This is a genomic window from Mesorhizobium amorphae (assembly GCF_014843845.1).
Taxonomy (GTDB): Bacteria; Pseudomonadota; Alphaproteobacteria; order Rhizobiales; family Rhizobiaceae; genus Mesorhizobium; species Mesorhizobium amorphae_A.
Window position 1 is genome coordinate 113881 of record NZ_JHQS01000016.1, and the last position, 57671, is coordinate 171551.

At 63.7% G+C, this 57671-nt stretch carries 50 protein-coding genes and 1 pseudogene (2 of these 51 only partly in view); 28 read left to right on the plus strand and 23 right to left on the minus strand.

Annotation, left to right across the window (positions count from 1 at the left end):
- From DH08_RS10060 to DH08_RS10105, 10 genes are all read right to left on the minus strand, one after another.
- Positions 1-485, minus strand: partial view of an aconitase X gene (locus tag DH08_RS10060; RefSeq protein ID WP_192179157.1) — the 5' end (the start) only. Its footprint begins 769 nt before the window's first position; only the first 485 of its 1254 coding nucleotides appear in the window; its start codon is at positions 483-485; its stop codon lies beyond the left edge, outside the window.
- Positions 482-970, minus strand: coding sequence for a GNAT family N-acetyltransferase (locus tag DH08_RS10065; RefSeq protein WP_192179215.1), 489 nt, complete (start codon positions 968-970; stop codon positions 482-484). Before DH08_RS10065 ends, DH08_RS10060 begins: the two co-directional genes overlap by 4 nt.
- Before the next feature lie 13 nt (positions 971-983).
- Positions 984-1739: a molybdopterin-synthase adenylyltransferase MoeB gene (locus DH08_RS10070; protein WP_192179158.1), complete on the minus strand. Its 756-nt coding sequence runs from the start codon at positions 1737-1739 to the stop codon at positions 984-986.
- A 31-nt stretch (positions 1740-1770) separates the two neighbouring features.
- Positions 1771-2931 (minus strand): DNA replication/repair protein RecF, encoded by a 1161-nt coding sequence (gene recF / locus DH08_RS10075; protein WP_192179159.1) that lies wholly within the window; start codon positions 2929-2931, stop codon positions 1771-1773.
- 98 nt (positions 2932-3029) lie between these two features.
- Complete coding sequence (gene dnaN / locus DH08_RS10080; RefSeq protein ID WP_192179160.1) at positions 3030-4148, minus strand: DNA polymerase III subunit beta; 1119 nt, start codon at positions 4146-4148, stop codon at positions 3030-3032.
- Positions 4149-4347: 199 nt separating this feature from the next.
- Positions 4348-5820 (minus strand): chromosomal replication initiator protein DnaA, encoded by a 1473-nt coding sequence (gene dnaA, locus DH08_RS10085; protein WP_246800760.1) that lies wholly within the window; start codon positions 5818-5820, stop codon positions 4348-4350.
- A 916-nt stretch (positions 5821-6736) separates the two neighbouring features.
- Positions 6737-7003, minus strand: a complete 267-nt coding sequence (rpsT, locus tag DH08_RS10090; RefSeq protein ID WP_006202948.1) for a 30S ribosomal protein S20 — start codon at positions 7001-7003, stop codon at positions 6737-6739.
- 147 nt (positions 7004-7150) lie between these two features.
- On the minus strand, positions 7151-7924 hold the full coding sequence (locus tag DH08_RS10095; RefSeq protein WP_192179162.1) for an enoyl-CoA hydratase: 774 nt from the start codon (positions 7922-7924) through the stop codon (positions 7151-7153).
- Positions 7925-7970: 46 nt separating this feature from the next.
- Entirely contained in the window at positions 7971-8861 is an 891-nt protein-coding gene (mutM, locus tag DH08_RS10100; protein ID WP_192179163.1) for a bifunctional DNA-formamidopyrimidine glycosylase/DNA-(apurinic or apyrimidinic site) lyase, read from the minus strand.
- Positions 8845-10092: a phosphopentomutase gene (locus tag DH08_RS10105; protein WP_192179164.1), complete on the minus strand. Its 1248-nt coding sequence runs from the start codon at positions 10090-10092 to the stop codon at positions 8845-8847. The genes mutM and DH08_RS10105 overlap by 17 nt, the downstream gene beginning before the upstream one ends.
- A gap of 134 nt (positions 10093-10226) precedes the next feature.
- Here DH08_RS10105 and DH08_RS10110 point away from each other — a divergent pair, with 134 nt between their 5' ends.
- Positions 10227-11216 (plus strand): phosphate/phosphite/phosphonate ABC transporter substrate-binding protein, encoded by a 990-nt coding sequence (locus DH08_RS10110; RefSeq protein WP_192179165.1) that lies wholly within the window; start codon positions 10227-10229, stop codon positions 11214-11216.
- Positions 11217-11240: 24 nt separating this feature from the next.
- Here the strand turns inward: DH08_RS10110 and DH08_RS10115 are convergent, their stop codons facing one another.
- The 3 genes from DH08_RS10115 to DH08_RS10125 form a co-directional block, all read right to left on the minus strand.
- Entirely contained in the window at positions 11241-11861 is a 621-nt protein-coding gene (locus DH08_RS10115; RefSeq protein ID WP_192179216.1) for a TadE/TadG family type IV pilus assembly protein, read from the minus strand.
- A gap of 38 nt (positions 11862-11899) precedes the next feature.
- A complete protein-coding gene (locus DH08_RS10120) occupies positions 11900-12490 on the minus strand; it encodes a TadE/TadG family type IV pilus assembly protein (RefSeq protein WP_192179166.1) in 591 nt (196 codons plus the stop codon).
- Between the two features lie 153 nt (positions 12491-12643).
- Positions 12644-13066: a pilus assembly protein N-terminal domain-containing protein gene (locus DH08_RS10125; protein WP_192179167.1), complete on the minus strand. Its 423-nt coding sequence runs from the start codon at positions 13064-13066 to the stop codon at positions 12644-12646.
- A gap of 336 nt (positions 13067-13402) precedes the next feature.
- Here DH08_RS10125 and DH08_RS10130 point away from each other — a divergent pair, with 336 nt between their 5' ends.
- The 9 genes from DH08_RS10130 to DH08_RS10170 all read left to right on the plus strand — a co-directional run bounded on the left by DH08_RS10130 (position 13403) and on the right by DH08_RS10170 (position 22511).
- Positions 13403-13573, plus strand: coding sequence for a Flp family type IVb pilin (locus DH08_RS10130; protein WP_006202957.1), 171 nt, complete (start codon positions 13403-13405; stop codon positions 13571-13573).
- A 172-nt stretch (positions 13574-13745) separates the two neighbouring features.
- Positions 13746-14264: an A24 family peptidase gene (locus DH08_RS10135; protein WP_192179168.1), complete on the plus strand. Its 519-nt coding sequence runs from the start codon at positions 13746-13748 to the stop codon at positions 14262-14264.
- Positions 14265-14456: 192 nt separating this feature from the next.
- On the plus strand, positions 14457-15269 hold the full coding sequence (gene cpaB, locus DH08_RS10140; RefSeq protein WP_192179169.1) for a Flp pilus assembly protein CpaB: 813 nt from the start codon (positions 14457-14459) through the stop codon (positions 15267-15269).
- Positions 15266-16783, plus strand: coding sequence for a type II and III secretion system protein family protein (locus DH08_RS10145; RefSeq protein WP_192179170.1), 1518 nt, complete (start codon positions 15266-15268; stop codon positions 16781-16783). Before cpaB ends, DH08_RS10145 begins: the two co-directional genes overlap by 4 nt.
- Positions 16784-16797: 14 nt before the next feature.
- Positions 16798-17538, plus strand: a complete 741-nt coding sequence (locus tag DH08_RS10150) for a CpaD family pilus assembly protein (protein ID WP_192179171.1) — start codon at positions 16798-16800, stop codon at positions 17536-17538.
- Positions 17539-17567: 29 nt separating this feature from the next.
- Positions 17568-18851: a CpaE/TadZ family protein gene (locus tag DH08_RS10155; protein WP_192179217.1), complete on the plus strand. Its 1284-nt coding sequence runs from the start codon at positions 17568-17570 to the stop codon at positions 18849-18851.
- 29 nt (positions 18852-18880) lie between these two features.
- A complete protein-coding gene (locus DH08_RS10160; protein WP_192179172.1) occupies positions 18881-20383 on the plus strand; it encodes a TadA family conjugal transfer-associated ATPase in 1503 nt (500 codons plus the stop codon).
- A gap of 29 nt (positions 20384-20412) precedes the next feature.
- On the plus strand, positions 20413-21426 hold the full coding sequence (locus tag DH08_RS10165; protein ID WP_192179173.1) for a type II secretion system F family protein: 1014 nt from the start codon (positions 20413-20415) through the stop codon (positions 21424-21426).
- A 68-nt stretch (positions 21427-21494) separates the two neighbouring features.
- On the plus strand, positions 21495-22511 hold the full coding sequence (locus DH08_RS10170; protein ID WP_006202969.1) for a type II secretion system F family protein: 1017 nt from the start codon (positions 21495-21497) through the stop codon (positions 22509-22511).
- Between the two features lie 168 nt (positions 22512-22679).
- On the opposite strand, the gene DH08_RS10175 is transcribed toward DH08_RS10170, so the two are convergent.
- Positions 22680-23501 (minus strand): tetratricopeptide repeat protein, encoded by an 822-nt coding sequence (locus tag DH08_RS10175; protein WP_192179174.1) that lies wholly within the window; start codon positions 23499-23501, stop codon positions 22680-22682.
- 125 nt (positions 23502-23626) lie between these two features.
- Between DH08_RS10175 and DH08_RS10180 the strand changes: the two genes are divergently transcribed.
- From DH08_RS10180 to pdeM, 5 genes are all read left to right on the plus strand, one after another.
- Positions 23627-24991 carry a leucyl aminopeptidase family protein gene (locus DH08_RS10180; protein WP_192179175.1) on the plus strand — a complete coding sequence of 455 codons (1365 nt, stop codon included), beginning with the start codon at positions 23627-23629 and terminating at the stop codon, positions 24989-24991.
- Positions 24992-25061: 70 nt separating this feature from the next.
- Positions 25062-25412 carry a MarR family winged helix-turn-helix transcriptional regulator gene (locus tag DH08_RS10185; protein ID WP_006202972.1) on the plus strand — a complete coding sequence of 117 codons (351 nt, stop codon included), beginning with the start codon at positions 25062-25064 and terminating at the stop codon, positions 25410-25412.
- Positions 25413-25458: 46 nt separating this feature from the next.
- Positions 25459-26319, plus strand: a complete 861-nt coding sequence (locus DH08_RS10190) for a C40 family peptidase (RefSeq protein ID WP_192179176.1) — start codon at positions 25459-25461, stop codon at positions 26317-26319.
- Positions 26320-26388: 69 nt separating this feature from the next.
- Positions 26389-28908, plus strand: a complete 2520-nt coding sequence (locus DH08_RS10195) for a ligase-associated DNA damage response DEXH box helicase (RefSeq protein ID WP_192179177.1) — start codon at positions 26389-26391, stop codon at positions 28906-28908.
- Positions 28909-28929: 21 nt separating this feature from the next.
- Positions 28930-29646: a ligase-associated DNA damage response endonuclease PdeM gene (gene pdeM, locus DH08_RS10200; RefSeq protein ID WP_192179178.1), complete on the plus strand. Its 717-nt coding sequence runs from the start codon at positions 28930-28932 to the stop codon at positions 29644-29646.
- A gap of 3 nt (positions 29647-29649) precedes the next feature.
- On the opposite strand, the gene DH08_RS10205 is transcribed toward pdeM, so the two are convergent.
- Genes DH08_RS10205 through DH08_RS10215 form a run of 3 tightly spaced genes read right to left on the minus strand, consistent with a single transcriptional unit; the run spans position 29650 to position 34251 of the window.
- The gene (locus DH08_RS10205) at positions 29650-30585 is read right to left on the minus strand and encodes a dimethyl sulfoxide reductase anchor subunit family protein (RefSeq protein ID WP_192179179.1); all 936 of its coding nucleotides are present in this window, start codon (positions 30583-30585) and stop codon (positions 29650-29652) included.
- 4 nt (positions 30586-30589) lie between these two features.
- Positions 30590-31324, minus strand: a complete 735-nt coding sequence (locus tag DH08_RS10210) for a 4Fe-4S dicluster domain-containing protein (RefSeq protein WP_192179180.1) — start codon at positions 31322-31324, stop codon at positions 30590-30592.
- Positions 31321-34251 carry a molybdopterin oxidoreductase family protein gene (locus tag DH08_RS10215; RefSeq protein WP_192179181.1) on the minus strand — a complete coding sequence of 977 codons (2931 nt, stop codon included), beginning with the start codon at positions 34249-34251 and terminating at the stop codon, positions 31321-31323. Before DH08_RS10215 ends, DH08_RS10210 begins: the two co-directional genes overlap by 4 nt.
- A gap of 280 nt (positions 34252-34531) precedes the next feature.
- Here DH08_RS10215 and DH08_RS10220 point away from each other — a divergent pair, with 280 nt between their 5' ends.
- Positions 34532-35428 (plus strand): LysR family transcriptional regulator, encoded by an 897-nt coding sequence (locus DH08_RS10220; RefSeq protein WP_192179218.1) that lies wholly within the window; start codon positions 34532-34534, stop codon positions 35426-35428.
- Between the two features lie 5 nt (positions 35429-35433).
- On the opposite strand, the gene DH08_RS10225 is transcribed toward DH08_RS10220, so the two are convergent.
- From DH08_RS10225 to DH08_RS10240, 4 genes are all read right to left on the minus strand, one after another.
- On the minus strand, positions 35434-36690 hold the full coding sequence (locus DH08_RS10225; protein WP_192179182.1) for an Hsp70 family protein: 1257 nt from the start codon (positions 36688-36690) through the stop codon (positions 35434-35436).
- A 173-nt stretch (positions 36691-36863) separates the two neighbouring features.
- Positions 36864-37655 carry a TIGR02186 family protein gene (locus DH08_RS10230; protein ID WP_192179183.1) on the minus strand — a complete coding sequence of 264 codons (792 nt, stop codon included), beginning with the start codon at positions 37653-37655 and terminating at the stop codon, positions 36864-36866.
- The gene (locus tag DH08_RS10235) at positions 37655-38578 is read right to left on the minus strand and encodes a TSUP family transporter (RefSeq protein ID WP_192179184.1); all 924 of its coding nucleotides are present in this window, start codon (positions 38576-38578) and stop codon (positions 37655-37657) included. The genes DH08_RS10230 and DH08_RS10235 overlap by 1 nt, the downstream gene beginning before the upstream one ends.
- A 194-nt stretch (positions 38579-38772) precedes the next feature.
- On the minus strand, positions 38773-42738 hold the full coding sequence (locus tag DH08_RS10240; RefSeq protein ID WP_192179185.1) for a peptidoglycan-binding protein: 3966 nt from the start codon (positions 42736-42738) through the stop codon (positions 38773-38775).
- Positions 42739-43197: 459 nt separating this feature from the next.
- On the opposite strand from DH08_RS10240, the gene DH08_RS10245 reads away from it, so the two are divergent.
- The 8 genes and pseudogenes from DH08_RS10245 to DH08_RS10280 all read left to right on the plus strand — a co-directional run bounded on the left by DH08_RS10245 (position 43198) and on the right by DH08_RS10280 (position 52606).
- Positions 43198-43659: a MerR family transcriptional regulator gene (locus DH08_RS10245; RefSeq protein WP_192179186.1), complete on the plus strand. Its 462-nt coding sequence runs from the start codon at positions 43198-43200 to the stop codon at positions 43657-43659.
- Between the two features lie 278 nt (positions 43660-43937).
- Positions 43938-45734, plus strand: a complete 1797-nt coding sequence (locus DH08_RS10250) for an acyl-CoA dehydrogenase (protein ID WP_192179187.1) — start codon at positions 43938-43940, stop codon at positions 45732-45734.
- A 51-nt stretch (positions 45735-45785) separates the two neighbouring features.
- Positions 45786-46958: an acyl-CoA dehydrogenase family protein gene (locus tag DH08_RS10255; protein ID WP_192179188.1), complete on the plus strand. Its 1173-nt coding sequence runs from the start codon at positions 45786-45788 to the stop codon at positions 46956-46958.
- 31 nt (positions 46959-46989) lie between these two features.
- On the plus strand, positions 46990-48198 hold the full coding sequence (locus DH08_RS10260) for an acetyl-CoA C-acetyltransferase (protein ID WP_192179189.1): 1209 nt from the start codon (positions 46990-46992) through the stop codon (positions 48196-48198).
- A 23-nt stretch (positions 48199-48221) separates the two neighbouring features.
- The gene (locus DH08_RS10265; RefSeq protein ID WP_192179190.1) at positions 48222-50441 is read left to right on the plus strand and encodes a 3-hydroxyacyl-CoA dehydrogenase NAD-binding domain-containing protein; all 2220 of its coding nucleotides are present in this window, start codon (positions 48222-48224) and stop codon (positions 50439-50441) included.
- Positions 50442-50450: 9 nt separating this feature from the next.
- Positions 50451-50985, plus strand: a pseudogene (locus DH08_RS10270) (thioesterase family protein).
- Positions 50986-51121: 136 nt separating this feature from the next.
- The gene (locus DH08_RS10275; RefSeq protein WP_192179191.1) at positions 51122-51766 is read left to right on the plus strand and encodes a S24 family peptidase; all 645 of its coding nucleotides are present in this window, start codon (positions 51122-51124) and stop codon (positions 51764-51766) included.
- A complete protein-coding gene (locus tag DH08_RS10280) occupies positions 51767-52606 on the plus strand; it encodes a thermonuclease family protein (RefSeq protein ID WP_345892372.1) in 840 nt (279 codons plus the stop codon).
- On the opposite strand, the gene DH08_RS10285 is transcribed toward DH08_RS10280, so the two are convergent.
- Positions 52569-54218 carry a lysine--tRNA ligase gene (locus tag DH08_RS10285; RefSeq protein WP_192179192.1) on the minus strand — a complete coding sequence of 550 codons (1650 nt, stop codon included), beginning with the start codon at positions 54216-54218 and terminating at the stop codon, positions 52569-52571. The two genes, DH08_RS10280 and DH08_RS10285, sit on opposite strands and share 38 nt — an antisense overlap.
- A 156-nt stretch (positions 54219-54374) precedes the next feature.
- Here DH08_RS10285 and DH08_RS10290 point away from each other — a divergent pair, with 156 nt between their 5' ends.
- Positions 54375-54788, plus strand: a complete 414-nt coding sequence (locus DH08_RS10290; RefSeq protein WP_192179193.1) for a tellurite resistance TerB family protein — start codon at positions 54375-54377, stop codon at positions 54786-54788.
- Between the two features lie 16 nt (positions 54789-54804).
- On the opposite strand, the gene DH08_RS10295 is transcribed toward DH08_RS10290, so the two are convergent.
- The gene (locus tag DH08_RS10295) at positions 54805-55644 is read right to left on the minus strand and encodes an ABC transporter substrate-binding protein (protein ID WP_246800767.1); all 840 of its coding nucleotides are present in this window, start codon (positions 55642-55644) and stop codon (positions 54805-54807) included.
- A gap of 263 nt (positions 55645-55907) precedes the next feature.
- Between DH08_RS10295 and DH08_RS10300 the strand changes: the two genes are divergently transcribed.
- The 3 genes from DH08_RS10300 to DH08_RS10310 form a co-directional block, all read left to right on the plus strand.
- Positions 55908-56639, plus strand: a complete 732-nt coding sequence (locus DH08_RS10300) for a helix-turn-helix transcriptional regulator (RefSeq protein WP_006199958.1) — start codon at positions 55908-55910, stop codon at positions 56637-56639.
- Between the two features lie 97 nt (positions 56640-56736).
- A complete protein-coding gene (locus DH08_RS10305) occupies positions 56737-57375 on the plus strand; it encodes an acyl-homoserine-lactone synthase (RefSeq protein WP_192179194.1) in 639 nt (212 codons plus the stop codon).
- A gap of 16 nt (positions 57376-57391) precedes the next feature.
- Positions 57392-57671, plus strand: partial view of an enoyl-CoA hydratase-related protein gene (locus DH08_RS10310; RefSeq protein ID WP_192179195.1) — the start only. It continues 470 nt past the right edge of the window; 280 of the gene's 750 nt are visible here — the first part of the coding sequence; it begins with the start codon at positions 57392-57394; the stop codon falls past the right edge of the window.

Consider the following 57671-nt stretch of genomic DNA (forward strand, 5'->3'; position numbering starts at 1 on the left):
CAAGCGATGTCGAGGAAATCGCCATAGCGGTTGGTGCGCGCGCCAAGCACCGAATTGCAGAACACCACGGCGTTGGATTCGCCCCAGGCGACATCGCTGCCAAGCGCCGGCCGGTGCCCCGCCTGGTAGGGCGCGCAGGTCCAGCTCTGCTCGCAGCCGAGCTTGCGGTAGGCCTCCATCATCCGCCGCGCCATGCCGCGCGCCGGCTCCTCGAGGCGGATGCGCGAGCAGCCCATCAGGTCAAGCGCCCCGACATTGAGTGTCGAGCGCACCGAAACCCGAGCGCCGCCCTCGACCAGCCTCTCGGCGAACAACGTGCCGGAATCGCCGTGATAGAGCGCCCCGTCAATATGCGCCGAGGCGATCGGGATCAGCCGCGGCGCGCCGAGCAAGCGGGCGCTGTCGGCAACGATGCGCATCGCCGTCGCTGCGCCGTCCTGGCCGGAGGCGATCGCCTGTTCTTCCTGACTGAGGATAAGGCTCACGAAAGTACCTTGCGCATGGTGATCGAAGTCGGCCGGTCATAGCCCGTATGCGCCGTGCGTCCGGTCTCGCGAAAGCCGAGCCGGGAGAAGGCGGCGTGATTTCCGCTGAGTTCGACGCGTGTCTGCAACTCGATGGCGTTCTTGCCACGGCTCAGCGCAAGATCCTCGGCAGCCTGCATCAGCCGCCTGCCGATGCCTCGTCCGTGAAGACCCGGCTCGACGGCGAGCTTGCCGACATAGAAATAATCCGCCCGCTCCAGGACGAAGATGCAGCCGACGATCCGGCCGGCCTCCAGCGCCAAAAAAACCGTCTCGTGCCGGGCCTTGTCCTTCAGCCTTTCGGCGGTCAGCAGATGCGCCGACGACGGCGGATCGATGATGCCGTCCATGTAGGCGAAGGCGCGCAGGATCAGCTTGAGCACATCGTCCCAGCAGTCGAAATCGGGAGCAACCTGCGTGATGAGAGCACCTGTCGACTGATCCATCTGATCCATGCAGTCAGTTTCTCTTGTAGCGGATGCTGTCGAAGCGCGCCGACAGCGCATCGTAAAGCAGCAGCCGGCCGACCAGCGGTTCGCCTATGCCGGTGATCAGCTTGATAGCCTCCATCGCCTGCAGCGTGCCGATGACGCCGGTCAGCGCGCCGACCACGCCGGCCACCGCACAGGACGGCACCAGTCCCGGCGGCGGCGCCTCTGGGAAGAGATCGCGATAGCTCGGGTTCGGCCTGCCGTCCGCACCGGTCTCGAACGGCTTCAGCACCGTCAGCGAACCGTCGAAGCGGCCGACGGCGGCGTGAACCAGCGGCCGTTTTTCTGCGGCGCAGGCGTCGGCAACCGCGTAGCGCGTTTCGAAGTTGTCGGAGCCATCGACGACCATGTCGTAGCGGGCGACAAGGGCAGGGGCGTTGTCAGTCGTCAGCCTGAGCCTGTGCAGTTCCACCGCGACATTGGGGTTGATGCGCGCGATGGCCGCCTTGGCGCTGTCGGTTTTCGCCATGCCGATCGTCTCTGTGCCATGGATCACCTGCCTTTGCAGGTTGGACAGCGACACGTTGTCGTCGTCGACGATGCCGAGCGTGCCGACGCCGGCGGCGGCGAGATATTCCAGCACCGGCGCTCCCAGCCCACCGGCGCCAATGACCAGCACCCGCGCGCGCTTCAGCTTCTGCTGGCCGGCGCCGCCAATCTCGGGCAGCACGATGTGGCGCGCATAGCGTTCGAGCTCTTCGTCGGAAAGGGCGGTAGCGGTCATTGCCGGACCATATAACGGCGCAAAAACCTTGTCAGGAGGCTTCGGTTGGCCCAACCGTGCCGTGATCGACCGTCAGGAACTGCGCCCGTCCAGCGAGACTGGAAAACAGCGCCGCATCGGTTCCGGTCATGAAGGCCTGACAGTTGAGTTCTTCCAGGATCGAGAACAGCGCCGAGCGCCGGCCGGCGTCGAGATGCGCCGCGATCTCGTCGAGCAGCAGGATCGGCGTCATGCCCGACATCTCGCCGGTCAGCCTTGCATGCGAAAGCACGATGCCGACCAGCAGTGCCTTCTGCTCGCCGGTCGAACAAAGTTCGGCCGGCATCGCCTTGGGCCGGTGCCCCACGATGAGGTCGGAACGGTGCGGGCCTTCCAGCGTGCGCCCGGCGGCGCGGTCGCGGTCGCGGCCGCCGGCAAGCGCTGCGCGGAACCGCTCCTCGACATCGACGGCAGGCGTGGTGGCCACCTGCTCTTCCAGTTCGCCGGAGAGGCCAATGTCTGCCTGCGGGAATGGGCCGCTATCGGGCAGCCTGTCGATCATGGCGGCGAGCAGGCGCACCAGTTCAGCCCTGGCGGCGGCGATCGCCACGCCGGTCTCGGCCATCTGCGTCTCGATCGCATCGAACCAGGCGCTATCGCGCGATCCTTCCGTAAGCAAACGATTACGGCCGCGCATGGCCTTTTCGTAGTCGAGCGCGCGCTGGCCATGCCCGGGGTCGATCGCCAGCACCAGCCGGTCGAGAAAGCGCCGGCGGTCGGCGGCCGGCCCCGGGAACAGGCCATCCATAGCCGGCGTCAGCCAGACGACCCGCAGCCATTCCAGCATATCCTCGGCCGATCGCGTCGCAGCACCATTGATCCGCACCCGTCTGCCGCCTTCGCCGGCATTGTCGCCGCCGACGATGCCGGTACCGATTTCAACCTCGCCTTCCGCCCCTTCGATCCGGGCGTGCAGGGCAAAGCCGCCATCGCCACCCTCGCGCGCCACGTCGGCATAGGGCGCGCGGCGCAGGCCGCGGCCCGGCGTCAGCAGCGAGACCGCTTCCAGGAGATTGGTCTTGCCGGCGCCATTGTCGCCGGAAAGCACCACGGCGCCTGGCGCGAGGTCGATCGACAGCGCCGCATAATTGCGGAAATTGGTAAGCGTTAGCTTACTTACATAGGTTTGCTTTTGAGACTGTTTTGCGGTCACGGCAGCAAAATGGCGTGCCGATCTCCACCTCCCTGTATGAAGAGGAGATGTCCGGCAGGACGAAGAAGGGTGATTTCTCGCATAGGCCTCGTTCGGGCCTACACCCGCATCGGCATCAGCACGTAAAGAGCGCTTTCGTCGGCCATGTCGTGGATCAGCGTCGGCGAGCCGGCATCCGCCAGCATGAACTTCGCTTCCGTACCGGTCAATTGCGCGGCAACGTCGAGCAGATATTTGGCGTTGAAGCCGATCTCGATCGGATCGGACGAATAATCGGCCGCCAGTTCCTCGGTGGCGCTGCCCGAATCCGGATTGTTGACGGCAAGCGTGACCTGGCCTTCGGCGATCGAAAGCTTCACCGCCCGGCCGCGCTCGGACGAAATGGTCGAGACGCGATCGACGGCGGCGGCAAAGGACTGGCGGTCGATGATCAGCTTCTTGTCATTGCCGGTCGGAATGACACGCTGGTAGTCGGGGAAGGTGCCGTCGATCAGCTTCGAGGTCAGAACGACGCTGCCGATGGTGAAGCGGATCTTGGTGTCGGACAGTTCGGTGGTCACGGCCACGTCCGGGTCGTCGACCAGCTTCTGCAGCTCGCTGACCGTTTTGCGCGGGATGATGATGCCGGGCATGCCTTCCGACCCAGCAGGCGCGTCGATCTCGGCGCGCGCCAGGCGATGGCCGTCGGTGGCAACCGAGCGCAGCTTCAGCTTGCCTCCGGCCTCATGCGTGTGCAGGTAGATGCCGTTCAAATAGTAGCGCGTCTCTTCGGTCGAGATGGCGAACTGGGTCTTCTCGATCAAGCCCTTCAAACCGACCGAATCGAGCCGGAAGATATGCGAGAAGGAGCCGGCCGAGAGTTCCGGGAAATCGGACTGCGGCAGGCATTGCAGGCGGAAGCTCGAACGGCCCGACGTCACCGTCATGGCGTTGCCGTCCTCGTCGGTTTTCAGCATCACCTCCGCCCCATCGGCGAGCTTGCGCACGATGTCATAGAGCAGATGCGCCGGAACCGTGGTCGCCCCGCCGCGCTCGACCTTGGCGGGCGTGGCTTCGGTCACCTCGAGGTCGAGGTCGGTCGCCTTCATTTCAAGGCTGGCGCCTTCGGCGCTGAGCAGCACGTTGGACAGGATCGGTATGGTGTTGCGTCGTTCGACCACGCGGTGAACGTGGTTGAGCGACTTCAGGAGATTTGACCGTTCCAGGATAACACGCATGACGAAACAGGCTCGCTTGAATGGATGAGCGGGTCTCCGGCTGGCGGCGCCCCGCGAAAGGTCTGAACAGGCTCAGAATCTGCGTAAGCTGACAGGAAAAAGCCTGCAAACGCAAGCCCGCGCCACCGGTTCAGGCCGGTTACGCGGGCTTTCTGGGGATAAAGCCGGCACGGCGCGCCAGCCGGCCTTTCCCACCCGATCAGGCCTGGTCGTTGATCAGCCTTCTCAGCAGTTCCAGTTCCTGCGCCAGCGTGTTGTCGTTGCCGGAAAGATCCTCGATCTTGCGCACGGCATGCAGCACTGTCGTATGGTCGCGTCCCCCGAAACGCCGCCCGATCTCCGGCAGCGAACGCGGCGTCATCACCTTGGACAGGTACATGGCGACCTGCCGCGGCTTGACGATGGTGCGCGTGCGCCGGTTGGACAGAAGCTCGGTCTTCGACACGTTGTAGTGGCGCGCCACGATGCGCTGGATGTCCTCGATGCGCACTCGCTTCGGCTCGCCCGAGCGATAGATATGGCCGAGGATCTCGTCGATGCGGTCGATGCTGATCTGCGGCTCGAAGGATTGGCGGAACAACAGCTGGTTGAATGCGCCTTCAAGTTCGCGCCCGCTGCCGGTCACCGTACGGGCGACGTGGTTGAGGATCTCCTCCGAAATATCGAGCGAGGCATCATCGACCTTGGCGGTGGCAAGACGCAGCTTGAGCATGCCGATCCGCATGGCGAAGTCGGGCGCCGACATTTCGAGCGCAACGCCGCCATTGAGGCGAGAGCGCACACGGGGCTCCAGCGATTCCAGCTCCGATGGCGGCCGGTCGGCGGCAACCACCACCTGCTTGGCGCTGTCGAGCAGCATGTTGATCAGATGGCAGAATTCATGCTGGATCGACTTGCCCTGCAGGAACTGCATGTCATCGATGATCAGGAGGTCTATGTCGCGCAGCTGTTCCTTCAGCGTCAACGCGTTGTTGTCGCGGATGGCGGTGGCGAAGCGCCACATGAAATATTCGGCCGTCAAATAGACGACGCGCGACTTCGGATTGTGCCGCAGGGATTCGGCCGCGATCGCTTGCAAAAGGTGCGTCTTGCCGAGCCCGACCGTTGCATGAAGGAAGAGCGGATTGAAACGCACCGCGCTCGACTGCGATTCCGCAACAGCCTTGGCGGCGGCAAAAGCCACCCTGTTCGACGGACCTTCGATGAAGGAGCCGAAAGTGTAGCGTGGGTCGAGCGGGGAACCCAGCACATTGTGCCGGTATTCGGCTTCGATGGGCGTGCCCTGGCGCGGCGCCGGCGCCCGTTCCACCCTGCCGGGTCCCACAGTGCCGGCAGCCAGCGTCGTCTGCGTCTGCCTGGTCATCTTGCGCGCCGGAACAGCCTCCGCCTCGACGCCGTTGCGTCCCTGGCGCGTGGCGGTGCGCACCACGATCTCGATCTTGAGGATTTCCGGATCTTCGTGCTTCCACAGCTCCGCGATGAGGTCGAGGTAGTGGCCGTTGATCCAGGACCGCAGGAAGGCCGTCGGCACGGAAATGCGCACAATGCCACGCGATGCTTCGGCAACCTTCATGCGGCCGAACCAGCTTGAATAGACCTCGACTCCGAGACGTGCCTTCAGCTGGGTCTTGACGCGTTCGAACTTCTGTTCCGCGTCGCTGGAAGCCGCCATGCTGTCCCCTCCGACAAAGGTTGATGGGAATGGGATTTCGCCCGCTAGCTCCCTTTCGATGCCACTCTGCATGATCGAGTTCCTTGTCCTTTTGTACCCTTTTTCCGCCGGGGATGCGCCTCCTGCATCCATGTTTCCGGCGACCGTATCTTCGCTGCGACACCACCGCCGCCGCCGGCAGGTGAATGTCGCCTCGTCACAAAGGGACCGGTGCCGGCTCTCGCAAGCCGGGCCGTCTCGACACCAGGGCAATACAATGCCATCCGGCGAAAACGCCGGCGCCATCGACCTGCCATGTACAGTTACGCCAGTCCCCTACCGCCTCGAAAAGACAAATCGAACCCGTTCGCGGAATTGATCCACGTCATGAATTCTGCCATTTTGTGCTGGCCAATTCAGGCTGGGTTGAGAGCCAAAAGCCCGTCCCTTCGATGGATGGACATTAGCGAAATCGCTGTGGATAGGGCAAGGCCACGACTAACCAATTTTTAACGAATCTGGTTAGCGGAGACGGGTTCGGAGCAGATGCCGCAACGGCACATTTTGATAAAGCCATTGTGATTCAAACCCTTTTCCGGCGAATATGAAAATGGCCACCCGACGCGAAATTTTCTGAAATAATTCTCTTGACAGCAACTTGTCCCCCATCGCTCGGACGCGATGTGAACAAGCTGTGGATCACCATCTGTAAGTATTTGAAAATTATATGGAATTTGTGTCAGCCCAAATTATCGACCCTGCCACTTTCGGCATAACCGGGTATCAGCGCGCATGTATATGCCGGCAAAGCTTTCCGGACTTTGAAATCCAAGCCAGACGCGCTTTGCGGGCGTTCTTTTTAAGTACTTGCCGGCAAACGAAAAAACCCGGCGCGATGCGCCGGGTTTGAACAAGCCAAGTTTAGTTAAATGTAATATTAGGCCGACAGCACCTTGAGGCGGTGGGCCAGGCGCGACACCTTGCGGGATGCCGTATTCTTGTGCAGCACGCCCTTCGTCGCGGCGCGCATCAATTCCGGCTCGGCAGCCTTGAACGCGGCAAGTGCTGCGGTCTTGTCGCCGGCGGCCAGCGCCTCTTCGACCTGGCGGACATAGGTGCGCACACGCGAGCGGCGGTTCTTGTTGATCGCTGCGCGGCGGGCGATCTTGCGCGTTGCCTTTTTGGCCGAGGAGGTATTGGCCATGATGCCTCTCTTCTGATCTGGTGGGCGCATGCGGGATGCCGCAGGGCGCAAAAAACAAACGGGCAGCCAAAGGCCGCCTCGGTTGGAGCGGCTTATAGTTCAGCTTTTCCGGCGCGTCAACGCCGCTTGGCCTTCTTTTTGACCCGCCTAGCGGTTGGTGAAATTTGGCTTCCGCTTCTCGGCAAAGGCGGCCATGCCTTCCTTCTGGTCGTCCAGCGCAAACAGCGAGTGAAACAGGCGCCGTTCGAAGCGAAGTCCTTCGGCAAGCGTCGTCTCATAGGCGCGGTTGACCGCCTCCTTGGTCATCATCACCGACGGCAGCGAAAACTCGGCGATCTTGCCCGCTGCCTTCAGCGCTTCCTCGACAAGGTTGCCGGCGGGCACGACGCGCGATACCAGGCCGCAGCGTTCGGCCTCCGCCGCATCCATCATTCGCCCGGTCAGGCACATGTCCATGGCCTTCGACTTGCCGACGAAGCGGGTCAGCCGCTGCGATCCGCCCATGCCGGGCATGACGCCGAGCGTGATTTCGGGTTGGCCGAACCTGGCATTGTCGGCCGCGATGATGAAATCGCACATCATTGCCAGTTCGCAACCGCCGCCAAGCGCATAGCCTGCGACCGCGGCGATGACAGGCTTTCGCGTGCGCGTAAGCTCCTCCCAGCCGACGAAGAAGTCCTGCACATAGGCGTCGACAAAGGCGATCGCCTGCATTTCCTTGATGTCGGCGCCGGCCGCGAAGGCCTTCTCGGAACCGGTGATGACCACCGCGCCGATCGCGGCATCGGCGCCAAACCCGTTCACCGCCGCCACCACCTCCGCCATGACCTGGGAGTTCAGCGCGTTGAGCGCCTTGGGTCGGTTCAGCGTGATCAGCCCGACCTTGCCGCGCGTTTCCACGATGATGGTTTCATAGGCCATGGCTTCGCCTCCTCGTTCCGGCCGATCGATGTCGATTGGTCCTAGCTTACCGCTGACAGGTCCGGCAATAGAAGGTCGAGCGCCCGCTTTGCACGATGCGCTCGATTTGGCCGCCGCAGCCGGGCGTTGAGCATGGTTCGCCCTCCCGGTCGTAGACCGCGAAGGAGTGCTGGAAATAGCCCAGCGAGCCGTCCGTCTGCACATAGTCGCGCAGCGACGATCCGCCGGCGGCGATTGCATCGGCGATGACTGAACGGATCGCCCCGGCCAGGCGTTCGCTCTGCCCCGCCGCCTTCTTTCCAGCCTTGGCGATCGTGCCAGATTCACGCAGCGGCGACAGGCCGGCGCGCCACAGCGCCTCCGACACATAGATATTGCCAAGTCCTGCGATCAGCCGCTGGTCGAGAAGCGCGGCCTTCAACGGCGATCGGCGGCCTTCGAGCAGCGAGGCGAGCAGAACGCCGTCCAGCGTATTGCCGGTCGGCTCGACGCCCAGCCCGGCCAGCATCGGATGCGTGTCGGGCGTCCCTTCGGCAAACAGCATGAAGCCGAAGCGGCGCGGGTCGTTGAAGATCACGCGCGAGCGGGCGCCTTCGGCGGAGACCACATCGAACACGACATGATCGTGCGCAGCGCTTTTCGAACGCTCGTGATGGAATACACCCGGGGTATCGCTGCCATCTGATGTCTCGATGCGGAACGAACCCGACATGCCGAGATGGCAGATCAGCACCGGCCCACCATCGATATGCATGGTGAGATATTTGGCCCGCCGGCCGAGGGCAGTGATGGTCTTGCCGGTCAGCCGCGCGGAGAAATCCTTGGGAAACGGGAACCTGAGATCGGGCCGGCGCGCCTCGACGCGGACGAGGCGGGCGCCTTCCAGAACCGGTTGCAGGCCGCGCCGGACCGTTTCGACCTCAGGCAATTCGGGCATGGCCGCCTATCGTCGCATAGAAAGAAGTGCCGTGACGGCCACGCGCCAGCCCGAGATGTTCGGCGACGGTTTCGCCAATGTCGGCGAAGGTCGTTCTGAGCCCGATATTGCCCCCTGTGAGCCCCTGTCCGACGCCGATCACCGGAATGCGTTCGCGCGTGTGGTCGGTGCCGCGCCATGTCGGGTCGTTGCCGTGGTCGGCGGTGAGGATGAGCAGGTCACCCTGCTTCAGTTTGGCAAGCGCCTCGGGCAGGCGAAGGTCGAAGGCTTCGAGTGCGGCCGCATAGCCGGCGACGTCGCGGCGATGACCGAACTCGGTGTCGAAATCGACGAAATTGGCAAACACCAGATCACCGTCGCCAGCGTCGTCCATCGCACCCAGCGCCTTGTCGAACATCGCCATGTTGCCGGCGGCCTTGCGTACTTCGGAGATGCCGCGATGCGCGAAGATGTCGCCGATCTTGCCGACTGCGATGACCTTGCTTCCGCGTTGCGTCAGCCGGTCGAGCAACGTTGGTTCCGGCGGCGGCACCGCATAGTCGCGGCGGTTGTAGGTGCGCTCGAAGGTAGCGACGGTTTCCCCGACAAAAGGCCGTGCGATCACCCGGCCGATGTTCAGCGGATCGACCAGCCCGCGCACGGTCTTGCAGAACTCGTAGAGCCGCTCCAGTCCGAAATGCGTTTCGTGCGCGGCGATCTGCAGGACGGAGTCGACCGAAGTGTAGCAGATCGGCTTGCCGGAGCGGATATGCTCCTCGCCGGACCGCTCGATGATTTCGATTCCCGCCGCATGGCAATCGCCCAAAATGCCGGGCACCTTTCCTTCCCGGATCATCGCCTCGGTCAGGGCAGCCGGAAAAGCCGGCACCGTCTGAGGAAAATAGCCCCAGTCGAAGCGCACCGGAAGGCCGGCGATTTCCCAATGACCCGAGGGCGTGTCCTTGCCGCTCGAGACCTCCTGCGCCGCGCCATGAATGGCCGTGGCAAGCGGGATCTTGCTGCCGTCGAACCGAAAACCGGTCGCGGTTTCCGCCGCGCGGGCGAGACCGAACGAGACCATGTTCGGCACCGCGAGCGGCCCCTTGCGCAGGCCTTCGCGATCCGCGCGGCCCTCCGCACAGGCCAAGGCGATGTGTCCGAACGTATCGGCGCCGGCATCGCCATAGCGCTCGGCATCGGCGGCGCCGCCGATGCCGAAGGAATCGAGAACTAAGAGGAAAGCGCGTGCCATCGAATGGGATCGTGTTGCCTGTCTGCGGTCCCAGACATAGGGTTCCACATCGCCATTGGCAATTCGGAACCAAACGGCAACGGCTTGGACGCGATAGTCGGGGCGAGACCGGACGCCGAAGCGGCAGGGTAGGGATGAGACATGGTGGCGCATTTTCGGCGAGGCCCGCCTTGAAGGCATGCGTGGCCGCATTTGCGTTGCTGGCCGCATCATGGCCGAATGCGGCGCGTGCCGACTGGCGCGACGACATCGGCACGTTCCGCATCGGCATCGTCGCCGAACCCGGGGCCGGCAACACCGTTCCGGGCCTGGCGCTGCTGACGGACGCCTACACCAAGGCGCTCGGCATGAAGGTGGAATTTGTCGTCGCCCGCGACTACGCGGCGCTGATCGAGGCGCAGGCAAGCGGCCGGATCGAATACGCGGTCTATTCGGCGACGGCCTACGCCACCGCCGCGCAACGCTGCGGCTGCGTCGAACCTCTCGTGGCGCCGGTCGATGCAGACGGCGCCATCGGCATCCGCTCCGTCCTCGTGACGCGCGACGGCAAGGTTGCGGATCTTGCCGCCATGGCGACGCACCGGATCGCTATCGCGCCTTCCGACAGCATCGGCGGTTCTCTGTTGCCGTTAGCCGGGCTCAAGGCGGATGGCGTCGAGCTCAGCGAGGATGCGCCGTATCTGATGCGCGCCGCCTCGGCCGCCGCGGCCGAAACGATGCTTATCGACGGCCAGGCCGATGCCCTGTTCGGTTGGGTGGAAGCCATGGCGGACGGTCAGCCCGCGACCCCGGACGGCCAATCCGCGGTCCCGGACGGCCAACTGGCTGACCCAGGCGGCACAGTGGCCAGGCTTGAGGCGGCGGGTCTTTCGAAGACGGAACTTCAGGTCGTATGGACGTCCGGCTTGCTCAGATACGGCCCGCATGCCGTCCGCAGCGACCTCGACCCCGAGGCCAAGCGCCGGCTCACCGTTTTCCTCACCAACCTCAAGTCGATGACGCCTGATGTCTACGATCTGCTGGAGGCGGCGCACTCCGGCGGGTTCGCCGTCGCCTCTTCGAAGGACTATGCGATGGCTGCGGCCATCGTCCAGTTTGTGTCAGGCAAGAACGACCAGCAATGATCCTTGGCGCCCGACCGCCCCCACTCAGCAGTCGCCGCAGGGGATCGTCGTGCTGCGGCGGGGGCGCAGGTAATAGGTCTCGCCCATCGATATCTTGTTGAAGGCCGAGGTCAACCCAAGACGTTGCTGACCGTCCGCCGACCAGGTGATGACCGGCTCGTAGGCAAGATCGCTTTCGACACGAATAAGAAAAGTGCCTGCAACCTTCAGCGTAGCTGGAACCGTGGTGGTGGTGCCCTTGACGGCATCGACGGCCGCGGTGCCATCGACGAGCTTGCGCGACCACACGACCTGCACTTTCGGGGTAGCATCGCTCGTGACCTCAATCGCCGTGATGACGATCTTCGGGGTTGAGCGGTTATAGGGCCGCAAGGTTGATGTGCCGATCTGCATGATCGCATCGAGATCCGCTTTGGTGATCGTATTCTGCTGCGTGACGAGATCCGCCACCATGCTGCCGATGCGGCTGACCTTCTTGCTGGTCTCGATAGCCTGCGAAGCCTCCATGGTCACGAAATACATGACGAGCAGGACAGGTACGATGAAGGCGAACTCGATGGCCGCGACGCCGCGGCGATCGGCGCAGAGCCGCATCGCTCTCGTCCAGACTGCTGAAATCCCCCGGTGTGCCCCCGCACGAAACATGCCTTTACCCCCGTTTTGCCAAAGCAAGCCTGCAAATCTCAGTTGTCGAACGGCTCGTTCTGCCAGGTCACCGATGCGAAATGCAGCGTGTTACCGTCCTTGAGATTGGCCATCGACTTGGCCATGAAATCGGTCATGACAGGCCATTTGTAGAACACCCGCAGCATGTTCCTCGATTCCGCCAGGCCGGGAGTGACGGCGAAGCTCGTCGCATTCGTGCCGTGCTTCAGAACGATCTCGCCGTCCACGATCTTGAAGCTCGCCGTGGCGGCGTCGGCAAAGGTCGGATATTCGCGCAGATCCACCAGCAGTCCCGGGCAGGTCTTGGCGACCATGATCTCAAGCCTGCTGCAGATGAGGTCCCGCAACTTGGTCCCGGCTACGTCGGCTGGCCTCAACTGGCCGGTGCGCAGCTGTCGGGCGACGTCGTCCGTGGCGTTGGCCATCACTTCCTGTCCGGCAAACGAGATGCAGCTCTCGAGGATGGCAAAGACGAGAAGGGCGAACGGCAGGGCAAGCATGGCGAATTCTATCGCCGTGCTGCCGCGCTTGTCGCCAAGGAAACGGGAGCGGAACCATGGCCGCCTGGCGCTGCGATTGGCGTTTTCCGGTGCCGGATCCCTGCTCATGTCCCGTTCCTGCCGATGCTTGTGCGGTGTCGGCGGGCACATTAGCCAAGACCCATTGAAACCCAGTTTGGATGACCGCTAAATTCGTCGAGACGGCCTTAACCGGCCGCTAACCGTGGCGGCCGTCGCGCAATCTGCCGACAGCCGGGACGCTCAGTGGCCGGCGCTCATCTCGGCTTCCGAGGCCTTCTCGCTGTCGCTCTTGTAGGAGCTTTCGCAATAGGGCGTGCAGGACATGGTCTGGATTTCGGAGCGCCTGTAAATTCTGACCGAGGACGCGTCCTGCCGCACGACAGTGACCTGTTCGTCGATGATCGGACTGCCGTCCTGATCGAGGACAACCAGGTTGGTGACGCCAAATCCCTTGCCGGTCAGAACGATTGTCGAGGCATCCTGAACAGCGGCGTCGGCGATCGCTGGATTGCCGACGACGATGGTGTCGGCGGCGCGCGACAATTTGACGATCTTCGCCTGGTTCATCGTGACTTCGATACCGGATCCGGCCCTGGCCGGCATGACGAAGGCAGATGCGGCGAAAAGCGCGGCAACTGCGAATGACGATCTCGACCCGGTCATTGAGACGCTCCAAGGCGGCGAATTGTTCAACGGAACATGAACGAGATTGGTGAACCAACAGTTAAACATGGGCTGGTTGCGATAGGGATTGGTGCGCCCAGCTCGCGGGTACGCCACAGCCTGCGCTGTTTTAGCAATACTGAAGGTGCGCCGATCTCCGCGCTTTCCCGGCGTTTAGCTCACGGTTAACCACGCAACGGGTTCGGTGCCGGAAAGGAATCGGTAAGGCTGTTTATTAAGCCGATCGAAAGAGCTTCTCCCTAGATTGGCAGCATCCGATCAACCGGCAAGAGAAGTTGACGGAAGTGCTGTAACACGTGGAGTAGGAGCTCTCGAATGTCTAACCTGATCGCACGTTTTGTGAAGGACGAATCCGGCGCGACCGCCATCGAATATGGTCTGATCGCTGCTCTCATCGCGCTCGCCATCATGGTCGGCGCTGGCGCCCTCGGCAATGCTCTGAACGCCAAGTTCGCGAACATCGCCTCGGAAATCAACGGTTCGTAATACCGAAGCAACCTGGTTGCTTTCAATCAAGGGCCGCCTCATTGGCGGCCCTTTATTTTTATGACGTCTGCATCTTGTGATGTCTGGCGTTTTTGAAGTCCCGGCCTCATCAATCGTTAATCGAACATGCCTAGGCTGCTTCCAGGCACATTTGACCACAGGCGCCGCGCCCATGCTTGAAGCCCTGATCTTCGTCGTCTTTCCGTTCTGCATGCTTTTCGCCGCGATCTCCGACACATTGTCGATGACAATCGCCAATCGCGTGCCGGTGCTGCTTGTGGCCGTCTTTGCTCTGGTCGCGCCGCTGACGGGTATGGATTGGGCAACCTATGGCTGGCATTTCGCCGCTGGCGGCCTGGTGCTGGCCGTGACCTTCGGTCTGTTCGCGCTCGGCGGCATGGGAGGCGGCGACGCCAAGCTGCTGGCCGCCACCGCTGTCTGGATGGGGCTCAACATTCAACTTGTCGAATACCTCGTGGCCTCGACGATCATCGGTGGCCTTTTGACGATCGCCATCCTCGTCTACAGGAAATCGCCGCTCGCCACCTATACGGGCCACAACCCGTTCCTGCGCCATTTCGCCGACGAGACGTCCGGCGTTCCTTATGGCATCGCGCTTGGCCTCGGCGGACTGCTCACCTATCCGGACTCGCCACTGATGGTGTGGGCGCTGGCACAGCTGGCGGCTTAGCCAGCTTTTCAGATTTCGCTTTCGAAGAGGCGGCCCCGGCCGCCTTTTTTGCGCGCCGGCGGCAGTTCGTTCCAATTTATGTAAACGTTAAATTAATCACGATCGTAAGCATTACATTAACCTTGTTTTGACGATTGCGGCTGCAAAGTCCCCCTTGGCTAGGTGGTTTGCCAAAGGCGAGGGTTCGGACAGATGCCAGCATCCCGACTGATCATTCTGAGCGTGGCGGTGGCCGCGGCGGGTGGTGCAGGATATGTGGCGAAGAACATGGTGGCGACTCCGCCGCCCCAGGTCATCGTCGATTCTCCGCAGGCGCCGGCCATCGCGCTGCAGGATGTGCTTGTCCTGTCGGGCGATGTCGGCATGGGCACCCCGCTGGAAAACAACATCAGCTGGGAGTCGTGGCCGTCCAACGGCATCAACGCCAATTTCATCACCCGCGCTGCGGAGCCCGATGCGGTCGAGAAGCTGAAGGGTTCCGTTGCCCGCGTCGCGATGTTCACCGGCGAGCCGCTGCGGCGCTCCAAGCTCATCGGCGAGGGGCAGAGTTTCATGTCGTCGATCCTGCCCTCCGGCATGCGTGCCGTTGCGACCGCGATATCGGCCGATACGTCCGCGGGCGGCTTCATCCTGCCCAATGACTTCGTCGACGTCATCATGACCCGCCGCTCCGATACCGGGAGCGGTGGCAGCGGTTTCACCACCGAGACCATCCTGAAGAATATCCGCGTTCTGGCGATCGACCAGACCATCCAGGAAGATGAGGAAGGCAAGAAGACCAGGGTCGGCCAGACCGCCACGCTGGAACTGACGCCACAGCAGGCCGAGATCATCACGGTCGCCCAGCAGATGGCGGATCGCCTGACCCTGGCGCTGCGCTCGATCACGGACAGCCAGGAAAAGAATTTGGGCGAGGCTGACTATCTCGTTTCCGGCAACGGCCGGCGCGGAACGGTGCGGTTGATCAAGTCGGGCGAAGTTTCCGAAGTGGGAGCAAGGAAATGAGGCTAAACGGTAAACTGCCGTTCGCGATGGCGATGGCAATCGGCCTGTCCCTGCTCGGCACGAACGCGCCTGGTCTTGTCGAAGCGAAGGCCGCGAACAGGACAGCCGGCGTCACGGCATCCGTTGCCACGCAGCGCGTCAAGCTTGGCCTCAACAAATCGGTGGTCATCGACCTGCCGAGCGACGCCTATGACATCCTCGTCGCCAACCCGACGGTCGCCGATGCGGTGACCCGTACGGCACGGCGCATCTATCTGTTCGGCAAGTCGGTCGGCGAGACCAACATCTTCGTCTTCGGCCCCAATGGCGAGCAGATCGTCAGCCTGGACCTGGCGGTCGAGCGCGATGTCGCCGGATTGGAGGACTATCTCAAACGGTTCATTCCGTCGTCCGAGATCAAGGTCGAACTGCTCAACGACAATGTCGTCCTGACCGGAAGCGTCGATACACCGCTAGACGCCAAGCGCGCGGTCGACCTGGCGACCATCTTCGTGTCCGGCGGTGAGGCGACGACCGGACAATATTCACAGACCGCCGCCGGCGGTTCCGCCAATGGCGGTGTCGACATCAACAATCCGGACGCCGAGCGCCGCGTCTCGAAGATCGTCAATCTGCTGCAGATCATCGGCGACGATCAGGTGACGCTCAAGGTGACCGTCGCCGAAGTCAGTCGCTCGGTGATGAAGCAGCTTGGCGTCAACATGATGGGAAGCGGCGGCAGCAACGGCATCACCTACGGCGCCATCAGCGACAATTTCACCGGCCTCGGCAAATCGCTTTCGCATTCGGGGGTCAACTTCGCCACCAATGAATTGCAGGGCTACATCAACGCCATGGAGCAATCCGGCGTCATGAAAACGCTCGCCGAGCCGACATTGACGGCCGTCTCCGGTGAGAAGGCGACCTTCAGGGTCGGCGGCGAATACAACATAGTGCAAAATCAATCCGCGCCAGACAGCACCGGCGGGATTACCTATACGACGGAAAAGATCGACTATGGTATCGGGCTTGAATTCCAGCCGGTCGTGCTGTCGCCTGGACGTATCAGTCTGAAAGTAAGGACGTCGGTTTCGGAACCGACGACGGAAGGATCGGTATCGCTGTCCGGCGGCGTGTCCGCCCCGGGCATGAATGTACTATCGCTCCGCAAGCGGCTTGCCGACACGACGGTTGAACTGCCTTCCGGCGGTTCGATGATGATCGCCGGCCTCGTCCGTGATGACATCAGGCAGGCGGTAAACGGCTTGCCTGGGCTGACAAAGATTCCGGTGCTCGGAGCCCTTTTCCGCAGCCGTGACTTCGTCCGCAATGAAAGCGAACTGGTCATCATCATAACGCCCTATCTGGCGCGGCCGGTGGCGCGCAACGACCTCGCCAAGCCGGACGACAATTTCAACGCGCCGAGTGATGGCGCCGGCATGTTCCTTGGCCGCGTCAATCGCGTCTACGGCACGATGCAGACCGACAAGCCCAACGGCCGCTACCACGGCGTTGTCGGCTTCATCTACAAGTGAGCGGGGAAGCGGACATGTTCCAGTCAGCATCGAAGGCCATGATGATCACCGCCGCAGGGTCCGGCCGCAAGCGGATCCACCGGACGGTCGTTCCTGCCCTGGCGGTCCTGCTCGTCGCATCGCTTGCCGGCTGCGCCAACCTCAAGCGCGACAGCGTCACGGTCGGCGCCATTCCCGACGACTATCGCACCAACCACCCCATCATGATCGCCGAGAAGAACCAGAAGATCGATCTTCCGGTCGGCGCCGGCGACCGCGGCATGACCGGTTCCCAGCGCGACACGCTGCTGGGCTTTCTCGACGGCTATGACAGGAGCGCGGCCCCGGCGCTGACGATCGCAATCCCGGTCGGCTCGGCCAACGAGATCGCGGCGGCCGCGGCGGGACGCGATTTCGCGAGGCTGGCGGTCGCCAGCGGCATCAAGCGAAACCGGATCGTTATGACGTCCTATCAGTCCGTTTCCGCCGAAGCATCCGCGCCCGTGCGCGTTGCCTATATCTCGGTGAAAGCCCAGACCGACAAATGCGGACGCTGGCCCGACGATCTGCTGCAGACCTCGGAAAACAAGCACTATGCCGATTTCGGCTGCTCGTATCAGAACAACCTTGCCGCTCAGATGGCCAATCCGGCCGATCTGCTCGGTCCGCGCAAGTCTTCCGATATTGATGCCGAAAATCGCAGCGCGGTGATCGACACGTACCGCAGCAGAGGCATCTCGGACGAGTTCCTGGGCAATTCGGAAGTGACCTACTGAGCAGCGCAAGTCACGGAAAGAGCATGACGATGAGCAATCTTGCCTATGACACTCCCGTAGATGGCGCAGAAACCTCGCAACAGGACATTGCGGCGATGCAGGCTCTGCGGCCGGTGCCGCGCATCTCGATCCAGGCATTTTGCGAGACCGAGGGCGTCGCCAATCCGGTCAAGCTCGCCGGTGAGGATCGCCGCATGGCGAAGGCTCATCTGAAGGTCCATATGGGAGGCATCGCCACGGCGATCGAGTTCTATCAGTCGGCGCCGACGCCGAACCTGATCCTGCTTGAATCGCGCAGCGAACCCAAGCAACTGCTGGAGCAGCTTGCCCAGCTTTCCGAATATTGCGACCCGACCTCGAGGGTTGTGGTGATCGGCCACTACAATGATGTCGGCCTTTACCGCGAACTCATCCGCTCGGGTATTTCCGAATATGTCATCGCGCCGGTGTCGATGACCGACATCGTCAGCGTGGTTTCGTCGATCTTCGTCGATCCGGAGGCCGAGCCGATCGGCCGTTCGATCGCCTTCATCGGCGCCAAGGGCGGCGTCGGCTCCTCGACCATTGCCCACAACGTCGCCTGGGCGATGTCGACGCTGTTCAAGTCCGAAGTGGTGGTGGCCGATCTCGATCTTGCTTTCGGCACGGCCAACATCAACTTCGATCAGGATCCGGCACAGGGCATCGCCGAAGCTGTATTCTCACCCGAGCGCGTCGATGAGGTCTATCTGGACCGGTTGCTGGCGCAATGCGCCGAGCACCTGTCGCTGCTGGCGGCTCCATCGACACTCGAGCGGGTCTACGATTTCGATCCCGACGCCTTTTCGCAGCTGATCGACACGGCGCAGCGCAGCGCACCGCTGCTGGTGCTCGATGTCCCGCACGTCTGGACAGGATGGGTCAAGAGCACCCTCATCAAGGCCGATGAGATCGTCATCACCGCGACGCCGGAACTCGCCAATCTGCGCAACACCAAGAACATGGTGGACATGCTGAAACGGCTTCGCCCGAACGACGCGCCGCCAAGGCTGATCATCAATCAGGCAGGCGTGCCGAAGCGCCCCGAAATCGGGTCGTCGGATTTTGCCGAACCGCTCGGCATAACGCCGATGGCGGTCATCCCATTCGACCCGCTCCTGTTCGGAAACGCGGCCAACAACGGGCGCATGCTTGGCGAGATGGATGCCAAGAGCCCGATCGTCGGCCTGGTCAATGAGATCGCCCATGTGCTGACAGGGCGCAGCGAAATCAAGGCCAAGAAGAAGGCAGGTCTTGGCATGCTCCTGGGCAAGCTCTCGCGCAACAAGAAGTGACGCTCAAGCAGCGGAATTGGTAGTCGATCATGTTTGGTAAGAGAGGCTCAGACGACGGCAACCGGTTCAATCCGGAATTCCGTCAGCCGGCACCGGCGCCGGCTGCGACGGTGCCCGCGGACACGGCGGTTCTCGCGCGGCCGGCCTCTGCGCCGCCGCAGCCCGGTGCCGTCGTTGCCCCACCCGCCCGACGCCCGGTCGAGCCGCCGCCGCTGGCGCCGCCGCCGAAGAAGGTCCAGCGCGAGCGCAGCGAAAGCTACTACGACACCAAGAGCCAGGTCTTTTCCGCGCTCATCGACACGATCGACCTGTCGCAGCTTGCCAAGCTCGATCCAGAAAGCGCGCGCGAGGAAATCCGCGACATCGTCAACGACATCATTGCGATCAAGAATTTCGCGATGTCGATCGCCGAGCAGGAGGAATTGCTCGAGGACATCTGCAACGACGTGCTCGGCTACGGCCCGCTGGAGCCCTTGCTCGCCCGCGACGACATCGCCGACATCATGGTCAACGGCTCCAAGAACGTCTATATCGAAGTCAACGGCAAGGTCGAGCAGACCGGCATCCGCTTCCGCGACAACCAGCAGCTACTCAACATCTGCCAGCGCATCGTCAGCCAGGTTGGCCGCCGTGTCGACGAATCCAGCCCGATCTGCGATGCCCGCCTGCCCGACGGCTCCCGCGTCAACGTCATCGCGCCGCCGCTCTCGATCGACGGCACCGCGCTCACCATCCGTAAGTTCAAGAAGGACAAGCTGACGCTCGACCAGCTGGTCAAGTTCGGCGCGATCTCGCCGCAAGGCGCTGAGGTTCTCAAGATCATCGGCCGTGTCCGCTGCAATATCGTCATCTCGGGCGGCACCGGCTCGGGCAAGACGACGCTGCTCAATTGCCTGACCAACTACATCGACCGTGAGGAACGCGTCATCACCTGCGAAGACTCGGCCGAGTTGCAGCTGCAGCAGCCGCATGTTGTTCGCCTCGAAACCCGCCCACCCAATCTTGAGGGTGAGGGCGAGGTGACCATGCGCGATCTGGTCAAGAATTGCCTGCGCATGCGGCCGGAGCGGATCATCGTCGGCGAAGTGCGCGGACCGGAGGTCTTCGACTTGCTGCAGGCGATGAACACCGGTCACGACGGCTCGATGGGGACGATCCACTCGAACAGCCCGCGCGAATGCCTGAACCGTATCGAATCGATGATCGCCATGGGCGGCTACTCGCTGCCGCAGAAGACCGTGCGCGAGATCGTCGTCGGTTCCATCGACGTGATCATACAGGCGGCCCGCCTGCGCGACGGATCGCGCCGCATCACCCACATCACCGAGGTGATCGGCATGGAAGGTGACGTCATCATCACGCAGGACCTCGTCCTCTACAACATCAAGGGCGAGGACTCGAACGGCAGGCTGCTGGGCGAGCACGTGTCGACCGGCATCGGCCGGCCGCATTTTTGGGATCGCGCCCGCTACTATGGCGAGGAACAGCGCCTCGCCACGGCGCTCGAGGCCATGGAGAAACGCGCTGACTGACGCATCTGGAGGCGTAGGGGTCCTGGTCGATGTTCGGAATTGACACCACAGTACTGGCGTTTGTCGTGCTGGCCGGCTTCAGCGCCGGCGCGGTCGCCTACGCTTTCCTGTTCACCCGAATGAGCAACGAGAAGCAGGTCGGCAAGCGGCTCGAGACCATCAAGACCGCCGAAACCGATCGTTCCGTCGTCAAGGCCTCGCGTGATCGTGTCGCCGAAGCAACCAAGCGGCGAAAATCCGTCCAGGATTCGCTGAAGCAGCTCGACGAAAAGCAGAAATCCAACGATCGCAACGTCAAGAAGCCGCCGCTGAAGGCGCTGATCCGTCAAGCCGGCATGACGGTTTCCATTGAGCGCTTCTACATCTACTCGGCCGTCTGCGGCATCGTTCTCACGGCTCTCGCCTATATGGGCGGTGCGCCTTTGCTGATCCTTCCGGGTGCGTTGCTGGCCGGCGCCCTTGGTCTGCCGCGCTGGTTCGTCGCGTTTCGCCGCGGCCGGCGCGTCAAGGCATTCCTCGCCGAATTTCCGAACGCCCTCGACATCATCGTGCGGGCGGTCAAGTCGGGCCTGCCGCTGAATGACTCAATCCGCCTCATCGCCAACGAATCTCCGGAACCGGTAAAGACCGAGTTTCGCCGTATCATCGATTCACAGCAGATGGGCATGTCGATCCCCGATGCGGCGATCCGCATGGCCGAGACCATGCCTTGCCCGGAAGCGGGCTTCTTCGGCATCGTGATCCAGATACAGTCGCAGGCCGGCGGCAATCTTTCCGAGGCGCTTGGCAATCTTTCGCGCGTGCTGCGCGACCGCAAGAAGATGAAGGCCAAGGTGCAGGCGCTTTCGATGGAGGCCAAGGCCTCCGCGGTCATCATCGGCGCCCTGCCTTTCGTCGTAGCCTTTCTCGTCTACCTGTCGAGCCCGAACTACATCATGCCGCTCTTCACCACCAGCACCGGCCACCTGATCATCGGCTGCTCACTGGTCTGGATGTCGATCGGCATCATGGTGATGCGCAAGATGATGAACTTCGATGTCTAGAGCATGATCCCGAGGAGTGGGTCCCGGTTTTCGGAGAAGATCATGCTCGAACAAAAAGATAGAAACCAATGACAGACCAGGTCGTCAAATCCCTTACCGACCCCGCTTTCCTGATCGCGCTCCTGGTCGGCATCGCGGTGTTTGCGACCGTCTTCACGGTCTTGCCTGCCCTTGGCGGCAACCAGCTCAAGTCGCGCATGAAATCGGTGGCGCTCGAGCGTGACGAATTGCGCGCCAAGCAGCGCACGCGGCTTGCCAACGAAGCCGATCGCCGCCGCAAGGGCCTGCGCGAGGAACAGTCGATCGGCATGCGCAACATCGTCGATCGGCTGGATCTGAAGCGCGCGCTGGCCGATGAGAGCACATTGCAGAAGCTCAAGGTGGCGGGTTTTCGCGGCCAGAACCCGCTGACGCGCTTTCTGTTCTTCCGCCTTGTCCTGCCCTTCGTCGGTTTCGCGCTGGCGGCCTTATACGTTTTCATGCTCGGCGGACTGCCCCTGCAGCCGCCTTTCATCAAGCTGTTCGTCTGCGTCGTCGTCGCCTATGGCGGCTTCTATGCGCCGATACTTTACGTCAACAACCGCGCCGCCAAACGCAAGCAGTCGATCCAGATGGCATGGCCGGACGCACTCGACCTGATGCTGATCTGCGTCGAGTCCGGCATGTCCGTTGAGGCCGCCCTTCGCAAGGTCGCCGACGAGATCGGCGCGCAATCGGTGGCATTGGCGGAAGAATTCGTCCTGACCAACGCCGAGCTCTCCTACCTGCAGGAGCGCAAGGTGGCCTATGAGAACCTCGCCAGCCGCACCGGCCTGGAATCGGTCAAGTCGGTGACGCAGGCGCTGGTCCAGGCGGAGCGCTACGGCACGCCGGTGGCGCATGCGCTGCGCGTGCTGGCCAGTGAAAGTCGTGACATGCGCATGAACGCGGCCGAGAAGAAGGCCGCCGCGCTGCCGCCCAAGCTCACCGTGCCGATGATCCTGTTCTTCCTGCCGGTGCTATTCGCCATCATCCTCGGCCCGGCCGGCATCCAGGTCAGCCAGCGCGGCATCTTCGGCGATCAGCAGAAGTCGAGCAGCGAGTAGCTCCGAGATCCGGCTCACACATTTTACGAAAAGCCGCGCTGGCTATGCCGCGCGGCTTTTGTCTTTGGGGGGATTGCAGGATTGGACGCGCTAGCGCGGATCAGCTTTTACGCAATTCCGAACGGAAAACCGCTAAGCACTTTTCCAGGAATTGCTCCAGCCGTCCCTTCAGTTGGTGGCGGGCTTGTCCTTGTCCTGGTCCTTGAGCTGGCTCCAGGCGTTCTGCTGCGCAAGCATCTGGCGCAGATAGGCGACGTTGGCCTGTGCCTGCTCGGGCGAGAGCTCCTGCGAGGCGATCTTCTCGGCCTCGTCGAAGCGGCCCTGCAGGCCGACGACCAAAGCCAGGTTCTGCCGGACCCGGCTGTCGGCGTTGGGCTGCTCGGCGGCCGAGCGCATATAGGTTTCTGCCGTGCGCAGATCGCCTTCCAGCACGTAGGACATGCCGAGATTGGACAGGATCGATGGTTCGTTCGGCTTGAGGTCGAGCGCCTTGCGGTAATTCTGGCGCGCTTCGTCCTTCTGCCCCAACTGGTCGAGAATGGCCGCTTCCGCAGAAACCAGCCGCCAGTCCGGATATTCCGGCGTCTGCGCGCGGCGCACCGCATCGAGCGCCGGCTCGAACTGCCCGTTGGCGGCCAGCGCCTTGCCATAGGCGGCAAGCACGTCGCGGTCCTTGGGGTAGGCAATCGCCAGCTTGCGCATGACGGCGAGCGACTGGTCGGCATCGCCGTCCATCTGCAGTGCCGCCGCATAGTTCGTGGCGATGCGTTTGTCGTTGGGCTTCTTGGCGTAGGATTCGCCGAGCGCTATCGTCGCATTGTGCAGTTCGCCGGCGGCCATGGTCTCCAGTGGTTTGCTGCTGGAGCGGGAAATCGAGCCGGTCGTGAACTTGCTGGTGGTGCCGCAACCCGCTACGCTCGCCGCCAACGCCGCCAAAAATGCCGTGGTGATCAGACGCTTGCCTGTGATGTTCGACACTTTGATCGGCATTGGCACCCGGTCTCCATTCTCGCGGCCATTGCCTGGCCGTCTTCCCTCCCGCAGAAATATTCTGTTAACCCTAACGGACAGTTAAGAAACGCCGACTCGCGATGCGACCGGCCGGAGATCATCGAATGCCTGTCGAACTTGTCGAACGCACGCTGCAGGCCGCCTTGCCGGTGCATCTGGTGGCAAAGGGCGATCTGGAAGCAGCCGGTCTCGCGCCGTCGTCGATCGCCTGGGCCAAGGCCAACGGCTTCTCCGGTGAAGCCGGCAGGACGCTTGTCGTTCCCGGCGAGAGCGGCGCGCTTGCCGGCGCGCTGTTCGGCATCGGCGACGGCGAGGGCATGCTTGCCGTCGGTGCCTTGGCGCGAGCCTTGCCGGAAGGCGACTGGCATTTTGCCTCCGACCCCGCGGAGCCCGAACTCGCGGCCATTGCGCTGGCGCTCGGCGGCTATGTCTTTACCCGCTACGGCAAGAAGCCAGGCAAGGCGCTGCGCTTCACCCTGCCATCCGGCGCCGATGCGGCGCGCGTCGGCCGCATCGTCGACGGCGTTTTCCTGACGCGCGATCTGGTCAACACGCCGACCAGCGACATGGGGCCCGACCATTTGGAGGTGGCGGTTCGGATGCTGGCCGCTGAGCATCAGGCCGTGGTGTCGGTGACGAGGGGCGACGACCTGCTTGCGGAGAACTTCCCCATGATCCATGCGGTCGGTCGCGCATCATCCGATGCGCCGCGCCTGATCGACATGAGATGGGGACCGGAGGGGGCGCCGAAGGTGACGCTGGTCGGCAAGGGCGTTTGCTTCGATACGGGTGGTCTCGACATCAAGCCGTCGTCGGGCATGCTGCTGATGAAGAAGGACATGGGCGGCGCTGCCAATGTGCTCGGCCTCGCTTCGATGATCATGGCCGCTGGCTTGTACGTGCGGCTGCGCGTGCTCGTCCCCGCGGTCGAGAATTCGATTGCGGGAAATGCGTTCCGGCCGGGCGACGTGCTGACGAGCCGCAAGGGCATCACCGTCGAGATCGGCAACACGGACGCCGAGGGGCGGCTGGTGCTGGCCGATGCCTTGGCGCTGGCCGACGACGACGAACCTCAACTGCTGGTCGACATGGCGACGCTGACCGGAGCGGCCCGCGTCGCGCTCGGTCCCGACCTGCCGCCCTTCTACACCGGCGACGAGGCGCTGGCGGACGATCTCGCGGCAGCTTCCGTCATGGTCGAGGATCCGTTGTGGCGCATGCCGCTGTGGCGGCCCTATGATGCAAAACTGTCGTCGAAGATCGCCGATATCAACAACGTCACCACGGACGGTTTTGCCGGCTCGATCACCGCTGCTCTGTTCCTCAAGCGCTTCGTCGAGAAGACTCACAGCTGGGCGCATTTCGACATCTTCGCCTGGAACCCGTCCGATCGCCCGCACGGCGTCGCCGGCGGCGAGGCGCAAGGCATTCGCGCGCTGGAGCGGATCATCTCGACACGTTACGGCTGATCATGCGGAGCAGCCGGCAAAACTCCGAAACTGAAACGGAACCGAAACAATTTGGCGTCATGCTGGGCGGATGTCGATCTCGATGCGCCCGAGTCAGGCCATGCGATTGTGGCAGCAGGTGATGCTGTCGCAGGTGCGCGACGGCGCACCCGATCTCACCATGCGCCAGACGGCGATCCTGTTCACCATCTATCTCGATCCGCCGCCGCACACGGTGCGCGGGCTGGCCGCAAGGCTCAACGTCACCAAGCCGGTCATCACCCGCGCGCTCGATACGATGGGCGCGCTGAAACTGGTGTCGCGCCATCGCGACGAACTCGACAAGCGCAACGTCCTGATCAGGCGTACGGTCGAGGGTGCGCTCTTTGTCGAGCGCTTCGGCGATGGTATCGTTGCCCGGGCCCATGAACTGCCCATCTGACCAATTGTCGATTTACCCACCTTACCGATTAAGACGAGTTGCCGATTTGACCGCCAGGGATGCCCGCCTTCACGCTTTTCGCGCCGATCTCGCCGATGCGCGATTGAAAGGTGAAGTTTCCGCCGACCGCTTCGTCGCCGGCCAGCCGGCGCGGATTTCGGTTTCCGTGGCCGATATCCGCAAGGCGCCGAGCTGGGATGCCGGGGTCAACACCCAGGCCCTGTTCGGCGAAGATGTCCTCGTCTTCGAGGAGAAGGAAGGCTGGGCCTGGATACAGGCCGAGCGCGACGGCTATGTCGGCTATGTCACCGACACCGTGCTGGGAGCGAGGGACCATCCGCCGACCCATACCGTCTCGGTGCCGCGCACCTTCCTCTATCCCGGTCCCGACCTGCGCTTTCCGATCAGCGGGCAGTTATCGATGGGGTCGGCGGTGACGGTGACGGGTGCCGCGGAAACCCGCGGCACGCACTATGCACTGCTGCCCTCCGGTCAGGCGGTCATTGCAGGCCATCTCAGGCCGATCGCGGCTAAGTCTGCCGACTATGTATCGGTCGCGGAGACCTTTCTCGGTACACCCTATCTCTGGGGCGGTGCCTCGGGCTTCGGCATCGACTGTTCCGGCCTCGTGCAACTGGCGATGCGCATGGCAGGCCAGGGCGTGCTCCGCGATTCCGACATGCAGGCGGCGACCATCGGCGAGCCGCTCGAACCCGGCCCGGATTTCAACGAGCTGCGTCGTGGCGACCTCGTCTTCTGGAAGGGCCATGTCGCCATCATGACCGACGCCGACACCATGATCCACGCCAATGGCCACACCATGCTGGTGTCGCGCGAAGGGCTGAAGGACGCCATCGCCCGCATCGGCTATCTCTATGGCGGCCCGACGGGGTTTCGAAGGCCGTAGCACTGCGGCCGATCACCTTTTGTTCCGATTCTGCTTGGCGATCGAGCGCTGTCGCGCTACCTCTGGCGCGTGACAGAGCAGCCGCGCCTTGCCGAACAGAATGCCGCCGTCGTCCTGCCCGAACCGTTCGTCAGATGGTTCGCGCAAAAAGGCTGGTCGCCGCGCGCCCACCAGATCGAGTTGCTGGCGAGGGCACAAGCCGGGCAATCCGTGCTGCTGATCGCTCCAACCGGCGCCGGCAAGACGCTGGCCGGCTTCATGCCGTCCCTGACAGAACTGGCCAATCGCCCCAGGCGAAAACCGGGCCAGGCGCATCGCGGCATCCACACGCTCTACATCTCGCCGCTGAAGGCTTTGGCCGTCGACATCGAGCGCAATCTCGGCAAGCCGGTGGAAGAGATCGGCCTGCCCGTCACCATAGAGACGCGTACCGGCGACACGCCTTCGCACAAGCGCCAGCGGCAGAAGCTGGTGCCGCCCGACATCCTGCTGACGACGCCCGAACAACTGGCGCTGCTGATCGCGGCACCCGACGCCAGGCGCTTCTTCGAGGATCTGCGCTACGTGGTGCTCGACGAACTGCACTCGCTGGTGATCTCGAAGCGCGGGCACCTGCTGGCGCTCGGTCTGGCGCGGCTGCGCAACTATGTGCCCAAGCTGCAGACCATAGGTCTGTCAGCCACCGTCGCCGAACCCGACGAGTTGCGGCGCTGGTTGGTTAGCCAGAACCCGCTGGGCCATATGGCTGGGCTTATCACCATCGTCGGCGGTGCCAAGCCCGACATCTCCATTCTCGATTCACAAGAACGCGTGCCGTGGTCTGGCCATTCGGCCCGCTACGCCATCCCCGAGATCTACGAGGCGATCAAAAAGCACCGCACGACGCTTTTGTTCGTCAACACCCGCAGCCAGGCCGAACTGCTGTTCCAGGAACTCTGGCGGGCCAACGAGGATTCGCTGCCCATCGCGCTCCACCACGGCTCGCTCGATGTCGGCCAGCGCCGGCGCGTCGAGAAGGCTATGGGCGAGAACGCACTGCGCGCCATCGTCGCCACCTCGACGCTCGATCTCGGCATTGACTGGGGCGATGTCGATCTGGTCGTGCATGTCGGTGCGCCGAAGGGCGCCAGCCGGCTGGCGCAACGCATCGGCCGCGCCAACCACCGCATGGACGAACCGTCGAAGGCGATCCTGATTCCGGCCAACCGCTTCGAGGTGCTGGAATGCCGGGCGGCGCTTGACGCCAATTATCTCGGCGCGCAGGACACACCACCACTGATCAAGGGCGCGCTCGACGTGCTGTCGCAGCATGTGCTGGGTGTCGCTTGCGGTGCGCCCTTCGATGCCGATCTTCTGTTCGAGGAGGTGCGTAGTGCGGCACCCTATGCGGCCCTGGAGCGCGAGACTTTTGACCGCGTCGTCGACTTCGTCGCCACCGGCGGCTATGCGCTGAAGAACTACGAGCGCTACGCCCGCATCCGCAAGACGGTCGACGGGCTGTGGCGCGTCTCGCATCCGCGCGTCGCCCAGCAATACCGGTTGAACGTTGGCACCATCGTCGAGATGCCGGAACTCAATGTCCGCTATGTCCGGCAGGGGCGCGGCATGGCTGGCCGCGGCGGGCCGGTGCTCGGCAAGATCGAGGAGTATTTCGCCGAGACGCTGCGCCCTGGCGACAATTTTCTGTTCGCCGGCAAGGTGCTGCGCTTCGAAGGCATCCGCGAGAACGAATGCGTCGTCTCCAGCGGCGCCGGCGCCAACATAATCGTGCCAAGCTATGCCGGCGGCAAGTTTCCGCTGTCGACCTATCTCGCCGAACAGGTGCGCGGCATGCTGGCCGACAGCAACCGCTGGCAGGCACTGCCGGAACAGGTCGCCGATTGGCTGCGGCTGCAGAAGGAGAAGTCGGTGCTGCCGAAGCGCGGCGACCTGCTGGTCGAGACCTTTCCGCGCGGCAACCGCCACTACATGGTCGCCTATCCGTTCGAGGGCCGGTTGGCGCACCAGACGCTCGGCATGCTCTTGACGCGACGGCTGGAGCGGGCAGGCGCCCGGCCACTCGGCTTCGTCGCCACCGACTATTCGCTGGCCGTCTGGGCGCTGGACGACATGGCGGCGCTGTTCAAGGCGAAGAAACCGTCGCTGGCAGCGCTGTTTGACGAGGACATGCTGGGCGACGATCTCGAAGCCTGGCTGAACGACAGCTGGATGCTGAAGCGCACCTTCCGCACCTGCGCGGTGATCGCCGGGCTGATCGAGAAGCGCTACCCCGGGCAGGAGAAGAGCGGCCGGCAGGTGACCGTGTCGGCCGACCTGATATACGACGTGCTACGCAGCCACGAGCCGGACCATATTCTGCTGCAGGCGACGCGCACCGACGCCTCCGCCGGTCTGCTCGATGTCAGCAGACTTGCCGAGATGCTCTCGCGTGTGCGCGGCCGAATCGTGCATAAGCATCTCGACCAGATCTCGCCGCTGGCGATACCGGTGATGCTCGAGATCGGCAAGGAACCGGTCAATGGCGGCGCCAACGAGACGCTTCTGATGGAAGCCGCCGATCTGGTCGAGGAGGCGATGGGCCGAAGGTGATGAACTGAGAGTGATGGGAGCATGAATTTCTCGCTGGCGCGCACGTCGCTGATGGCAGAGGCCGACCTGGTCGGCATCGCCGGCGAGCGTGCCGTCTGCGATCCGCGTGGCGTGCTCTATTTTCCCGAGCTTCGGCTGTTGGCAGTGACCGACCTGCATCTGGAAAAAGGCTCGTCCTATGCCCGCCGCGGTGCGCTGATCCCTCCCTATGACACCGGCGCCACCTTGCTCCGGCTGCAGGCGGTGATCGCCGACTATCAGCCGGCGATCGTCATCAGCCTCGGCGACAGTTTCCACGACGGCGGCGGCGCCGAGCGCATGCATCAAAGCTTCCGCGAGCGCCTGGAAGCGCTGATATCAGGCCGCGACTGGTTCTGGGTCGCCGGCAACCATGATCCGGACGGGCCGGCCGATCTGCCTGGTGACACCGTGCGCGAACTCGCCATCGGCGCGTTGCTGTTCCGGCACGAGCCTTCAAAGGTGCGAGTCGAAGGCGAGATATCAGGCCATCTGCATCCCTGCGCCCGTATCGTCCAGCGCGGTCGCTCGGTGCGGCGGCGCTGCTTTGCCGGTGACGGCGGCCGCATGATCATGCCGGCCTTCGGCGCCTATACGGGCTCGCTCAACGTGCTCGACCGTGCCTATGCCGGCCTGTTCCGCCGCGAGACGCTGATGGCCTACATGCTGGGCGCCGAGCGCATCTTCGCCATTTCCGGCTCGATGCTTAGGCCAGGGTAAAACCTATCTGCCATAGTACAAAGTGACCGTGTGCTTGGCCTCGGCGAAGAACAGCCAGCGCTCGACCAGCATGCCTGCGAACTGGGCGAAGGCTGCGAGTACCGATGCGATCGCCGCCAACGGCCAAGGCAGAAAGATCGCCGCGAGCAACAGCAAGCCGGGCAAGGCGAAGGCCAAAATCTGCGTGACCAGCCGCAGCTTTGCGCCGTGCTTGCGCGCGATACGAAAACCCATCTCCTTGAGCAGATAGTTTTCCTCGGTGTGCGGCCATTCGAGCGACCGCACCGTGCCGCCGGCAAGTCCGGTCGCGGTGTTGGCCGTGGTCGGGATTTCCAGCCGGTCATTGTGGTGCCAGGTCGCCAGCTTCCAGCCCCACCCGAGAACGATCAGCAGCAAGCAAGTTGCCAGAAGGGTGTTCGAGTCGATGCCGAAGCCTTGCAGCAGTGCGTTCAACAGCAGGCTGCCGGTCATCGCAGAGAAGATCAGATAGCCAGGCAGAGTGAAGCGGCTATGCCACTGGGCGATCGGCTTCAGCGAGGCATAGATCATGCCTGTCGTGCAGACGGTGACGATCGCGCCGACGGCAGTCAGCAATCCGGCCAAGGTGACCCAGCCACCGGTGCGGCCGAAAAACACCCAGCCGATGCCGAACAGGCCGGCCGGAATGAAGGTCAGGACCGACGACACGCCCTCGCGCGACAGCCAGGAGCTGCGCCATTGCGAGAAGGCGCGCCAGGCTCTTTCAGGGCGGCCGAGATGGCCGGTCGACGACAGCAGGCCGGCGGCGATCAGGCCGAGCGCCAGCCCCATGCCGATGAGCCCGAGCCAGAAATCAGGTGGGATTAAGCCCAATCCGCCGAGCACGCCAAGCAGCGCGAGCAGGCCGTAGCCGGCACCGGTGGCGGTGGTGAAGAAGACGACGGAAAAGGCTGGATGCATCGGGTCAGTTCGAAAGCATGCGGTCGACCCAGCCGAGGAAGCCGCCTTCGGCCCGCACCGGCTCGAGCGCGGGTGCGGCCACCGAAGCGGCGCGTTGGGTGTGGGCACGCGGCGGCAGGTACTTGTTGGTCGGGCGATAGCCCATCTCGGGCATCAGGTCGACACCGCCGCGATCCGCCACCAACTGAGAAACCGCCGAGGCGGGGTCGCCGAGGTCGCCGAAATGCCGCGCGCTGGTCGGGCAGGCGGCGACGCAGGCCGGCACGCGGTCTTCCTCGGCCAGATTGTCGTTGTAGATGCGGTCGACACAGAGCGTGCATTTCTTCATGACGCCGACATCGGTATCGAATTCGCGCGCCCCATAGGGGCAGGCCCAGCTGCACAATTTGCAGCCGATGCACTTGTCCTCATCGATCAGCACGATGCCGTCCGAGGCCCGTTTGTAGGAGGCTCCCGTCGGGCAGACGGTGACACAGGCTGGCGTCTCGCAATGCAGGCAGGAGCGCGGGAAGTTGACCGTCCGCCCGCCCATCTCGGTCGTGTGCTCATAGCTGTGCACGCGGTTGAACCAGACGCCATCGACATTGCTGCCATAGGGGTCGATGTCTGTCAGCGGCGCCATGTGGCCGCCGGTGTTCCACTCCTTGCAGGCGGTAACGCAGGCCTGGCAGCCGACGCAGGTGTCGAGGTCGATGACCAGGCCGAGCCTTTTGTCGGTGTGCGCGGGAAGGCAGGTCATTCGGCGGCTTCCCTGTTCATGCGGAATTCGGCGCCGAAGCGAAGCGTATCGGGCGCAGGCTCGAAACGCGGCGGCTGCAGGAAGCGTTCGAACTGCGGTTCGGTGAAACCGGCTTCTTCCGCCGCGCACTTGACGATGCGCACGCGCAGGTCGAACCACGCCGCCTGTCCGGTGACCGGGTCCGAATTCGAATAGCGCTTGCCGTTCGCATCGGCGGATGTCTGGTCGCCGATGATGTGGTTGAGCAGGAAGCCGCGATTGCACTCGGCAGCGTCGTCCTTCAGCCCCCAGCTGCCGCGGCGCTTGCCGATGGCGTTCCAGGTCCACACCGTATCCGGGTTGACGCCGTCGACCAGCTTGATCTGTCCCTTCACACGGCCATTGATGCTCTCGATCCACACCCAGTCATCATCGGCAAGGCCAAGCCCGGCTGCGGTCTGGTGGTGCACGAACAGCCGGTTCTGGCTGGTGATCTGCCTCAGCCACGCATTCTGCGAACCCCAGGAATGGTACATGTGCATCGGCCGCTGCGTCAGCGCATGCAACGGGTACTTTTCGAGGTCGACGGCTGCTTCCTCGAACGGCGCGTACCAGAACGGCAGCGGGTCCATATAGGTCTCGATGCGGTACCGCTCGGCTTCCGGCGGCTGCACCCGGCCATGGCCGCGCGCGGCGAGGCGGAAGCGCTGCATCGGCTCGGAATAGAGTTGGAAGACGATTGGCTCGGCCTTCGGGATGAACCCCATCTGCTCGGCGAAGTCGAGATAGGAGCGGTTGGCCATCTTGTAGTAGCGTTGGTCATCAGCGAAGTCGTGATGCCAGAAGCCGCCATTGTCGATGTAGCGCTGCAGCTGGTCCGGATTGACCGCGCCGCTGCCGATCGCCGTCCCGTCCCTGCCGCGCCAGCCGGCCAGCGGCCCGATGCCGGGCGTGCGTTCGTGATTGACGATGTAGTCGGCATAATCGCGGTACTTGGCCGAGCCGTCGTCGTTAATGAAGCCGGGCAGGCCGAGCCGCGCACCGAGCTCGATCAGCACCGACTGGAACGGCCTGACGTCGCGGTCCGGCTCGACCACCGGATGACGGATGGCGTCGCCCGGACCGTCGGCGTGACTGATCGGCCTGTCGAGCAGGCTGATGCAGTCGTGTCTTTCGAGATAGGTCGTATCGGGCAGCACCAGATCGGCGAACGGCACCGTCTCGGAATAGTAGGCGTCGGAATAGATGATGAAGGGGATCTTGTAGCGGCCCTCCTCGTCTGCGTCGGTCAGCATGGCGATGGTCTCGACGGTGTTCATCGAGGAATTCCAGGCCATGTTCGACATGTACATCAACAGCGTGTCGATCCGGTAGGGATCGCCGGCCCAGGCATTGCGGATGACGGTGTGCATCAGGCCGTGCGCGGCCAATGGCGCGTCCCAGGAATAGGCCTTGTCGATGCGGATGGGCGTGCCGGCCTCGTCGACCAAGAGATCGTCCGGCCCGCAGACGAAGCCGAGCGGCATGCCCTCGAGCGGCGTCATCGGCTGAACATTCCTGCCCGCGGGCTTCGGCCCCGGCGGCGCCGGGCGGGGATAAGGCGGCTTGAAGCGGAATCCGCCCGGCACGTCCACCGTGCCGAGCAGCACCTGCAACAGATGAATGGCGCGGCAGGAGTGAAAACCGTTCGAATGGGCCGAGATACCGCGCATGGCGTGCATCGACACCGGCCGGCCCTTGATCGTCTCATGGCGGCGGCCAGCCCAGTCGGTCCACGCCACCGGCAACTCGATAGTCTGTTCGAACGCGACATGCGCCAACTCGGCGGCGACCTTGCGTATCGTGTCGGCGGGAATGCCGCAGCGCTCGGCGACCGCGTCGGGCGAATAGTTCTCGTCGAGATAACGGTCGGCAACGAGCTGGAATACCGGCACACAGCGACGGCCGTCGACGGTGAAACTGCCGGTCAGCGCCGGCTTTGCATTTGGGTCGGCTGCGGCGAAAGACGTCTTCGCCACCCTGTCCCAGGCCAGCGGATTGCCGGCGCCATCGCGCATGAACAACCCATCATCGGCAGCGCCAGGCTCCTGCACGACAAGCACATGCGCGTTGGTGTAGCGCAGCAGATAATCGAGATCGACGCGGCCGGCCTTGAGCAGTTCGTGGATGAGGGCGAACACGAACAGGCCGTCGGTGCCGGGCCGGATGCCGATCCAGTCGTCGGCAATCGCATTGTAGCCGGTGCGGCACGGATTGATCGAGACTACCTTGGCGCCGCGCGCCTTGAGCTTGCCCAGGCCGATCTTGATCGGATTGGAATCATGGTCCTCGGCGACACCGAACAGCATGAAGTATTTGGTGTTGTCCCAGTCGGGTTCGCCGAACTCCCAGAACGAGCCGCCGATCGTGTAGAGGCCGCCGGCCGCCATGTTGACCGAGCAGAAGCCGCCATGGGCGGCGAAGTTCGGCGTGCCGAACTGGCTCGCCCACCAGCCGGTCAGCGACTGCGACTGGTCGCGCCCGGTGAAGAACGCAAGTTTCTTCGGATCGGTCCGGTGGATCGACGAAAGCCGCTCCGTCGCAATCGAAAAGGCTTCCTCCCATTCGATCTCGCGGAATTCTCCCGAGCCGCGCGGGCCGGCGCGCAGCAGCGGCTTCTTCAGCCGTGCCGGGCTGTAATGCTGCATGATGCCGGAACTGCCCTTGCCGCAGATCACGCCGCGATTGACCGGGTGGTCCTTGTTGCCGTTGATGTAACGGACCTTGCCGTCCTTGATGTGGACGTCGATGCCGCAGCGGCAGGCGCACATGTAGCAGGTGGTCTTGGCGATCCTGTCGGAAACGCTCGGCGAGGTGTCGACTCCGTCGCCTTCGTCGGGTGCGCGCGTGTCGGCCAGCGGCCGTTGCGACGGTGCGGAATTGGCGCCGCGCGGCGCTCCGTAGCTCATGATCCGCGAACGCTCTTGCCGCTCGCCGTCCTGGCTTTCGTCTTCGGTCCAGGGCCGCGCATGTAATGCTGTTCAGGGTGGTAGCGCTCGCCGGCGAACTGCCGCCTTACCTGGCGGGTCCAGTGCGCGAACAGCGATTTGAAGCGCCCGATCAATTTCCCAACCTTTGCGGCGGTCCCGCCAATTTTTTCCAACTTCCTGCAAAAATTTAGAACAAAGCAATTGATCTGTCTAACAAGCTGCTCTTGTAATTCCGATCGAATTTGCTTCTTAGTTGATCATGACTCTCGACCAGTTGCGCATCTTCGTCGCCGTCGCAGAGCGCGGCCACATGACCAAGGCGGCAGCGCTTTTGGGCATCTCCCAGTCGGCGGCATCGGCCGCCATCCGCGCGCTTGAACAGCAGCATGGTGTGCAGCTGTTCAACCGGGTCGGCCGCAACATCGAGCTGGCGCAGACCGGTCGCCGGTTCCTGCCAGAGGCCAAGGCCGTGCTCGAACGAGCGGCCGCCGCAAGCAACGTGCTCGAGGATGTCTCGCAGACCGTCACCGGCTCGCTTTCGATCGCCGCCAGCCAGACCATCGCCAGCTATTGGCTGCCGCGCCGGCTGGCTTCCTTCCATGAGGCGTACCCTGCCGTCAGGCTGAGCGTCACCATCGGCAACACCAGGCAGGTCGAGACCCATGTTTTGGACGGCACGGCGGATTTCGGCCTAGTCGAGGGGCGCACCGAATCCGACATCTTGCGGCGCGCCAAGGTCGACATCGACAGGCTGAAGCTTGTCGTCGCCACCTCGCATCCGGAGATTGCCGACATCGCGCCGGGCCGCCCCGACATCAGGGAACTGCGCTGGATCATCCGCGAGGGCGGTTCCGGCACGCGCGAGGTGCTGGAGGATCTGGCGCGCCGCGAGGGGATTTCACTCGCCGAGCTGCAGATATTCCTGGTGCTGCCGAGCAACGAGGCAATCCGTCAGGTGGTCGAAGCCGGCGCCGGCGCCACCGTCATTTCCGAACTCGTCGTCACCGGCGCGATTGCCGAAGGCAGCCTGCGCTCGGTGCCGATCGACCTGCCGAAGCGTGACTTCGCCATCATCACCCACCGCGACCGTCAGGCCAGCCTCGCCCAGATGGCATTGAAGGCCCATCTGAGCGAGAAGGCGATGGCTTCAGCCTAGTTGGATCAGCCGAACTTCCGCTGGGCATCGAGCGCCAGGCCGAGCCCGACCGAACCGAACATGTCGCCTTCGATGACGGAGGCTTGCGGCACCAGTTCCAGGATATGCCGCCTCGCCAGCGGGATTGCCGTCGATCCGCCGGTCAGGAACACGGCGGTGATGTCGGAAGCCTTTACACCAGCGTCGCTGATGGTCTGGCCGACCGTCGCGGTCACGCTGTCGATATCGCCGCCGATCGTCGCTTCGAGGCCTGCCCGCGTGATTTCTGCGGCGAAGCGCGCGTCGGGAAGCGGGACCTGCACGCCGGCCGAGGGTTGGTCCGTCAGTGCGATCTTGGCCTTTTCGACCAAACCTGCCAGCGCATGTCCGTAGCGATGTTCGACGATATGGATGAAGCGGTCGACCAGGTCGGCGCGTTCGGCCTCGAAGCGGATTTGTCTCAGATGCGTCATCGCCCTGGCGGTGTAGACGAGGTTGATGCGCTGCCATGTCGCCAGGTCGATGAAATAGCTGGCCGGCAAATTGCGCTTGCCGTCCTTGGTCGGCGTCAGATAGCCGAGTTGCGGCATCACATGGGCGATGCTCAGCAGCCGGTCGAAATCGGTGCCGCCGATGTGGACGCCCCGGTTGGCCAGGATGTCGTCCTTGCGATCGGTCGAGCGGGCTCGCTCGGGCGAGACGCGCACGATCGAAAAGTCCGACGTGCCGCCGCCCATGTCGACGATCAGCGCCAGTTCCTCGCGCGTGACCTTCTGTTCGTAGTCGAGCGCCGCGGCGATCGGCTCGAACTGGAAAGCAATGTGCTTGAAGCCCTGGATGCGCGCTGCGTTCTCGATCTCGCCTTGCGCCTTCGCATCGGCTTCCGCGTCATCGTCGACGAACTGCACCGGACGCCCAAGCACCACGTTTTCGACGGGCGCCTTGGCATCTTCCTCCAGCCGCCCTTTCAAGTGGCCGACGAACAGCCCGACGATTTCCATGAAGCCGATCGAGCGCGCCTTGATGCGCGTCTTCTCATGCACCAGCGAACTGCCGAGCACGCTCTTCAGCGAGCGCATCAGGCGGCCTTCGATGCTGTCGGTATAGTCGGCGATGGCCCGGCGCCCGAAATAGGTGTGGTTGTCGTCGAAGTTGAAGAACACAGCACTTGGCAGCGTCACCTGGCCGTCCTCCAGCGCCACCAGCCGCGGCTGTCCGTCGCGGATCACGCCGACGGTGGAATTGGACGTGCCGAAGTCGATACCCCCGAATGCTGGTCGCATCGCAGTTTCCTGTCGCTTTTTCTGGGGCAGCGGGACGGAGCCTTGTCAGCTGCGCCGATGTCCGGGTGACCGGACCTTTCTGCCGAACCGGATTGTGATGTGCGCTTGTTGCGCCGGGAGGCGGCGGTCTAGCGCATGAGCCCGCAAAGGGGAACAGGCTTTCGCGAGGAAATCTAGTCTTTGCGGAAGATCAGCCTTCCAAGCCAGCCGGTGAGCATGGCGAGCGATACGGCGAAGACGCCGTAGAGGAAGGAATAGTCGTGCGCGACGCGGAAGACCGACTGTTCGAAACCGGATTTGCGGATTTCGAGCTGGGCCGAGCTCTCCTTGATGAACATGCCGCTCTTGAACAGGAAGGCGCGGGCCTTGTGGGTGCCGACCGGGACATTGGGCGCCAGCCTGACGGTGGCGCGAAACAGGTTCTGCGACAGGAACTGCACGCCGCCGACATTCTCGCTGTAGAGGCCGGTCGCGGTCTTGCGGTCCCTCAGCGCGGCGGTGAACTCCTCGATCGTCGCCGGGCTGTCGGTCACGTCAGCTGGCTTCATGTAGAGATTGGAGGCGCCGAGCGACAGTTGCTTGTAGCTGTTCGGATCGGTGACATCCTGCAGCGGGCGCGTGGTTGCCACCGAATAGGAGACCGGCACGTTCTCGAAGGTCTCCGACTCCAGATTGATCCAGACGCCAAGCACCCTGTCTTTGCGCCGCACGACCACTGGCCGTGGCGGGCCTTCGAGCACGACAATCACGTCGTAGCGCCCCTGGCGCGCGACGAGCGGATCGGCATTTTCCAGCGAACCGAAGATGGTGAGGTCGGCGCCCGAAAACCCCGCCGTGATCGACACGGCGTCGGTCGACAGCCCGATCTGAATGCTTTCGGCCGGCGGCGTTTGCGCTACCGCAGGCAATGCGGCGGCGGCGAGCGACAGGAAAGCAGCGGCTGCGAACGCTTTCAGGCCCGCCATCAGTTCAGGCCCGCGGCGGACAGCGAATAGAGATTGGGCGGCGTGACGAAGAGATCGATGGCAAGCCGGATGGCGACCGCCAGCACCAACATCGCCAGCAGCGCCCGCAACTGCTCGCCACGCAGCTTCTGGCCGGCCTTGGCGCCATATTGCGCGCCGGCGACGCCGCCCGCCATCAGCAGGAAGGCAAGCATGACATCGACCGTCTGGTTGGTGGTGGCGTGGACCAGCGTGGTGTAGGCCGAGGTGAAGATGATCTGGAACAGCGAGGTGCCGATGACGACGTTGGTCGGCACCTTTAGCAGATAGATCAGTGCCGGCACCATGATGAAGCCGCCGCCGACGCCCATGATCGACGACAGGAAGCCGATGCCGGCGCCAAGCCCTAGCACCGGGATGACACTGACGAACAGTTTCGAGGCCCTGAAGCGCATCTTCAGCGGCAGCCGGTGGATCCAGTTGTGCTGGCCGGATTTCTTCAGCACAGGAGCGGCACCGCTGCGGGTGGCGCGCAGCGCGTTCACGCTTTCGACCAGCATCAGACCGCCGACCGTGCCGAGCAGCACAACATAGAGCAGCGAGATGAACAGGTCGAGCTGCCCCAGCCGGCGCAAAAGCGCAAAGACAAAGATGCCGCCGGTCGAACCGACAATGCCGCCGGCGAGCAGCACCCCGCCGAGTTTGAAGTCGAGCGTGCCGCGCTTCATGTGCGACAGCGCGCCCGAAAACGAGGATGCGATGACCTGGTTGGCGCCGGTGGCGACCGCGATCGCCGGCGGGATGTTGTAGAAGATCAGCAGCGGGGTGATGAGAAAGCCGCCACCCACCCCGAACATGCCCGACAGGAAGCCAACCGCCGCCCCCATGGCCAGCAGTACGAAGACGTTGACGGAAATTTCCGCGATCGGGAGATAGATGCCCACCCGTCAGTCTCGATCAGTTTGCCTGTCGGCGATTGCAGCCGTTGCGGCAGTGTCGCACCGAAAAGCCAATTTTTTCTTGCGCCGACGGCGCGGCCGGGGTGGAAACCCATGCCGCGCCGCCGAAACAAAAGACATCTCAATCAGTTAACAGGCAAATGTGTGGCAAGGGCGTCGCGGAAGCGACGCATATGCCGTTATTTGCGCGCCAGCAGCGCCTTTACCAGATCCGCGTCGATTTCGCCGGTCGCCTTCATCTTGTTATCGGTCTGGAAGGCTATGATCGCATCTTTGGTCTTCTGGCCCATCACACCGTCGGCGCCGCCGGCCTCGTAGCCGTTCTTGTTGAGGATGAGCTGGATGTTTTTGACCGCCTTCTTCATGTCGATGCTGGCGGTCGTCTGCGGCGTGCCCTCCTGCCAGGATTCGGGAATGTCGGCCGAATTGGCCGCCTGGTCGAGCGGCTTGGCCTTCCACAGCTCGGTGGCGGAGCGCGCCCGCTCCAACTGCTCGGGCCGCAGCGCATTGGCGATCTCGTCGCGCTTGGCCGCCGCATCCTTGTCGCCGGTCTTGGCGACGAGCGCGAACCATTTGTAGGATTCCTCCAGGTTCTGCTTCATGCCGACGCCCTTGGCGGCGAGGATGCCGAGATTGAACTGGCTGTCCTTGACGCCGAGGTCGGCCGCCGCCTGGAACCAGTGCGCCGCCGATTCATTGTCGGTCACGCCGTCCGCGGCCATGGCGAACAGCACGGCCAGATTGTGCATGGCGCTGGCGTTGCCCTGCGCTGCCGCCATCTGGTACCAGGTCTTGGCTTTCTTGATGTCGCGCGCGACGCCGATGCCCTTTTCGTAGAAATTGCCGATACGGTATTCCGCCGGTGCGAAGCCGAGCTCAGCCGATTTCTCGTACCATTTGGCGGCTGCCGCCATGTCTTCCTTGACGCCGCGCGACTCGGCAAAGCGCGAGCCGACCTCGAACAGCGCCTTGGCGTCGCCGCTGGCGGCCGCATCGCGCAGCGCCTGCGGGCCGGCATCGGCCGGAATGTCGATCTTGACCGCGGCTGCTGCCGTGGCGGTATTGGCGGGAGGAACGGCACCCGTGGTGTCCTGGGTCGGGGTCGGTGCGACCGGCGTGGCAGCCATTGGCTGGCTGTCCGCATCCGCCGGTTCCGTGGCCGCAGGTGCCGAGGCCGCAGCAGTTGGCTCCGTTGCATCGGAGGGTGCCGCTGATTCCATGGGGGCCGGCGCCGGCTCGGAAACGGCATCCATGGGCATATCGGCGCCTGATGGCGGGGCGGAGGCGGGTTGCGCCAGCATGTCGTCCTTGACTGTCGGCTCGGAAGGCTCCGCTTGTCTGACGGCACGGGCCGGCGCGTCCTGCGCCATGGCCTCTGCCTTCGGCTCGCTTGCGGCATTGACCGATGCGGTTTCCACCGGCTGCGGGGCGACGATCGGTGCAATGTCGTTGCTGGCCACCGGGGCAGGGTCGGAGAAGAAGGCTTTGCCCAGCTGCAGGCCGGCCAGCGCCAGCATGATCGCGGCCGCCGCCATCAGGATCGGCTTGCGCCGCGCCTTGAGCAGGTCGCCGATTCTGAGCGCCTTGACCGGTCCACTCATCGTCGACTGGCGCTTCAAAGCGTCGGCTTCGGCGGCGGCGGCTTGCGCGGCGCGCCTGGCAGCGGCGATGAAATCCGACTTTGCCGCGTCGCCCTCGCTGCGCTTGACCGGCTGGCCGCGCTCGTCGCGCACGCGCTTCATGATGGCGTTGAGGTCGGGTGCGCCGGAGCCTGGCTCCAGCGGCCGGTTGGCAAGCTTCGGGTCGAGCGGCTCGTCGAGATCGACGCTCGGTATGTCGGCATCGGGCGCCGAGCCGGCAAGCGGCGGCATATCCGTGTCCTTCTTGCCCCTGAAGGCGCGGGCCAGTCCGCCGAACATCGATTTCTTGCGGCCGGTCGTGTCTTTCTTGTCGGCGATCGTGTCCGAGCCGAGCGCCGCCATGGCGGCCGCGGCAGCCGCTTCAGCCGGCGAGCGCGGCGCAGGTTCGCCACGCATGACCGGTTCGCCACGCGTAGCCGGTTCGTTGCGCAGGATGGCGGCGGCGCGGCCATCGAGGTCGGCCATGTCTCCGGTCAACGGCAGCGGCTGGTCGATATCCATCGACGGTGCGTCCTGCACCGCGATCTTGGAGCCGCGTGTACTCCGCTTGGCTGTTGGCTGCGGGTCCACGAGTTCGCTGACGGCCTCAATCGATTCGCTGGTTTCCAGCGAGCCCAGACGATCGACGATCTTGAGCAGCGTGTCGTGGATGGCCTCGAAGGTGCGCGAATTGCGCTCGTCCGAGCGGCGTGTCAGGGATTCGAGCGTCTTCAGGTCCTGGGCGAGGCCGCTGACGGCTGCCGTGTTGGCGCTCGTATCGGCCATCGAGCGCACTGCGCTCTCGGCCGCCTCGCGCGCCGCGCTGAGGATGGAATCGCGGGTTCCGGCCAACGACTTCTCGATCTCGTTGAGACGCGGGCTGATATCCTCGAATTCCGGCAGCGGCGTGCCGGGCTTGGTCAGATGCGCCGAAAGGCCGGAAACCTGCGCCTCCAGGCTGCGGATGAGTGCCGGGTCGATGCCGGCGACCTGCGCGGCCGACGATTCCAGCCGGCTTGAAATGTCTTCAAGCCGGCTCTCCAGGCCACGGATCGCCGCTTCGTTGGCGGGATCGGGAACCCGTGTCTCCAAGCGCTTTGCCAAAGCGGTGAAGCGGGCATCGATGGCGTCCATGATGCCGCCGCTGTCGGCCTGCGGCATGCGCTGGTCCAGCCTGTCGGCAACTTCCTCCAGCCGCCGCTCGAGATCGCGAAACAGCATGTTGCCCTGTTCGATCGCGTCGCCCTGGCGGCGTTCCATGATCCCGGACAGCGCGTCGAAGCGCTGTTCCAGACCCTGGAAGATATAGTCGGCGTCCGGCATGGCCGGCGCGCGGTCTATTCTGTCGGCAATCAGCGCGATCTGCTTGCCTAGCCGCTCCATCGCCTGTTCCGGCAGGTTGGCGCGACCGGCCAGTTCGTCGACACGGCTCGACAGCATGTTGAGGCGGTCGATGACTTCACCGCTTGGCTGAGCCTGCGTGACCTCTTCGATCTGCTGCGCCAGCGAGGCGATCCGCCTCTCGATGCGCTCGAAGGGCTCGGCATCGAAGGCGTTGGCCTGCGCCGCGACGGTCGAGGCGACGATGGCGCGTGAAATCTCGTCCAGCCGCTCGTCGATCAAGCCGAACGTGTCGCTGCTGCGATTGCTCTGCTGGCTGACGAAATGGTCGACGGCGCCGGCAAGTGTGCGGACCTTTTCCTCCAGCGACCGCAGCGACAGCGATTCCGGCAGATTGTTGACCGCACTGCTGATCTGCTCGAGCCGCTCGGTCAGCGCCGAAAGGCCGGCACCGTCGGAGCGCTTGCGCTGATCGGCGTCGACGCGGTCCTCGAAAGCGCTCCAGCGGCGGTCGAAGTCGTCCCAGCGGCGATCGACCGCCTGCACGCTCTCCTCGCGCGCCAACGTGTCGAGTGCCGCCTTGACTTGCTCCACCTCGAGCCGCAGCATGTTGACGCTTCTGTCGTCGCTCTTTTCGGCCAGCGTCTGGATGGCGCCCGAAAGCCGCTCGAATTCGACGCCGAGTTCGGCGCTGCTCTTGCCCGCCTGGCCGCCCGATTGCCCGCTTGCCTGGAAGGCCCGCTCGATGTCCTTGCGCAGCGCGTCGAATTCGCGCTTCAGCCCGGCGGTCATCTGGTGGCGCAGCTCCTCGCGCAGGCCGCGCAATTCGCCGGCGATCTTGCCGACCACGGCGACGCTGTCCTCCTGGCCGCGCACGCGGTCGATGTCGCGTGCGATCGCCTGATAGTTCTGGTCGAAGGCAGGTGCTGACGGCGCCGGGCTCTTCGGCCGCGGCGCGGGCTGTGGGTCCTCGTACCAGCGCTGCTGGTTATAGGGCTGGGCGCTGGCGTAACGCGGTTCGGCTGCAGGCCGGCGCGGTTCGAAACGTTCGGCGGTATCCTCGCGCGTCCGCTCCAGCCGCTGTTCCAGCGTTTCGAGCGAGCGGTTCAGCTGCTCGAGCGTGGTGGTCGGCTTGCGCTGCCTGCCGGCATTGAGTGTATCGAGATAGGACCGCTTGCTGTTCATCGATGCGCCCGTGTTCAGAATGGCCGGCTCGTGACCGGATTCCCCAAAATCCTGCCGGGAACGAAGACGACCGCGCGGTTCTGCTGCGGTGGAAGACAAGCCTCCCGGGTTTTCACCCGCGCTTCGAAAAACCGTGAAAAATTCGCTACAGGATAAACACGGGTGACCGACATGCGCACATTTCACCCAACGTGGTAAACAACGCGTTAACCAAGCTTAAGAAGTTGCAACATCCTTGACGGACTGCCTGTCGGGTGCGGCATAAAGTTCTGGTCCGAGAACGCCCTTGCGTCATGAGACGGCTATCGGTATAGCATTGACGTAAACGTAAACGGTGCGCAGATCCCGCCTTTTGCGATTTTGTTTGTTGAAACCACGACTGGAAGCATGCCCCCGCTTCCACTCAGGCGACGCAAGGTCCCGGACCGCGATGCCACCAGACGGGGAAAGCCAGTGACCATGAAACTTGTTTCGGCCGGCGAAGCCGCGGCCAATACCAATGACATACCGAACGATGCCGGCGAGGATCTTGTCCGCATCGGCGAGATGGCCAAGAAATACGGCGTCACGCTGCGCACCTTGCGCTTCTACGAGGACAAGGGCCTTCTCAATCCGCAGCGCGACGGTTCGACCCGTCTCTATACGCGCCGCGACAGGGCAAGGCTGAAGCTGATCCTGCTCGGCCGCAAGGTCGGGTTCTCGCTGCGCGACGTCAAGCAAATGATGGATCTCTACGATCCGACCGGCTCCAACACCAAGCAGCTGCGGCTGGCGCTGGACAAGTCCGAGAAGCAGCTTACCCGCCTGCAGAAGCAGCGGGCGCTCATCGAGGATGCCATCAACGAGCTCAGCGGCTCGATGGCCGCCGTGCGGCAGATGCTCGCCGAGCGTTCGGCGCCGCAAGCCAGCGCGGCCAGCTGATCCGCCGGCATTAGGCAAACCGCCTGACCAATGAGAGCCGCGCGGCCCGTGCCGCGCGGCTCTTTGCATTACTCCCTCACGAAGAGATGCGTCCGCTGCGCTGGCGTCCTTGACGACGGACCGTTACCGTCCCGATGCACGATGCCAGGGAAAATTTGTCGCAACGTCAAAAATTGACGTTTACGCAAACGTCAATTTTTGCTATCCGGGCTTCAACATTGGTCCGTCTGCCGCGCACGGCACGATTTTGGGCCAAGACCGCATGGTGGAGGAAACGCATGCCGATCTACAGGGCCCCGGTCCAGGACACGCTGTTCGTTCTCAACGACGTGCTGGGCTACCAGCGCTATTCCAATCTTCCCGGATTCTCCGACGCGACGCCCGATGTAGTCGAGGCGATCCTCGCCGAAGGCGCCAAGCTCGCAGAGAACGTCATGCACCCGTTGAACCGTGTCGGCGACATGGAAGGCTGCGTGCGCCATGACGACGGCTCGGTGACGACGCCGAAGGGCTTCAAGGAAGCCTTCGACCAGTATCGCGAAGGTGGCTGGATGGGGCTGGCCGCACCGGTCGAGTTCGGCGGCCAGGGCCTTCCCTATGCGGTGCACACCGCGGTTGCCGAATATATGGTCTCCGCCAACATGGCGCTGATGATGTACCCCGGCCTGACGCAAGGCGCGATCGCGGCCATCATCACCCACGGCACCGATGCGCAGAAGGCGACTTGGCTGCCGAAAATGGTCGAGGGCGCCTGGACCGGCACCATGAACCTGACCGAGCCGCATTGCGGCACCGATCTAGGCCTGCTGCGCACCAAGGCCGTGCCCAACGGCAACGGCACCTACAAGATTTCCGGCCAGAAGATCTTCATCTCGGCTGGCGAGCACGACATGGCGGATAACATCGTCCATCTGGTGCTGGCCCGTATCGAAGGCGCGCCGGAGGGGGTGAAGGGCATTTCGCTGTTCATCGTGCCGAAGCTCAAGCTCGATGGCTCGGGCAATCCCGGCGAGAAGAACACGCTCTCCTGCGGTTCGATCGAGGAGAAGATGGGCATCCACGGCAATTCGACCTGCGTCATGAACTATGACGAGGCCGAAGGCACGTTGCTCGGCGAGGCCAATGGCGGCCTGAAGGCGATGTTCACGATGATGAACGAGGCCCGTCTCGGCGTCGGCCTGCAAGGACTTTCGCTGTCGGAGATCGCCTACCAGAACGCCGTGTCCTACGCCAAGGACCGCCTGCAGGGCCGTTCGCTGTCAGGCGCCAAGGCGCCGGACAAGAAGGCCGACCCGATCATCGTCCATCCCGACATCCGCCGTGCGCTGATGACCATGAAGGCCTTCAACGAGGCCGGCCGCGCGCTGGCGCTGTGGACTGCGATCAAGTCCGACATCGCCCACCGCTCGGGCGACGACAAGGATCGCCAGTCGGCGGACGACTACACCAGCCTGCTGACGCCGGTGGTCAAGGGCGTGCTCACCGACAAGGGCTTCGACCATGCCGTCATAGCGCAGCAGGTGTTCGGCGGCCACGGCTATATCGAAGAGCACGGCATGAGCCAGTTCGTGCGCGACGCCCGCATCGCCATGATCTATGAAGGCGCCAACGGCATCCAGGCGCTCGACCTCGTCGGCCGCAAGCTCGCGCTCAACGGCGGCCGCGCCGTGCAGGCCTTCTTCAAGGAGGTCGGCGAGTTCTGCGAGGAAAACCGCGCCGACGAGAAGATGGCGCCCTTCACCAAGGCGCTGAAAAAGGGCCTCAACGACCTGCAGGCGGCGACCATGTGGCTGGTGCAGAACGGCATGGCCAAGCCCGACAATGCCGGTGCCGCCTCGACCGACTACATGCATCTCTTCGGCCTGGTGGCGCTGGGCTATATGTGGGCGCAGATGGCCAAGGCGGCCCGGGTGAAACTGGCCGACGGCGCCAACGGTCCGGCGTCCTTCTACGACAACAAGCTGGTGACGGCGCGCTTCTTCATGGAGCGGATCATGCCGGAGACCTCGGCACATCTCGCCCGCATTTCCAGTGGCGCGGACACACTAATGGCGCTGCCGGCGGAAGCGTTCTAGGTTTGGCGGGCCGGTACGCCGGCCCACAATTGTCGGAACGCGGAGGAAATCGTGGCGACAAATCCAGCCGAAGTTCTTGGCCTGCCGAAGCCCGCCTGGGCGGCGGACGAGGTCGGCATGCTCTACGACATGGCGCATCGCTTCATGTCGGAAGAAATCGCGCCGCGCTACGACGAGTTCGAGAAGAACGAGATGGTCGACCGCGAGAGCTGGCTGAAGGCCGGTTCCGCCGGCCTGCTCTGTGCCTCGATGCCGGAGGAATATGGCGGCTCCGGCGGCACCTTTGCGCATGAGAGCGCCATCATCGAGGCGATCGGCCATGTCGGCGTCGACGGCTTCGGCATCGGCCTGCACAATTCGATCGTCGCCCCCTACATCCTCCACTACGGCTCGGAGGAGCAGAAGAAGAAGTGGCTGCCGAAGCTGGCGACCGGCGAGTTGATCGGCGCCATCGCCATGACCGAGCCGGGTGCCGGCTCCGACCTGCAGGGCGTCAAGACGCGCGCCGAAAAGGACGGCAACCAGTACAGGATCAACGGTTCGAAGACCTTCATCACCAACGGCCAGCTCGCCAATTTCGTCATCGTCGTCACCAAGACCGATCCGGCCAAGGGCGCCAAGGGCACGTCGCTGATCGTCGTCGAGACCGACGAGGTCGATGGCTTCGAGCGCGGCCGCAACCTCGATAAGATCGGGCTCAAGGCCAACGATACGTCGGAGCTGTTCTTCAACGACATGCGCGTGCCGACCTCCAACCTCCTCGGCCACGAGGAAGGTCAGGGCTTCATCCAGCTGATGCAGCAATTGCCGCAGGAGCGGCTGCAGATCGGCACCGGGGCGATTGCCATGATCGAGCGGGCGCTTGCGCTGACCATCGACTACGTCAAGGAGCGCAAGGCCTTCGGCAAGGCGATCATCGACTTCCAGAACACCCAGTTCAAGCTGGCCGAGCTGAAGACCGAGGCGACCATTGGCCGCGTCTTCTACAATGACTGCGTTGCCCGCCACATCGATGGCGGCCTCGACCCGGTAACCGCCTCGATGGCCAAATACTGGCTGTCCGACCTGCAGGGCAAAGTCGTCGACGAATGCCTTCAATTGCATGGCGGCTATGGCTACATGAATGAATACCCGATCGCCCGCATGTACCGCGACGCCCGCGTCCAGCGCATCTACGGCGGCACCAACGAGATCATGAAATTGCTGATCGGACGCTCTCTCTGAGCAGCTTTCAGCGAACCCAAGGAGCATGAAAATGGCCGAAGCTTATGTCTATGACGCCGTGCGCACGCCGCGCGGCAAGGGCAAGAAGGATGGCTCGCTGCACGAAGTGCCGGCGGTAAGGCTGGGCGCCAAGGTGCTGGAGGCGTTGCGCGACCGCAACGGGCTCGACACCGGCGCCGTCGACGACATCATCTTCGGCTGCGTCGACCCGGTCGGCGAGGCCGGTTCCGTCATTCCGCGCGCCGCCGCTTTCGAGGCCGGCTACGACACCAAGGCACCCGGCATGCAGCTCTCGCGCTTCTGCGCGTCCGGCCTTGACGCCATAAATTTCGGCGCCGCCAAGATCGCGCAGGGCGCCGACGAGATCGTCATTGCCGGGGGCGTCGAATCGATGTCGCGCGTCGGCATGGGCGCGTCCGGCGGCGCCTGGTTCATGGACCCTTCGGTCGGGCTGCCCGGCTGGTTCGTGCCGCAAGGCATCTCGGCCGACCTGATCGCCACCAAGTACGGTTTTTCGCGCGATGACGTCGACGCCTATGCGGTCGAGAGCCAGAAGCGCGCCGCCAAGTCCTGGGCCGACGGCCGCTTCAAGAATTCGGTGATCCCGATCAAGGACCAGAATGGGCTCACCATCCTCGACCATGACGAGCACATGCGGCCCTCGACCGACATGCAGTCGCTGGCCTCGCTCAACCCGTCCTTCGTCATGCCCGGCGAAATGGGCGGCTTCGATGCCGTCGCGGTGCAGAAGCACCCCGAGGTCGAAGAGGTCAATCACGTCCACCATGCCGGCAATTCGTCCGGCATCGTCGATGGCGCCGCTGCCGTGCTGCTCGGCTCCAAGAAGGCCGGCAAGGCGATGGGGCTGAAGCCGCGCGCGCGCATCCGCGCCTTCGCCAATATCGGCTCCGAGCCGGTGCTGATGCTGACCGGCCCGGTCGACGTCACCGAGAAGCTTTTGCAGCGCGCCAAGATGAAGCTGTCGGACATCGACCTGTTCGAGCTCAACGAGGCCTTCGCCTCGGTGGTGCTGCGCTACATGCAGGCCTTCGACATCCCGCATGACCAGATCAACGTCAATGGTGGCGCGATCGCCATGGGCCATCCGCTTGGTGCCACCGGCGCGATGATCTTCGGCACCGTGCTGGACGAACTGGAGCGCCGCGACCTCAACACCGCGCTGGTGACGCTGTGCATCGGTGCCGGCATGGGCACTGCAACCATCATCGAACGCGTCTGATTTTCGGCCGGAAGGAGAAAGACATGACCTACACAAACTTCACGGTTGAGACCGACACCGACGGCATTGCGCTGGTCACCTGGGATATGCCCGACCGCTCGATGAATGTCTTCACAGAAGAGGTGATGAACGAACTCGACAAGATCATCGACGAGGTCGTGGCCGATGCCGGCCTCAAGGGCGTGGTGATCACCTCGGGCAAGGACAGCTTCTCGGGTGGCGCCGACCTGACCATGCTGCAGAAGATGCTGACGGTCTTTGCCAAGGAAAAGGTCAAGGATCCGGAGAAGGCGGCCAGGCTGCTGTTCGACAATGCCGGCCGCATGACCGGCCTGTTCCGCAAGCTGGAGACGTCGGGCAAGCCCTGGGTTTCGGCGATCAACGGCACCTGCATGGGTGGCGCTTTCGAACTGTCGCTGGCCTGCCATGGTCGCGTTGCCGCCGACTCAGACAAGGTCAAGATGGCCTTGCCGGAAGTCAAGGTCGGCATCTTCCCCGGCGCCGGCGGCACCCAGCGCGTGCCGCGGCTGACCGACCAGCAGCAGGCACTGCAGATGCTCACCACGGGCCAGACACTGTCGCCGCAGAAGGCGAAGTCGATGGGCCTGATCCATGAGATCGCTGAACCCAAGAAGCTTGTCGAGACCGCCAAGGCGATGATCAAGAACGGCCTGAAGGCCGTCCAGCCCTGGGACGAGAAGGGTTTCAAGCTGCCCGGCGGCCAGATCTACTCGCCCGCCGGCTTCAACCTGTGGCCGCCGGCCATCGCCATCCTGCGCCGCGAGACGTACGGCAATTATCCGGCCGCGGCCGCCATCCTGAAATGCGTCTATGAAGGTCTGCTGGTGCCGTTTGATACCGGCCTGCGCATCGAGCAGCGCTATTTCACCGAGATCATGCAGAGCAAGGAAGCGGCGGCGATGATCCGCTCGCTGTTCGTGTCGCTGCAGGAGCTGAACAAGGGAGCCCGCCGCCCGGCCGGCGTGCCGGAGACGAAGTTCAAGAAGATCGGCATTCTCGGCGCCGGTTTCATGGGCGCCGGCATCGCCTATGTCACAGCCAAGGCCGGCATTCCGGTGGTGCTGCTCGACCGCGACATGGAGTCTGCCGCCAAGGGCAAGGCGCACTCCGAGAGCCTGGTGTCGGACCAGGTGAAGAAGGGCCGCGCCAAGCCCGAGGAGAAGGACAAGCTCCTGTCGCTGATCACGCCGACGGCCGACTATGCCGACCTTGCCGGCTGCGACCTCGTCGTCGAGGCGGTGTTCGAGGATTCGGCCGTCAAGAAGGCTGCCACCGAACAGGCGGAAGCCGTGCTGAAGCCGGCTGCGATCTTCGCGTCGAACACCTCGACCATTCCGATCACCGCGCTGGCCAGGAATTCGGCCCGGGCGAAGAATTTCATCGGTATCCACTTCTTCTCGCCGGTCGACAAGATGATGCTGGTCGAGATCATCCTCGGCAAGAAGACCGGCGACAAGGCTTTGGCCACCGCGATCGACTTCGTGCGCGCCATCAAGAAGACGCCGATCGTCGTCAACGACACGCGCGGCTTCTACGTCAACCGCTGCGTGCTCCGCTACATGTCGGAAGCCTACAAGATGCTGATCGAGGGCGTCCCGGCGCCGATGATCGAGAATGCCGCCAAGGCGGCCGGCATGCCGGTCGGCCCCTTGGCGTTGACCGACGAAACGGCGATCGATCTTGCCCAGAAGATCATGAAGCAGACCATCAGGGATCTCGGCGACAAGGCCGTCGATCCCAGGCAGATGGCGCTGATCAACACCATGGTCGACACCCATGGCCGCGCCGGACGCAAGAACGGCAAGGGCTTCTACGACTATCCGGCGAAGCCGGCCAAGAAGAAGCTATGGCCTGGCCTGAAGGACCTCTATCCGCAGCTCAAGCCGGAAAAGGTCGATTATGAGGAGCTGCAGCAGCGCCTGCTGGTCACCATCGCCCTGGAGGCCGCAAGGGTGATGGAAGAGGGCATCGTCACCGATCCGCGCGAGGCCGATGTCGGCTCGATCCTCGCCTTCGGCTTCGCCCCCTTCACCGGCGGCGCGCTGTCCTACATCGACGGCATCGGCGCCAGGCAGTTCGTCAAGATCGCCAAGGGCCTGCAGAAGAAATACGGCGCCGAGTTCAAGGCGCCCAAGCTGCTGCTCGACATGGCCGAGAAAGGTGAGACCTTCTACGGCCGCTTCGACCCCTATGCCAAGGGCGAGGTGAAGAAGGCCGCCTGATCCGCGGATATGTATGTCTGGGCGCGTATGGCGCGCATGATGGCCACGGCGTCTCGCCGTGGCCCTTACCGGATAGGCGGCGAGAGCCGGCTGGCCTTTCGCTGCCTGCCGACCGACATCGACTTCAACAACCATCTCAACAATGCGCGCTACATGATGCTGGCCGATCTCGGCCGCATCGACATATTCCTGCGCGCCGGCCTGATCGCACTGGCGCGCAAGAATGGCTGGGCGCCGATGATCGGCGGGCTGCAATCGACCTATGTACGCGAGATCCGGCTGTGGCGGCACTTCGAAGTGGTGTCCTCGGGAAGGCACGCAGGTCATCGGCAAGCACCGTTTCGTGCTCGACAATGGTGAAACGGCTGCGCTGATCATGACCACGGGCGGCGTTTACGATCGTCGCGGTCGCCGCTTTCTCGACATTGACGAGGTTGTGGCTGCGCTTGGCCGTTCTGCTCAACCACGCCCACCCACCGAAGCCGAGCGGATGTTCATGGCCTCCCATCAGGGCTTGCGCGGCCTGGCCAAGGGACCGGCCTGATCAGGCTGGCCGTGCGTGTGGCGAGCCACGCGCGGCGCTGCCGCTTTGTTGACGATCCGCCACCTCGCGGGTGGACAATCGAGCGCTTGCGGACTAGAAAGGAAAGGTATTTTTTCCTGTTCCGGAGGAGAGCGAAGTGCTCTCGCATGACCGCGTCTGGGCCGCCATCGATGCTCTCGCCGAGCGCTATTCGCTGTCGGCTTCGGGCCTGGCAAGGCGTGCAGGGCTCGATTCGACCGCCTTCAACAAGTCCAAGCGACTGTCTTCGGATGGGCGCCCGCGCTGGCCCTCGACCGAATCGCTGGCCAAGATCATCGAGGCGACTGGTGCTTCGCTCGACGAATTCACCGGCCTGGTCGAAGGCCGCGACAAGACCGGCCTCGCGCCGGCGCAGCGGTCTTCGGTGCCGCTGCTCGGCTTCGCCCAGGCCGGCGCCGGTGGCTTCTTCGACGATGCCGGCTTTCCGGCGGGGCAGGGCTGGGATCTGATCGAGCTGCCTGCCCAGGCGACCGAAACCTCCTATGCGCTGCAGGTCCAGGGCGATTCCATGCTGCCGCTCTACCGCAATGGCGACGTGCTGATCGTCGAGCCGGGCGCCGCCACCCGCAAGGGCGACCGCGTCGTCGTCAAGACCAATGCCGGCGAGGTAATGGCCAAGGTGCTGGATCGCCAGACGACGAAGTCGATCGTGCTGATCTCGCTCAATCCCGAGCATCCGGATCGCGATATCCCGATGCGCGATGTCGAATGGGTGGCGCGGATCGTCTGGGCAAGCCAGTAGGTGCGGCTGTTCCATCTCGCCATAGCCGCCCTGGCGGTCCCGGCGATGGCGGTACTGGTTGTCGCCGGCGGTCGCACAGTGCAGCGTGGCGAAGGTAGCGTCACTGTCGATCAGATCCAGGCAGACGTCGACGCTGCGCCCCAAGAGCCGGCCACCTCGGCCATTCCCGGGCCGCAGCCGATAAAGCCGGCACCCCATTCCAGGTCGATCGATCCCGAAATGGTGGCGCCGCCCCCGCTCACCCCCGAAGAGCTTCAGCGGGTCGAACCGCGCGCGCCGCTGAGCGATCTTGCGCTGGCCGGCCCGCCCAAGCCGCCCAAGCTGAAAATGCCCGACGACTGGAACGGCACAAAACTGTTCCAGCCGGTGGCGTCAGCCGCCGGCGTGATCGAGGCGAAGGGCTATTCGGTCGCGCTCTCGGGCGTCGATGTCGTGGGGCAGGACGAGACCTGCACCGATGATGGCAAGGACTGGGCCTGTGGCGTCCGGGCGCGCACGGCTTTCCGGGCTTTCCTGCGCGGCCGGGCGGTGGTCTGCACCGTGCCGCCCGAGGGCGGCCGCGACCTGATCACGGCGGAATGCCGCATCGGCAAGCAGGATGTTGGGCAATGGCTGGTCGAGAACGGCTGGGCCCGCGCCGCCGAGGGCGGCCCTTATGTCGAGGCCGGCGAGAAGGCGCGCGCTGCGAAAAAGGGCATTTTCGGATCAGCGCCGATCCTTACCGGCCTGGCGCCGGTTCCGCCGGCACCAAGCCCCGCGCCGCAGGCGCCGGGCTCGATACTGCAGGAGGAGGACGGCGTTCTTACGCCGCCAACTGACCAGCCAGAGCCCGCTCAATAAGCGCACGCGTTTCGGCAATGCCGTAGAGCGCCGCGAACGAGCCGAAGCGCGGCCCGCGCTCCTGGCCGATCAGCACCTGGTAGATCATCTGGAAAAAGGCGACCGAAACACCCGGCCCGCCTTCCGGGCTCTGCTTGGAATGGTCCTGGTAGCGCTCGATCCGGCGCGCGACGTTGAGCGCTGCGTTCTGGATTGCCTCGCCGTCGGCCGCGGGCGGCAATACGGAGAGCGCCTCCGAAAGCTTGCTGAGCGCCTCGCGCTCCACCACGTCGGCGGCGCGGTAGACCTTGGCCGGCTTCACGAAATCGTCGAAGTAGCGGATCGCATAGCCCGTCAGCCTGTCGAGCTCGGGATGCGTCTTCGGCGTCACGCCCGGCGCGTGGCGCGAGATGAAACCCCACAGCACGTCCTTGTTCTGGGCGTTGGAGGCGCTAACCAGATTGAGCAGCAGCGAGAACGGCACCGGCAGGTCGATTGCCGGCGGGTTGCCGTCATGCATGTGCCAGACCGGGTTGCCCAGCCGCTCCTTCCAGTCCTGCCGCGGATAGGCGGCGAGGAAGGTGTAATACTCGTCGACGGCCCTCGGGATGACGTCAAAATAGAGCTTCTTGGCCTGCCGCGGCCGCTGGTACATGTAGAGCCCAAGGCTTTCCGTGGGCGCATAGGCCAGCCACTGGTCGATGGTGATGCCGTTGCCCTTCGACTTCGAGATCTTCTGGCCGTTCTCATCCAGGAACAGTTCGTAGACGAAATGCTCCGGTGCCCGTCCGCCCAGAATGTTGCAGATGCGGTCGTAGACCACCGCGTTCGTCTGGTGGTCCTTGCCGAACATTTCGAAATCGACGCCCAGCGCCGCCCAGCGCATACCGAAGTCAGGCTTCCACTGCAGCTTCACCTTGCCGCCCCTGATCGAAAGCGTGGTCTCGGTGCCTTCGTCGTCGAAGGTGATGGTGCCGGCCTTGGCGTCGACATGCTTCATCGGGACGTAGAGCACGCGGCCGCTCTTCGGCGAGATCGGCAGGAACGGGCTGTAGGTGGCCTGGCGCTCCGGCCCAAGCGTCGGCAGCATCACCGCCATGATCTCGTCATAGCGTTCGGCCGCGCGCAGCAGCACCGCGTCGAAACGGCCGGCCTTGTAATACTCGGTCGCGCTGGCGAACTCGTAGTCGAACCCGAACGTGTCGAGGAAGCGGCAAAGCATCACGTTGTTGTGGTCCGCGAAGCTCGCAAAGTCGCCGCCGAACGGATTGGGCACCGACGACAGCGGCATATGCAGATACGGCTCGAGCGCGGCGCGATCCGGCACGCTGTCGGGGATCTTGCGCATGCCGTCCATGTCGTCGGAGAAGCACAGCAGCTTGGTCTTGACCGCGTCCCTGGTCAGCACGCGAAAGGCGTGGCGCACCATCGAGGTGCGCGCGACTTCGCCGAAGGTGCCGATATGCGGCAGGCCGGACGGCCCGTAGCCGGTCTCGAACAGGACGGTTTCCGGAAAGTCCGTGTTCTTGTAGCGCTCGATGATTTTTTTGGCTTCCTCGAACGGCCAGGCCTTGCTTTCGGCCGCCGCCACAAGCATCTCGGGATTGAGATCGATGATGTTTGATCCCGCCATGTCACTGTTTCCAAGTCGTTCGCCGGCGCCGCCGGAAGGGAGTTTTTCAACCGGTCTCTAGGCGTGCCTGCCTTGGGCGTCAACGATGGCGGCTGTTTTTCCTTGCGGCTCCCATATGCTGTTCCTAACTACGAGGCCCTTTCAAGGAGTTCCCGAATGCCGTTGCCGTCCCCGCATGAAGCGCTGATCTACCTGATGGTCATCACCTCGGCTTCCGATCGCGACATGACCGATGTCGAACTGGCGCGCATCGGCGACGTCGTCCGCACATGGCCGGTGTTCGAGGATTTCAGCCACGACAGGCTTGTCGGCATCGCCCAGGATTGCCAGAAGAGGCTGCACGAAAAGGGCGGCCTGGAAGGTGTTCTCGCGCGTGTCGCCGAAGCGCTGCCCGAAAGGCTGCGCGACACCGCCTATGCCGCCGCCTTCGAGGTCGCCGCCGTCGATCTCGAAATGCGCCTGGAGGAGGTGCGGGTGCTGCAGCTCATCCGCCTGAAGCTCGATCTCGACACGCTGACCGTCGCAGCCATCGCGCGTGCGGCGAAGGCCCGGCTTAGGACCCTCACTTAGCGAGAGGTTCTGCGCATCAGAAGAAACTGACCGGGAAATAGCGCAGATAGAATTCGGCAAACGTACCTTTCACCGAGATCTCCTGCAGCGCGTAGTCCATGGCCGCGGCCAGGGCCGGATCGCCTGCCCTGGTGGCGATGGCCATGCCCGATCCCAGATATTCCGGCGCCAGATACGGCCCCCCGGCGAAACGGCAGCAGCCCGCCGCGTCCGTGCCGCCCAGCCAGAAGGCGAAGCGCATCCCATCGCCGAAGGCGGCGTCTATCTTGCCGGCCTTGAGGTCGCCGTAGAGCTTTTCCGCGCTGTCGAGAGGGACGACCTGAACGGCGCCGAAATAGGCGCGCAGCATGCGCTCATGCGCCGAGCCGGCGATGACGCCGACGCGCTTGCTGCGCAACTTGTCGAAGATCGGTTCCGCGAAGGCCGTTGTTTTCGGCATGATGAAGCGCGCTGGAAACTGAAGGTAGGAGCGCGAGAAGGCGTATTTGGACCGGCTCTCCGGCGTGGCGGCGATGCCGGCGATGATGGCCTCGCCTTCGCCCTTCTGAAGCGCCGCGTCGAGCTCGCCCCAGGGCAGCGCCTGGATCTGGCACTTTTCGGCGATGCCGAGTTCGGCGCAGATCGCCCGTGCCAGATCGACGTGGAAACCGGACAACCGGCCGGCGCCGTCGAGAAAGTTGAACGGCGGAAAATCGGTGGTGGTGAGGAATCTCAACCGCGGCAGCGCGGAAAGGTCGGGCTTCGGCAGCCGCTCCTTCGCATCCCACAGCACCGGCACCTGCGGCTCGGCGGCGAAGCCGGCAAACGACTGCGCCCCGACCAGTATCGATACCAGGGCGATGAGTATCCACCGCAATGTCACAATAGAGCTCCGCCCGTCATGCTTTCGGCTTTTCGTACGAAAATGGCGCCGGCACAATGGTTTTTGATTTCAACTTGCTGATTTAGGCGTATGGTTTAGCGGGTTTGCAAATAGCAGCGCGCCGCCGGCCGAAAGGGAGGCATTCGCCGGCGTCACGAAAGCGGTGCAGCTTTGCAATCCGGGGTTGATGGCGAGGCGCGTCTCGGGCATCTACCATCGATCTCTGAGGCGGCAGGCAACATAGGGTAGATGTTGCGATGGGACATTTCGATCGCACGCTGGAATACATCGATCAGCTGCAGCACGCCAACACGGCGGCGGCGGTCTGTGAAAGGCTGCTTGGGGTCACGTCGGATTTCGGCCTGACGGCGCTGATGGCGGGAACCGTTCCGCAGCCAGGCACGCCGCGCGGCCAGCAGAAGGATCATGTGCTGCTGTGCGACTGGCCGGGCGAATGGCTGGAGCGCTACGTGGCGCGCAACTATGTCGATCATGACCCCGTCGTCAGCCACATGAAGCAGCTTCAGGCGCCGTTCCAATGGCGCGAAGCGTCCGAAAGCATCCGCATCGACAAGAGCAGCGGCGAAGTCATGGGCGACGCCAGGGAGTTCAAGCTGCGCGACGGCCTGGCCTTCCCGCTGATCACCCTCGACGGCCTGATCGTCATGGTGTCGCTGGGCGGCGAGGCCGTCGAACTTTCGGAGGCCGAGTTCGGAATCGTGTCGCTGGTGTCGACCTATGCGATCGGCCGCGCCATGCAAATCCACACGATGGCGGGCAAGACCATCGATCACATCGAATTGACGCCGCGCGAGCGCGAATGCCTGCAGTGGGCCGCCGTCGGCAAGTCCGAGTGGGAGATATCTCAAATTCTAGGCATCTCGGAGCACACGTCCGAGAAACATCTCCTTAACGCCAAAAGCAAACTTGGTGCCGTCAATCGGGTGCAGGCGGTCGCGGAAGCCATTAGGCGCGGCTATATTAGTTAGTTCGGCCGCGCCGGCCTAGAAATTCTTGCCTACGTGATCGCGTAATTTTTTCGGGAAAGCCCGGCCGTATCTTCCTCTTGAAACCAGGAGACGGCTAATGCTTTTTTCCCTTACCACACAGGAATTGATGGATCGTCCCGACCTCTGGGAGGCCGTCCATCGTTTGCGCTACAAGATCTTCGTCGAGGAAATGGGGTGGACCGATCTTCAGCGCCCCGATGGCCTCGAGATCGACCAGTTCGACCATGACGAGGCGGTGCACCAGATCGTCATCCGCAACGGGGAGGTCGCCGGCTATCAACGGATGCTGCCGACGACGCGGGCACATCTTCTGACCGAAGTGCTGGCGGACCTCTATGAAGGGACGCCGCCCTCGGGGCCGAATGTCTGGGAACTGACCCGCTATGCTGTGGCGCCGGGTTTTCGTGACGGCAAGCGCGGCGTGTCGACGGTCGGCACCGAGCTGATCGCCGGTTTCGTCGAGTGGGGGCTGCCGCGCAGCATCAACCAGGTCATCATCGAATTCGAGCCGATGTGGGTCCTGCGGGCGCTGCAGCTGCACTTCCTGGCAACGCCGCTAGGCTACCAGCGCACCTACGGCAACCAGCAGGTCGTCGCCACGCTGCTCACCTTCAACGAACATACACTCGATGTCGTGCGTTCGCGCCGCAATCATCACGCGCCGGTGCTGGCCAGGGGATACCCCGACAGGCTCGGAATGAAACAGGCCTCGTGAGATTTGGAGACCCGCCATGAATACCCACCCGCAACCCGAATTGCGTGGCCATACGCTGATCGTCACGGTTTCCTCGGACGACGGCCGGCCCGTCCTCGACAGGCGCGCCTATGCGAGCCTGGCCAAGACCTTCCATGAGGCCGCCGTTGACGACGACGTCCGCGTCGTGGTGCTGCGCGGCCTGGCAGGCTGCTTCTGCCTCGGCGGCGACTTTTCCGAATTCCTGGACGCCACCAAGCATCAGCAGCTTATCGCCGCGGTCACCGACATGTTCCGCACGCTGGCGACCTTTCCCA

Bases quoted from the DNA above. Each gene is read 5' to 3' on its own strand.
- DH08_RS10065 (WP_192179215.1), bottom strand. From the start codon at position 970: ATGGATCAGTCGACAGGTGCTCTCATCACGCAGGTTGCTCCCGATTTC.
- DH08_RS10070 (WP_192179158.1), bottom strand. From the start codon at position 1,739: ATGACCGCTACCGCCCTTTCCGACGAAGAGCTCGAACGCTATGCGCGC.
- dnaN (WP_192179160.1), bottom strand. From the start codon at position 4,148: ATGCGTGTTATCCTGGAACGGTCAAATCTCCTGAAGTCGCTCAACCAC.
- dnaA (WP_246800760.1), bottom strand. From the start codon at position 5,820: ATGGCGGCTTCCAGCGACGCGGAACAGAAGTTCGAACGCGTCAAGACC.
- rpsT (WP_006202948.1), bottom strand. From the start codon at position 7,003: ATGGCCAATACCTCCTCGGCCAAAAAGGCAACGCGCAAGATCGCCCGC.
- DH08_RS10095 (WP_192179162.1), bottom strand. From the start codon at position 7,924: ATGGCCTATGAAACCATCATCGTGGAAACGCGCGGCAAGGTCGGGCTG.
- mutM (WP_192179163.1), bottom strand. From the start codon at position 8,861: ATGCCCGAATTGCCTGAGGTCGAAACGGTCCGGCGCGGCCTGCAACCG.
- DH08_RS10105 (WP_192179164.1), bottom strand. From the start codon at position 10,092: ATGGCACGCGCTTTCCTCTTAGTTCTCGATTCCTTCGGCATCGGCGGC.
- DH08_RS10110 (WP_192179165.1), top strand. From the start codon at position 10,227: ATGAGACATGGTGGCGCATTTTCGGCGAGGCCCGCCTTGAAGGCATGC.
- DH08_RS10115 (WP_192179216.1), bottom strand. From the start codon at position 11,861: ATGTTTCGTGCGGGGGCACACCGGGGGATTTCAGCAGTCTGGACGAGA.
- DH08_RS10120 (WP_192179166.1), bottom strand. From the start codon at position 12,490: ATGAGCAGGGATCCGGCACCGGAAAACGCCAATCGCAGCGCCAGGCGG.
- DH08_RS10125 (WP_192179167.1), bottom strand. From the start codon at position 13,066: ATGACCGGGTCGAGATCGTCATTCGCAGTTGCCGCGCTTTTCGCCGCA.
- DH08_RS10130 (WP_006202957.1), top strand. From the start codon at position 13,403: ATGTCTAACCTGATCGCACGTTTTGTGAAGGACGAATCCGGCGCGACC.
- DH08_RS10135 (WP_192179168.1), top strand. From the start codon at position 13,746: ATGCTTGAAGCCCTGATCTTCGTCGTCTTTCCGTTCTGCATGCTTTTC.
- cpaB (WP_192179169.1), top strand. From the start codon at position 14,457: ATGCCAGCATCCCGACTGATCATTCTGAGCGTGGCGGTGGCCGCGGCG.
- DH08_RS10145 (WP_192179170.1), top strand. From the start codon at position 15,266: ATGAGGCTAAACGGTAAACTGCCGTTCGCGATGGCGATGGCAATCGGC.
- DH08_RS10150 (WP_192179171.1), top strand. From the start codon at position 16,798: ATGTTCCAGTCAGCATCGAAGGCCATGATGATCACCGCCGCAGGGTCC.
- DH08_RS10155 (WP_192179217.1), top strand. From the start codon at position 17,568: ATGAGCAATCTTGCCTATGACACTCCCGTAGATGGCGCAGAAACCTCG.
- DH08_RS10160 (WP_192179172.1), top strand. From the start codon at position 18,881: ATGTTTGGTAAGAGAGGCTCAGACGACGGCAACCGGTTCAATCCGGAA.
- DH08_RS10165 (WP_192179173.1), top strand. From the start codon at position 20,413: ATGTTCGGAATTGACACCACAGTACTGGCGTTTGTCGTGCTGGCCGGC.
- DH08_RS10170 (WP_006202969.1), top strand. From the start codon at position 21,495: ATGACAGACCAGGTCGTCAAATCCCTTACCGACCCCGCTTTCCTGATC.
- DH08_RS10175 (WP_192179174.1), bottom strand. From the start codon at position 23,501: ATGCCGATCAAAGTGTCGAACATCACAGGCAAGCGTCTGATCACCACG.
- DH08_RS10180 (WP_192179175.1), top strand. From the start codon at position 23,627: ATGCCTGTCGAACTTGTCGAACGCACGCTGCAGGCCGCCTTGCCGGTG.
- DH08_RS10185 (WP_006202972.1), top strand. From the start codon at position 25,062: ATGTCGATCTCGATGCGCCCGAGTCAGGCCATGCGATTGTGGCAGCAG.
- pdeM (WP_192179178.1), top strand. From the start codon at position 28,930: ATGAATTTCTCGCTGGCGCGCACGTCGCTGATGGCAGAGGCCGACCTG.
- DH08_RS10205 (WP_192179179.1), bottom strand. From the start codon at position 30,585: ATGCATCCAGCCTTTTCCGTCGTCTTCTTCACCACCGCCACCGGTGCC.
- DH08_RS10210 (WP_192179180.1), bottom strand. From the start codon at position 31,324: ATGACCTGCCTTCCCGCGCACACCGACAAAAGGCTCGGCCTGGTCATC.
- DH08_RS10215 (WP_192179181.1), bottom strand. From the start codon at position 34,251: ATGAGCTACGGAGCGCCGCGCGGCGCCAATTCCGCACCGTCGCAACGG.
- DH08_RS10220 (WP_192179218.1), top strand. From the start codon at position 34,532: ATGACTCTCGACCAGTTGCGCATCTTCGTCGCCGTCGCAGAGCGCGGC.
- DH08_RS10225 (WP_192179182.1), bottom strand. From the start codon at position 36,690: ATGCGACCAGCATTCGGGGGTATCGACTTCGGCACGTCCAATTCCACC.
- DH08_RS10230 (WP_192179183.1), bottom strand. From the start codon at position 37,655: ATGGCGGGCCTGAAAGCGTTCGCAGCCGCTGCTTTCCTGTCGCTCGCC.
- DH08_RS10240 (WP_192179185.1), bottom strand. From the start codon at position 42,738: ATGAACAGCAAGCGGTCCTATCTCGATACACTCAATGCCGGCAGGCAG.
- DH08_RS10245 (WP_192179186.1), top strand. From the start codon at position 43,198: ATGAAACTTGTTTCGGCCGGCGAAGCCGCGGCCAATACCAATGACATA.
- DH08_RS10250 (WP_192179187.1), top strand. From the start codon at position 43,938: ATGCCGATCTACAGGGCCCCGGTCCAGGACACGCTGTTCGTTCTCAAC.
- DH08_RS10260 (WP_192179189.1), top strand. From the start codon at position 46,990: ATGGCCGAAGCTTATGTCTATGACGCCGTGCGCACGCCGCGCGGCAAG.
- DH08_RS10265 (WP_192179190.1), top strand. From the start codon at position 48,222: ATGACCTACACAAACTTCACGGTTGAGACCGACACCGACGGCATTGCG.
- DH08_RS10285 (WP_192179192.1), bottom strand. From the start codon at position 54,218: ATGGCGGGATCAAACATCATCGATCTCAATCCCGAGATGCTTGTGGCG.
- DH08_RS10290 (WP_192179193.1), top strand. From the start codon at position 54,375: ATGCCGTTGCCGTCCCCGCATGAAGCGCTGATCTACCTGATGGTCATC.
- DH08_RS10300 (WP_006199958.1), top strand. From the start codon at position 55,908: ATGGGACATTTCGATCGCACGCTGGAATACATCGATCAGCTGCAGCAC.
- DH08_RS10305 (WP_192179194.1), top strand. From the start codon at position 56,737: ATGCTTTTTTCCCTTACCACACAGGAATTGATGGATCGTCCCGACCTC.